Origin of the sequence: Pauljensenia sp. 20925_1_34, from assembly GCF_041432775.1 — a bacterium.
GTDB lineage: Bacteria > Actinomycetota > Actinomycetes > Actinomycetales > Actinomycetaceae > Pauljensenia.
On the sequence record NZ_JAPWAG010000006.1, the window covers coordinates 1 to 56,883 of the forward strand.

A 56,883-nucleotide genomic window follows, 5' to 3' on the forward strand; every position below is an offset into this window, starting at 1 on the left:
GGCCCGCGGCGACAGGTGAATAATCTACCCACCCCCACACCCAAAGTCAAACCAAAACAACGTGACCCCCAACACACACAACAAAACCCAACAAACACAACGAAAACTCGGCCTCAACCGCACGCCCCAGCCCCGGCCTCGGGATAAAACGAGCGGGTCCAACCGCGCCTCACCAGCGCGATTGGACCCGCAAACGATCCGAAATGACTCTCAGTTCACATCCATGTCGGGCTGAACCGGGATATCCACGGTCGGAAGGTCGCGCACCGCGCGGCGCACGGCCTTGGAGACGGCGGGGGCAACACGCTTATCGAAGGCGCCGGGGATGATGTAGGAGGGCGAGAGCTCGTCCTCGTCAATGACGGACGCGATAGCCACAGCGGCAACGCGCAGAACTTCGGTCGTGATCTCCTTGACCTTGGCGTCCAGGAGGCCGCGGAACAGACCCGGGAAGGCCAGCACGTTGTTGATCTGGTTCGGGTAGTCGCTTCGTCCGGTGGCGACAACGGCCGCGTACTTGCCGGCGCCGATCGGGTCAACCTCGGGTGTGGGGTTGGCCAGCGCGAAGACGATGGCGTTCTCGGCCATGGTCTCGATGTCGGAGGGCTCAAGGATGTTGCCGGACGAGACGCCGATGAAGACGTCGGCACCCTTGAGGACTTCCTTAAGGGAGCCGTGGACGTGGCGCGGGTTGGTCGCCTCAGCGAGGGCCTTGCGGGAGGGGTGCATGCCCTCGGTGGCGTCGCCGGACAGCGCGCCGTCGCGACCGCAGCCGATGATGTCGCGCGCGCCCTGGGCGAGCAGCAGGCGGATGATCGCGTTGCCGGCCGCGCCGACGCCGGAGACGACGATGCGCACGTCTTCGATCTTCTTGCCCACGATCTTCAGGGCGTTGATGAGCGCGGAGAGCACGACGATGGCGGTGCCGTGCTGGTCGTCGTGGAAGACCGGGATGTCGAGCTCGGAGCGCAGGCGCTCTTCGATTTCGAAGCAGCGGGGCGCGGAGATGTCCTCGAGGTTGATGCCGCCGTACGCGGGGGCAATCGCCTTAACGATGGAGATGATCTCCTCGGTGTCCTTGGTGTCCAGGACGACGGGCCACGCGTCGACGCCGCCGAATTCCTTGAACAGGACGGCCTTGCCCTCCATGACGGGCAGGGCGGCCTCGGGACCGATGTCGCCCAGGCCCAGGACGGCGGTGCCATCGGAGACGACGGCGACCGTGTTGGCCTTCATGGTCAGCAGGTGCGCCTTCTGGGGCATGTCGTGGATCGCGGTGCACACGCGGGCGACGCCGGGGGTGTAGGCGCGCGAGAGGTCGTCGCGGTTGCGCAGCGGCACCTTGGAGTGGATTTCCACCTTGCCGCCGATGTGGCTCATGAAGGTCTGGTCGGAGACCGAGTCGGCGACCACGCCGGGCAGCGCGTTGATCGCGTCGCGCACCTCGCGGCGGTGTTCGGAGTCGCGCATGTCGCAGGTGAGGTCGATGATGATGCGCCCGCGGTCGGAGTCGGCCACGTCCAGGCCCTTGATCTCCGCTCCGGTTGCGGAGACTACGTCGACGATGGACGCAATCGAGGTGGTCTTCTCGTCCACCTCGATACGGTAGGAGGCGGTGTACGACGGCGAAGTGCGCATGTCTATCCTTTCGTTGGGCGCTCGGCCAGGCGGCCTGGCTGTCCTCTGTCGTTCATCCTAGGGAAGTTTGGCATGGTGCCGGTAGGGGAAGGTCACAACGTGGACATGAGAGAACGCTCATGGACGAGGCCGGGGCATCGTTCCGCTTGCCCCTGCACCGGGTGGGTGGGTAGTCGGGATATGCGGGAGGGGCCGGGATCGCGTTCGATCCCGGCCCCTCCCGTGTCAGCAATAACCTCAGGCGCCGACCATCTCCATGATCAGCTCGCGCACGCGGGCGGCGTCAGCCTGCCCGCGGGTGGCCTTCATGACCGCGCCGACGAGGGCGCCAGCCGCCTGGACCTTGCCGCCCTTGATCTTGGCGACGATGTCGGGGTTGGCGTCCAGTGCCTCCTGAACGGCCGCCGTGAGCGCACCGTCGTCGGAGACGACCTCGAGGCCTCGGGCCTCGACGACCTGCGTCGGGTCGCCTTCGCCCGCGAGGACGCCCTCGAGGGCCTGGCGCGCCAGTTTGTCGTTGATGCGACCCGCATCGATGAGACCCTGCAGCTCGGCGACCTGAGCGGGGCTGACCCCGGCCTCGTCGAGAGAAACCTCGCGCTCCTTGGCGCGGCGCGAGATCTCGCCCATCCACCACTTGCGGGCGGAGGCGGGATCGCAGCCCGCGGCCACGGTGGCCTCGATGAGCTCGAGGGCGCCGGCGTTGATGACGTCGCGCATCTCCATGTCCGCGTAGCCCCACTCGGCGCGCAGGCGGCGGCGCTTGGCGACGGGCAGCTCGGGCAGCGAGGCGCGCAGCTCCTCCACCCATTCACGATCCGGGCGGATCGGAACCAGGTCGGGCTCGGGGAAGTAGCGGTAGTCCTCGGAATCCGACTTCTCACGGCCGGACGACGTCGAGCCGTCCTCCTCGTGGTAGTGACGGGTCTCCTGCAGGATCGTGCCGCCCTCGGACAGGATCTGGGCCTGGCGCGCCATCTCGTAGCGCACGGCCGAGGCGATGCCGCGGAAGGAGTTCACGTTCTTCGTCTCGGTGCGCGTGCCCAGCGGGGAGTCCGGCGTGGGGCGCAGCGACACGTTGATGTCGGCGCGCACGTTGCCGCGCTCCATGCGGGCCTCGGAAACGTCGAGGGCACGGAAAATGTCGCGCAGGGCCTGCACGTAGGCGGCGGCCACCTCGGGCGCACGCTCACCGGCGCCCTCGATCGGACGGGTCACGATCTCCACGAGCGGCACGCCCGCACGGTTGTAGTCCACGAGCGAGTGGTCCGCGCCCTGGATGCGACCGTCAGCGCCACCGATGTGCGTGTTCTTGCCCGCGTCCTCCTCCATGTGCGCGCGCTCGATCTGCACGCGGAACATGGTGCCGTCCTCGAGCTCGACGTCCACGTAGCCGTCTGCCGCGATCGGCTCGTCGGACTGAGAGGTCTGGAAGGCCTTCGTCAGGTCCGGGTAGAAGTAGTTCTTACGCGCGAAACGGCAGTACTCCGCAATCTCGCAGTTCAGGGCCAGGCCGATCTTGATCGCGTACTCGACGGCCTTGTGGTTGACGACCGGCAGGGAGCCGGGCAGACCCAGCGACACGGGGGTCACGAAGGTGTTCGGGTCGCCGCCAAACGCGTTGGGGGCCGCGTCGAACATCTTGGTCTTTGTGCCCAGCTCGACGTGCACCTCAATGCCGAGAACCGGGTCGAAGCGGCGCGCCGCCTCGTCGTAATCCATGAGCTCAGTCATCACTTTTCCTCCCAGTTAGCTGCGGGGCACTGACCCGCGACGTCGTCGCTGAGGGCTTCCACGAGGGACGCCACCTTGTACATGACCAGGTCGCCGCGCGCGGGGGCCAGCACCTGGAAGCCGATGGGCAGGCCCTGCGAGGACACGCCGTTCGGGATGTTCATACCGGGGATGCCCGCCAGGTTCGCGGGGATCGTGGCGACGTCGTAGAGGTACATGGCCAGCGGGTCGGAGGTCTTCTCACCGAACTTGAAGGCCGTCTCGGGGGCCGTGGGCGACACGAGGACGTCGACCTGCTCGAACACCGCATCGAAGTCGCGCTGGATGAGCGTGCGCACCTTCTGGGCGCTGCCGTAGTAGGCGTCGTAGTAGCCGGCCGAGAGCACGTGCGTGCCCAGGATGATGCGGCGCTTGACCTCGTCGCCGAAGCCGGCCTCGCGGGTGGCGGCCATGACGCGCTCGGCGGTCACGGGGCCCTCGGTGGGTTCGACGCGGATGCCGTAGCGCATGCCGTCGAAGCGGGCCAGGTTCGAGGAGACCTCGGCGGGCATGATCAGGTAGTAGGCGCCCAGCGAGTACTCCAGGTGCGGGCAGGAAACCTCGACGATCTCAGCACCGGCCTCGCGCAGCTTCTCGACGGTGGCGTTGAAGGCGTCGATGACGTCCTGCTGGTAGCCCTCGCCGCTCAGCTCCTTGACGATGCCGACCTTCAGGCCCTTCATGGAACCTTCCGCGGCGACGGACTCGACGGCCTCGGTGAGCGCGGGAACCGGCTCGTTGAGGGAGGTCGAATCGTTGGGGTCGTAGCCGCCGATCAGCTCGGTCAGGGCGGCCGCGTCGGCGACCGTGCGGGTGACGGGGCCGATCTGGTCCAGGGACGAGGCCATGGCTACCAGGCCGAAACGCGACACCGCGCCGTAGGTGGGCTTGGCGCCGACCGTGCCGGTCACGAACGCGGGCTGGCGGATCGAGCCGCCCGTGTCGGAACCGACGGCCAGGGGCACCATGTAGGCCGCAACAGCCGCGGCCGAGCCACCGCCGGAGCCGCCGGGGATGCGCTCGGTGTCCCAGGGGTTCTTGGTCGCGCCGAAAGCGGAGTGCTCGGTGGACGAACCCATGGCGAACTCGTCCATGTTGGTCTTGCCGACGATGGGCAGGCCGGCTTCCTTGATCTTGGCGGTGACGGTCGCGTCGTAGGGAGGCTCCCAGTCGCCCAGGATCTTCGAGGCGCAGGTGGTGCGCAGGCCGCGCGTCACCACGTTGTCCTTCACGGCGATCGGCACACCCGCCAGGCGGTGCAGGGTCTCCCCCGCCGCGCGGCGCGCGTCCACGTCGGCCGCGGTCGCCAGGGCGCCCTCGCGGTCGACGGTGATGAAGGCGTTGACGCGGTCGTCGATGGCGTCGATGCGGTCCAGGCACGCCTGGGTCAGCTCCACGGAGGTGATCTGGCCGGCGGCCAGCATGTCGGCCAGCTCCAGGGCGCTCTTCTTCAGCAGCTCGTTCATCAGTCCTCCCCCAGGATCTGCGGAACCAGGAACATGCCGTCCTGTGCGGCGGGCGCCTGGGCCAGGACCTCGTCGCGGTCCACGGTCTGTCCCACCACGTCCTCGCGCCACACGTTGGTCAGCGGAATCGGGTGGGAGGTTGCGGGAACCTCGGGCGTGGCAACCTCGGACACCTTGGAGACGGCGTCGGCGATTGCGTCGAGTTCACCCGCGAAGCGCGTGATTTCCTCGTCGGTCAATGCGATATGGGCCAGACCCGCGACGCGGGCGACCTCGTCAGTACTAATGCGTGACATGTGTGGCATCCTACCCGTATGGCTTTTTCGCAGCGACGCCAACTCACCAGGCAGACGTGGTCGATCGTCAAAAAAGCGGGAATTGCGCTTGTCGCCGCCCAGGCGGCTGCTGTCGTCACCGTCCACGCGATCGACCGCATGCGCACCGCCCGTATCCCCGGTGGCGTGCACGGTTTCCCCACTCTGCCTCCCGCTGACACGCAGATCGGCAACACGGTGGCGCGCACGTACACGGAGGGAACTTCCCTGTACGCGGACATGCTGGAGGCCATCGAAGGGGCGACGCATCACATTTATTTCGAGACGTTCATTTGGCGCTCTGACTACTGGGGGAAGCGGTTCAAGAATGCGCTGCTCGCGGCCGCTAAGCGCGGTGTCGAGGTGTTTTGCGTGTGGGACGGTTTCGGCGTCCTGAACCAGGATCCGCGTTTCTACGAGTTCCCGGACATGCCGAACTTGCATGTGCGCAAGTTCCCGACGCTGCGTTCCGGTTTCTTTACGTTCAATATCCGCCGCACGGGCCAGGATCACCGCAAGATCCTGGTGGTGGACGGCGAGGTGGGTTTCGTGGGCGGCTATAACATCGGCGATCCGTTTGCGTACGAGTGGCGTGACACGCACGTGCGCATCACGGGCGAGGCCGTGTGGGAGCTGGAAAACGGTTTCGTGGATTTTTGGAACCATTTCCGCCCGGCGGATTCGCCGGTTCTACCCGATCAGGGGGCACGCGCGTGGAGCGCGGACGTGACCGCGCAGTTCAACCTGCCTCATTCGCTGCTGTATCCGATTCGCGGCATGTACATTGACGCGATCGAGCGCGCGACGGATCGCGTGCTGATCACGACGGCGTATTTCATCCCGGATCACGAGGTCTTGGCTTCCCTGATCGCGGCCGCGCGCCGAGGTGTGCGCGTGCAGGTGTTGATCCCGGAGTTTTCGAATCACATCATGGCTGACTGGGTGGCGCGCCCCTACTACGGCGAGCTGCTGCGCGAGGGCGTGGAGATCTGGCTCTACCGTCACGCGATGGTCCACTCGAAGACGATGACGGTGGACGGGCGCTGGTCGACGATCGGTACGGCGAACATCGATCACCTCTCGATGCGGGGCAATTACGAGGTCTGCCTGCAGTTCTTCTCGCGCCCGCTCGCCGCGCGCATGGAGGAGATTTTCGCGAACGACCTGACGACGGCACGCCGCCTGACGATCGACGAGTGGGACAAGCGCTCGACCCTCACCCGCGTCGGCGAGGTGCTCCTGGGCCCCTTCGAGCCCCTCGTCTGAGCCCCGGCCTCGTCACAGGCCGACGGCCAGGCCTTCCTCACGTCACAGGCCGACGGCCAGGCCTTCCTCACGTCACAGGCCGACGGCTGGCAGGCCTCCCTCGAGGAGGTCGGCGAATTGCTGCTCGGTAATGACGGGGACGCCCAGCTCTTTGGCTTTCTTTTCCTTGGAACCCGCGCCCGGGCCGGCGACGACGAGCGAGGTCTTCTTCGAGACCGAACCCGCCGCCTTGCCGCCGCGCGACGTAATCGCTTCCTTGGCGCCCTCGCGGTCGTATCCGGGCATCGCGCCCGACACGACGATGGTCAGACCCGCGAGCACGTCCGAGGCCGGTTCGGGCGCTTCGTCGGCCATGCGCACGCCCGCGCGCGCCCACGCCTCCAGCACCTCCAGGTGCCAGTCGACCGTGAACCAGTCACGCAGGGAGCGGCCGATTTCCTCGCCCACGCCCTCGACGGCGGAAAGCTCCTCGACCGAGGCGGCGCGCAGAGCATCCATCGTCAGGAACTTCTCTGCCAGCGCGCGGGCCGCGGTGGGGCCGACGTGGCGGATGGACAGGGCGACGAGGACGCGCGCGAGGGGCTGGCTCTTGGCCTTGTCCAGCTCGGCGAGCATCTTTTCGGTGCCCTTGGACGCGCTGGGCTCGATGGGCTCGAAGACGGTCTGCCCGCGCAGCTTGCGGGGCTTGTAGGCCTTCGTCCAGAAGTAGCGGACCTGCTTCCAGTCCCCGGTTTCCTCGCCCTTCTTCTTGACGGGCTTCCACACCATGACGTCGCGCAGATCCTCGGCGCGCAGGTCGAAGAGCGCGGCCTCCGTGCGCAGGGCGGGGGCCTGCGCGGCGGGCAGGAGTTCCTCGGCGCGGGTGATCTGCTCGCCGTGGGGCAGCTCGCGGCCGCCCTCCAGGGTGAGGACGGTGCCGTCCTCCAGGGTGACGCTGTGGCCGGCAACCAGGGCGGCCGCCACCTCATCGCGGTCGTTTTCGGGCTGAGTCATAGCCAGGGCGGACTCGTCGCCGAGGCCCTCCACATCCAGGGCGCTTCTGGCGCCCACGTGGGCGAGACGCTCGGTGATCTGCGCGGGGCACGCGCCCTTATTGGGGCATCGCAGGTCGACGTCGCCTTCCTTCTCCTGGACGAGCGACGTCCCGCAGGAGGGGCACTGCTCGGGCATCACGAAGGGACGCTCGGAGCCGTTGCGCGCGTCCTCGACGGGGGCGACGATCTCGGGGATGACGTCGCCGGCCTTGCGCAACACGACGAGGTCGCCGATAAGCACGCCCTTGCGGGCGACCTCCTGGGCGTTGTGCAGGGTCGCGCGCGCGACGTTCGAGCCCGCGACCAGCACGGATTCCATGACGCCATACGGGGTCACGCGGCCGGTGCGCCCCACCTGCACCCGGATGTCGAGCAGGCGCGTGTGCACCTCCTCGGGCGGGAACTTGTAGGCGGCCGCCCAGCGCGGCGTGCGCGAGGTCGAGCCGAGGGAACGCTGCAGGTCCAGGTCGTTGATCTTGACGACGACGCCGTCGATCTCGTGGACGAGGCCGTGGCGGTCCGCGCCGATCTCGGCGATCCGCTCTTCGATAGCCTTCCGGCCTGTGAGCAGGCGAGTGTAGGGCGAGACGGGCAGGCCCCAGTCGCGCAGCTGCTCGTACCAGCCCATCTGGGTGGTCGGCTCGGTAAAGTCCTCCCCGGCCTCGACGAAGCCGATGCCGTGGGCGACCATCGCGAGGGGGCGCTTGGCGGTCTCAGCCGGGTCTTTTTGGCGCAGGGAACCGGCGGCTGCGTTGCGCGCGTTGACGAAGGTCTTTTCTCCGGCCTCGACGCGAGCCTCGTTGAAGGCGGCGAAGTCAGCGACCGGGAAGTAGACCTCGCCGCGAACCTCAACGCGTGCGGGGACGGTGCCAGTCAGGGTCTGCGGGATCGAGGCGATGGTTCGCGCGTTGGCGGTGACGTCTTCGCCGACGTAGCCGTCACCTCGGGTGGCGGCGCGCACGAGGCGGCCGTTCTCGTACAGGAGGTTGATGGACAGGCCGTCGACCTTGACCTCGGTCGTCATCTCGGGGTCGTCGATGCCGGTGGCCTCGGCCATGCGGGTCTCCCACCCGGCGAGCTCCTCGAGGGAGAACACGTCGTCGAGGGACATCATCTGGGCGAGGTGGCGCACCTCGGAGAACCCGGAGTCGACACTGCCGCCCACGCTCATCGTGGGTGAGTCGGCGCCGCGCAGCTGCGGGTAGCGCTCCTCGATCTCTTCGACCTCGCGGTACATGCGGTCGTAGTCCGCGTCCGAAAGGGTCGGCGAATCACGGTCGTAGTAGGCGGCGCGGGCCTCGTTGATGCGGTCAACGAGGCCGTTGTAGGTCTCGCGTGTCGTCTCGAACGTGTCGTCATGCATGGGGTCCATTCTTGCATTTCGCGGCTTGCTCGGTCAGGGCGCGGGACAGCCACGAGCCCCGCGGGTGGCGTTATCCACACCCTGGCCCGCCCCTGCCGGTTATCCACAGGCCAGGAGTATGTCGCACCGCTATCCACAGGGGGCACCCCACCGCTTGAACGAGCGCGGGCACGGCGTGATCGTGGATGCATGAGCACCATCGGATGTCTGGCACGCGCAGCACTGCGCACCGACCTGCACCTGGCGTGCGTCGACGGACCCGACGTCGGCCTCGTCCTGGCCCCGGGTCCCCTCGGCCGCGCCGGCGACGTGCCCCTGTCGTGCGCCAGCGTCGCGCGCGAGCACGCCGAGTTTTCCACGCACGCCGGGCGGGCGCGCCTGCGTACGTCGCCGGGCGCCCCCTCGATCCGGGTGCGCACGAGAGCGCGCCGGTGGGCTCGCCTGCGGCCGCGCCAACGCCTCGGACCGGGCAGGCGCCTGCGCCTGGGCGAGGACGTCCTCGAAGTGAGGCCACGGCCTCGCACACTGGACTGGCCGGGCTGTGATCGACGAGGCCGTCGCGGCCTTTCCCGATCCTCTCTCCTACGCGGGGCGCCGCTGATTTCCGTGGCCGTCATGGTCTCGCTCATGGCCTGGCGTCTGCGCTCGGTCGCGGTGCCCCCGGCGCTGTGGTGGACGCTGGGCGCCACCCTGGGCGTGCTCGTGAGCGTCTGCGTAATCTGGGCGGTTCGGCGCGCGCTCGTGCGCCGACGCGGCTGGGACGGATCGGCCCTGGCTCTGGTCCTCGCCTCGCTGCCAAGCTCGGGCACCGCCCCTCGCTCGTGCCGCGCGGCGGTCTGGCCGGGACGGGCCACGAGGCTCAGTCGGCGCGTCACACTCGGCGTTCCCGCCTCCAGCGCGCAGGAGGGGGACGCCTCCTCGATCGGCATCGTCGGCGAGCATGGTGCCGAGTGTGCGCTGTGGTGCGCGGGGCAGGTGGCCGCCCAAGTGGGCGGGGCGCGCGTCTGGTGGGGATCTCACGCGCCCGTCCTGGTGGGCTTTGAGGCCGTGGACATCCACGTCAGCGACAGGGAGGACTGTCCCTACTGCGCGGTGCGCGGCGCGAAGGAGTGCGCCACCGGCGTGCTTCACATTGGCTACGCGCGCAGCGTCGCCGAGCTGCCCTCGTGGTGCGCCCGCGTGTGCGTCACCGACGAGTGCCCGGTCTCGGCTCTGTGGTGGTGGACCGTGTGCCGCACGAACGCGTCAGACGCGCTACCCACGCGCGTGGACTGGGAGCCCAGCAGCGCCCGAGCCGAGACGGGGACGCTCGGCGTCGTCGTCGGGCAATCGGCGCAAGGCCCCGTGTGCCTCGACCTGGTATCGGACGGCCCGCACGCCCTGGTCGCCGGCTGCACGGGGTCGGGTAAGTCGGAAGCTCTCCTGGGATGGCTGGCATCGATCGCGCACTGCTATTGCCCGGACCGCGTGCGTTTCATCCTCATCGACTACAAGGGCGGCTCTACCTTCGCCCGCCTGGCGCACCTGCCCCACACGCAGGCACTGCTCAGCGATCTGGACGCCGGGGCCACCTCCCGCGCGCTCGAGGGGATCTCCTCGCTCCTGCGCCGGCGCGAGGCCGAGCTCGCCGAGCTCGGGTTGCCCGACTTGGCTGCCTGGGAGCGCGCCCACGACCTCGAGCCCGACAGCGTGCCCCCGCCCCCGCCTCGTCTCGTCGTCGCGATCGACGAGTTCCGCGTCCTGGCCGACACCCACCCGGGCGCGATGGACGTCCTGATGCGACTGGCCGCCCAGGGACGCAGCCTGGGCCTGCACCTGATCGCCGCAACCCAGCGCCCCTCGGGCGCGATCAACGCGACCATGCGTGCCAACATGGATATCCGCCTGGCCCTGCGCTGCGTCAGCGGCGCCGACTCCACGGATATTCTCGGAGACGCCCGGGCCTCGTCGCTGCCGCGAGTGCCGGGCCGGGCCGTCCTAGCGGACGTGGGCGAGTTGCAGCTGTCCTACATGCCCGACGTCGTCTCTGTCGTCGCCGATTGCGCGCGGCGTTGGCCGCTCTCCTCCGCCGAGCCGCTGTGGGCGCCCGCGCTGCCCGCATCCCTGTCGTGGAGCGACATCGACGAGGCCGTGGTCCCTGCGCTCGGTCTGCCTACGTCGAGCGTTGGCGGGGTCGACCTGGGAAACAGGGAGAGACGTCCCGCGGTCGCACTCGGGATGATCGAAGGCATCGAGGCCCACACTCCCCTGCTGTGGGACGGGGGTAGCATCCAGATCCAGACCAGCGCCCACGAGGCCACCCAGGCAGCGCGGTGGGCGCGCTCGATCGCTACCAGGATCGCCCGGGCGACCGGTCTTCCCCTGCACGTCATCGGCGAGGCCACCCCCGGCGCTTTAACGATGCTTTCCCCCAGGGACGTGGGGGCCATCGACCTGCTCGAAAATGTCTGCGAGCACGGCCCGGCTGTACTGGCGCTGACAGACGTGCCCGCACTGCGCTCGGCCCTGGCCCAGTCGCTCTCGCTTCCCCAGGCCGAGGAGCTGTGGTCCTCGCTGCTGGCTCGGGCCACGCGCGCCGGCGTCATCATCGTCGCGGCCTTCTCGGGACGTTTTTCGTCCTCTTCCTCGGCCATGGGTGCTTTCTCGATGCGCCTCGTGCGCGCCCGGGACGTCGACGAAGCTCTGCACGCAGGGATCCTTCCGAGCGAGGTGCGCGCGCTCGAGGACGGCCAGGCGCTCCTGGCGCGCCCCGGCGAGCCCACCGCCCTGGCCTGCGTTCCCCTCGACCCGCCCCCGGGTGCTGCGCTCCCCCGGCGCGAGGAGGACACGAAGGGCCTGTGGCGAATCCCCTCCTGCGACGAGGCCGCCGCGTTGGTCAGTAATGGTTCCTCGCCGGCCCTCATTGGCCCGGAGATGACACCGGTGCGCTGGGAACAGGACATACCCTGGGTCGTCATCGGGACGCAGTCCGACGCCGACATCCTCGCCGAGCTCCACGACGTCGCAGGCTGGGCTCCCCCCACAATTTCCGAGATTATTCCCGAGTCCGCATGGACCAGAATCGCAAGGCGCGACGGACACCGCATGCTCGCACTCAACCCTTCGGACAACGTCATTCGGGCCCTCATGCGTGTATGCCACAAGTACCCCCTATCAATTTGCGCACACCCGTGGAATCCCTCGCGCGGGCTGATCTGCGAAGGTGATACCCTAACAACTATCCAACTGACCGGCGGGTCAGTTAACACCTAAGTCCCAGCTTTTTCGCTCACCGTGACTAGGCACATAGTGCGTCCCCGCATTATTTGTCCAGACATCTTGCGCGAGCACCCCAGCTGGCGGACACTGGCAGACGAAAAAACAAAATCCCTACGACGCACGGTAACGCAAGGAGCACACTCATGGATTGGCGCAGCAAGGCAGCATGCCTGACAGTTGACCCCGAACTTTTCTTCCCCATCGGAAACACGGGTCCCGCCATCAGCCAGGTTGCCGAGGCCAAGGCCGTGTGCCGCGAATGTGACGTCAAGGGCATCTGCCTGCAGTGGGCCATCGACAACAACCAGGACTCCGGCGTGTGGGGCGGCATGAGCGAAGAGGAACGCCGTTCCCTCAAGCGCCGCGCTGCGCGCGCACGCCGCGCCGGCTGCTGACCACACCCACCCACCACGAAGGCCGGGAATCCACGAAGGATCCCCGGCCTCGTTCATGCCTTCCAGGGGCCGACTCGCCTCAGGCGGGATCAAGGTTAATGAGCAGCGTGACGAGCGTGCCACCGCCCTCGCGAGGCGCCCACTCGATAGATCCCCTGAGCTCGCCGCGCACCATCTGGTGAACGATCTGAGTTCCCAGGCCACTCATGGGCGTCCCCGGCACGAAGCCAACGCCGTCGTCCGCGACCGTGACCTTCATGGACAGGTTATCGCGCTGCGCACACACTTCAATGCGGCCGTCGCGGTCGGCCAGGCCATGCTCGACCGAGTTCGCGACCAGCTCGTTGAGGACCGTCGCCAGGGCCTGAGCCTGGTCGGCCGAAATGGTGCCGAAAGTGCCAGTCGTGATGACCTCGACGGCGTGGTCGGTGGACGCGATCGCGCCGGCCATGCGCACGATCGTGCGGGCGACCTCGTCAAAGTCGACGGATTCGTCGACGTTTTGGGACAGGGCGGCATGCACGGTCGCGATGGCCTGCACGCGTCGCTCGGCCTCGGCCAAGGCGACCTTGACGGCGTCCTCGTCGGAACGGCGCGACTGAAGGCGCAGCAGCGCAGAGACGGTCTGCAAGTTGTTCTTGACGCGGTGGTGGATCTCGCGGATCGTCGCGTCCTTCGTCATGAGCTCCTGCTCGTGGCGGCGAACCTCGGACACATCGCGCAGGAGGATGACGGCGCCCAGGCGCTTGCGCCCGTTTTGGAGCGGCAACGCGCGCATCGAAATGGTGGAAGCGCGCGCCGCGATCTCGACGCGCCAGGAGGCCCGGCCCATGACGACGACGGCCATCGATTCTTCGATGAAACTGCCCTCGCCGATCACGTCGGTGACTTCCTGAGCCAGGACCTTTCCCTTGACGTCGTGGCGGATGCCCAGGCGAGCCAGGCAGGACACCGCGTTGGGGGTGACCTGCAAGACGCGGCCCTCGGCGTCGAGCAGGAGCGCGCCGTCCAGGACGCGGGGCACGCCGTGAGCGGTGACCTGCGGTGTGGAGTCGTAGGGGTATTCGCCGCGCGCGATCATCTGGCACAGTGTGTCGGCCGCGGCGATGGTCCACGCCTCGAAGCCCAGGGACAGACGGGGGCTGGACAGGTTCTCCTCGCGGGTGACGACGGCGATGACGCGCCCGTCATGGTAGACGGGCACGCAGGTTTCCATCATCGAGTAGGTGCCGGCCCAGCGGGCGGCGGACGCACGCACGACCTGGCCGGTTTGGATGGCGCGACGCAGGTCGACTTCGCGGGCGGCGGGCAGGTGCAGGCCGATGATGTCGTCGACGTGGACGGTCGTGGACGTGGCGGGGCGGCAGTGGTTGGCGGCGATGAATCTGCCGTCGTCTGTGGCCAGCCACAGAACCAGGTCGGCGGCCGCCAGGTCGGCCAGCACCTGCCAGTCCGCAAGGAGCAGGTGCAGCCAATCAATATCCTTCTCCGACAGCGGTGTCGAAGAGGCTTCTTCAGCTAACTGCATGAGGCTACGCATGGCTCTACTCTAGTGGGAGCGGGGCCACAAAGGCGGTCCTTAGTTGTAAATGAGCGCCGGGCCACGATTCGGCGGCAGTTTCCACGAGAAGGAGAATCATGGAATTCACGCAGTCTGTTTCCTATCCGGGCACGGTCGAGGAGGTCGTCGCCATGTACCTGACCCCCGACTACCAGCAGCGACGCTTCGGGTCCTTCGTCGTCGAGGGCAGCGAGTCGGTGGCCGTGGAGGGCGAGCGCATCACGTTCTCGGGCACTGCGCGCCCCGAGCTGCTTCCCGCCGCCGCGTCGCGCTTTGTCAAGGGCGCGCTGCACATCTCTTTCACCGAGGAGTGGACGAGGGACGAGGCCGGGGCTCGTTCTCGCACACGCGTGACTGTGGACGGTGCGCCGGTATCCGTCGAGGCCACGTCCACGCTGGCTCCGGCCGATGCGGGAAGTGTTCGTGTCGTGACCGGCAACGTGTCGGTGCGCGTGCCGCTGCTGGGCGGTCGCATTGAGAAGGAGGCTGTGGCTCACCTGGGCCGCGTCGTCGAGCACGAGCGCGAGCTGGCCGCTTCCTGGCTGGCCGAGCACCGCTGAGTCTTTATCTTCGCTGAGGGATGAACACCGCCCACCCGGCGCTTTGGCTGGGCGGGCGGTGCCCGTAAGCGCGACAATGGTCCTATGAGTGATACCCCTAAGTCTCTGTATCTGCAGCGTACGGGCGTGCGCGAGTACGTCGCCCGCAACCAGGATGGCGCCGAGGTTCTGGTCGGGCACGGCCCGGGCCGCTTCTCCCCCGGCGACCTGCTCAAGCTCGCGATCGCGGGCTGCAACGCGATGAGCTCGGACGCGCGCATGGCGGCTCGCCTCGGCGAAGATTTCGAGCAGTTCGTTGGTGTCTCCGGCGACTACGACCAGGACAACGATCGCTTCACGCACGTGGACGTCGAGTTGGTGCAGGACATGTCAGCCCTGTCCGACGAGGAGATCGCGGACCTGCTGCGCCGTGCCGAAGCCTCGATCAAGCGCAATTGCACGATCGAGCACTCGGTCGTCGACCAGGCGCTGCCGGCCTCGCACACGTGGACGAACGAGCGGATCAACTGACGTGAGCGCCGTCGACCGCCAGTACGAGGACCTGCTGGCGCGCATTATGCGTGAGGGCACCCCCAAGGGTGACCGCACCGGCACGGGCACGCGCTCGATCTTCGGGGCGCAGCTGCGCTACGACCTGTCCAAGGGCTTCCCGCTGATCACAACGAAGCGTGTGCACCTCAAGTCGGTGGTCGGCGAACTCCTCTGGTTCCTGTCGGGGTCCTCGAACGTGTCCTGGCTCCAGGAGCACGGCATCCGCATCTGGAACGAGTGGGCGGACGAGGACGGCGAGCTGGGCCCGGTGTACGGCGTCCAGTGGCGTTCGTGGAACGCCGGGGACGGTCGCCATATCGACCAGATTTCCCAGGTCCTCGATACGCTGAAGACGAACCCGGATTCGCGCCGCATGGTGGTGTCCGCGTGGAACGTCGGCGACCTGCCGCAGATGGCGCTCGAGCCCTGCCACGCGTTCTTCCAGCTGTACGTGGCCGATGGCCGCTTGTCGCTGCAGCTCTACCAGCGCAGCGCTGACATGTTCCTGGGGGTTCCCTTCAACATCGCGTCCTACTCGCTGCTCACCCACATGTTCGCCCAGCAGGCGGGCCTGGAAGTCGGTGACTTCGTGTGGAGCGGCGGGGACTGCCACATCTACTCCAACCACACCGAGCAGGTGACCGAGCAACTGAGCCGTGAGCCCTACCCGTTCCCGCGCCTGGAGCTGACGAAGGCTCCCTCGATGTTCGAGTACTCCTTCGATGACATTTCGGTGACGGACTACCAGCATCACCCCACGATCAAGGCACCGGTCGCCGTATGACGAAGCTCGCGGCGATCTGGGCGCAGGATAGCAACGGGATTCTCGGGTCGGGCACGGCCATGTCGTGGCATGTCCCGGCGGATTTCCGCCACTTCAAGGACTCCACGATGGGCTGCCCGATCATCATGGGTCGGCGCTCGTGGGAGGCCCTGGGCAAGGCGTTGCCGGGCCGCACGAACATCGTGATCACGCGTACGCCCGGGTACGAGGCCGCCGGCGCGCTCGTCGTCTCCTCGGTCGAGGAGGCCCTAGAGGTTGCGCGCGAGGAAACAGCGCGCACTCAGGCCCCCTACATCTGGATCACGGGCGGGGCCCAAGTCTACGCGCAGACTCTGCCTCTCCTGGACGAGGCCGTGGTGACCGACCTGGAGCTGGACGTGGCCGCGAGCGCCCCCGAGGGGTCGACCTTCGTGTACGCGCCGCCGCTGGATCCGGCGCTGTGGCGCCGGGACGAGTCGCGCTCCGATAGCGAGTGGCGTGAACGCTCGGGCGACGCCCGCTGGAGGGTGAGTACCTGGGTGCAGCGTTAACTCTTACCGCACCTCTGTGTTATTCGACAACTGTCTGGGGAGGCCCCGCGCGTCGCGCGGGGCCTTCGTCGTAGGATGCACTGTGCCCTCATCACCTTTGCTGACGAATCCGACCCTGCGCGCGCTCGTGGCGATCGCGCTGTTTACGTACACGGCGCAGAACATGCTCAACGTGTCGATTGCGCCCCTGTCGCGTGCGCTCGAGCTGCCCGAGTGGATCGTGGGTGCGGCGGTGTCCCTGGCGGCCGCCGCGGTGACGGCGCTCAGCCAGTTCTGGGGGCGCCGCTCCATCGCCTGGGGGCGCAGGCGCGTCATCCTGCTGGCTCTTTTCTTAGCGCTCACGGCGGGCACGCTCTTTTCGGCGGCCGTGTGGGCGCGGGCGGCCGGCTCCATCGGCGCTTTCCTGGCGGCGGGTGCCATCATGGCGGCGCGCGGCCCCTTCTTCGGCGCGGCCGTCGCGGCGATCCCGCCGACCGGACAGGCCCTGGTCGCCGAGGTCACCCCGGACGAGGCCTCGCGCGTGCGCGGCACGTCCGCGTTCTCCGGCGCGATCAACCTGTCCGTCATGGTGGGTTCCCTCGTCTCGTCGGCGCTGGGCGCGTGGTGGATTTTCGGGCCCGTGCATGCGACCCCGATCTTCGTCCTCGTCGCGCTGGGAATCGCCCTCATCTGGCTGCCCCGCGACGGAGCATCCACCCGCACAAGGAGGCGCCTACCCCGCCTGACCGGTGAGGACACGGAACCCGAAGAGGCGGCCCCGGCCTCGTCGGTTGAGGGAGCGGGGAACGGCGCGAGCGCGGCGACCACGGACGGTGAGCTGCCCCCGCGCGTGCGATGGACCGACCGGCGCATCGCCCCGTGGATCGCTTCGGTGTTCGGCATCTACTTCGCCAATGGCGTCGTTCAGATCACGATGGGCTTTCTCGTGCAGGACCGCGGCGGGCTCGAGCCCGCGCCCGCCGTCTCGATCACGGCCCTCATGCTGCTGGCCAACGCGGCGGGCGCCATGCTCATGCAGCTGATCGTCGTGCCACGCCTGGGATGGGGGCCTCGCGCCCTGCTGCGCGCGGGCATGACGCTCGCCCTTATTGCCCTCACGTGCCTGACCCTCGCGCCGACGCTGTGGGCGGTCGCGGCCTCGACCTTCGCGATGGGCGTCGCCTCGGGCATGGCCTCCCCCGGCTACTCAGCCGGCGCGTCCCTGGCGGTGAACGCGCGCGAGCAGGGCGGCATCGCCGGCGTCATCAACGCGACCGGCGCGATCACGTGGATCGTCGCGCCCGTGAGCGCCACGGCCCTGTACGGGTGGATGCCCCTGTCACCCTTCCTCCTCGCGCTGTCTCTCGTCGCACTGTCGTGTTCGTGCGCGTGGTTGCTCCTGCGCAGGCTGGACGTCGCGTCCCGTGCGCGAGACTAGGACGAGTGCCCCACGCCTCACAGCGCGCTCGGCGCTATCCTAGGTGGGTACGTAAGCCCTACGCGAAGGAGCCACCTGTGGCACAAGAAACCCGTACCGAAACCGACTCGATGGGCGCCGTTGAGGTCCCCGCGAACCGCTACTGGGGCGCTCAGACTGAGCGTTCGCTGCACAACTTCGACATTGGACGCAACACCTTCGTGTGGGGTCGCCCGATGGTGCGCGCCCTCGGCATCCTGAAGAAGTCCGCGGCCCTGGCCAACGCCGAGCTGGGCGAGCTGCCCGCCGACATCGCGAACTACATCGCGCAGGCAGGCGACGAGGTCATCTCCGGCAAGCTCGACGACAACTTCCCGCTGGTCGTCTTCCAGACCGGCTCGGGCACGCAGTCGAACATGAACGCTAACGAGGTCATTTCCAACCGCGCGATCGAGCTCGCGGGCGGCACCATGGGCACCAAGTCCCCCGTGCACCCCAACGACCACGTGAACCGCGGCCAGTCCTCGAACGACACCTTCCCCACCGCCATGCACATCGCGGTCGTCTCCGAGCTGCACGACATGTACCCGCGCGTGCGCCAGCTGCGCGACACCCTGGACAAGAAGGCCAAGGAGTTCGACGACGTCATCATGGTGGGCCGCACCCACCTGCAGGACGCGACCCCGATCCGCCTGGGCCAGGTCATCTCCGGCTGGGTTGCTCAGATTGACTTCGCCCTCGACGGCATCGAGTACGCCGACACCCGTGCACGCGAGCTGGCCATCGGTGGCACCGCCGTGGGCACCGGCCTGAACGCTCACCCGAAGTTCGGTGAGCTCACCGCGAAGAAGATCTCCGAGGAGACGGGCATCGAGTTCAAGCAGGCCGACAACCTGTTCGCCGCCCTGGGCGCGCACGACGCGCTGGTGCTGGTCTCGGGTGCGCTGCGCGTCCTGGCCGACGCCCTCATGAAGATCGCGAACGACGTGCGCTGGTACGCCTCCGGCCCGCGTAACGGCATCGGCGAGCTGATCATCCCCGAGAACGAGCCGGGCTCGTCCATCATGCCGGGCAAGGTCAACCCGACCCAGTGCGAGGCCATGACGATGGTCGCCACGCAGGTCTTCGGCAACGACGCGACGGTCGGCTTCGCCGGCTCGCAGGGCAACTTCCAGCTCAACGTCTTCAAGCCCGTCATGGCGTGGAACGTCCTGGAGTCCATCCGCCTGCTCGGCGACGCCTGCGTGTCCTTCGATACGCACTGCGCGTACGGCATCGAGCCGAACTACGAGAAGATCCAGCACAACCTGGACATCAACCTCATGCAGGTCACGGCCCTGAACCGCCACATCGGCTACGACAAGGCTTCGAAGATCGCGAAGAACGCGCATCACAAGGGCCTGTCGCTGCGCGAGTCCGCCCTCGAGCTGGGCTTCCTGACCGCCGAGGAGTTCGACGCGTGGGTCGTTCCCGCCGACATGACGCACCCCAGCGCCGCCGACGAGTGATCCGCTCGTCGCGCTGACGTTTCGGCCCCGGTCTCGTATGAGGCCGGGGCCGGTTCGTTCAGCCTTGAGCGCGCGCCTTGCGCCGCATCCGCGCGATCGTGGAGGCGATGATGGACAGCAGGAAGATGTTGAACAGGATGGCTCCCACGGTTGGGGACACCCACGTGGCCATGAGGCGTCCGAGGGGCGCGAGGGCCGCGGCGGAGGCCCCGACGATAAGTCCGACGCGCAGGTCGACCATGCGGTGACGCAGGTTGGTGACCGTGCCGGCGATGCCGGTGGGAATCATGACGAGCAGGGACGTGCCGCGCGCGATCAGGTCGCCAGCGCCGACGGCAAGCTCCATGCCGGGCACGATGACGGATCCGCCGCCCACGCCGACCAGACCGGAGAGGATGCCCGCGCACAGGCCCACGAGGACCGTCCATGCGCACGAGGCTGGTGTCAGGGTGACGACGCCGTCGCGCGTGGGGACGTGCAGGTATTGGGAGACGATGACAAAGACCGTGAATCCGATGAGGATCCAGGGCAGGACGGGCGCGGGGAGGCGCCGCAGGAGCCACACGCCGATCTGGGAGCCCGCGAGCGCGCCGACGACGAGGAGGGCGGCGCCCGCCCAGGAGACCTCGCCGTGCAGGGCGTAGGTGCCCGACCCGACGGCGGCGGTGACGATGATGGCGGCAAGCGAGGTGGCAGAGGCGCGGCGCTGGTCCATGCGCAGGACGGCCATGAGCGCGGGGACGATGACGAGCCCTCCGCCCACCCCGAAGAGTCCGGACAGGAATCCTGCCCCAATGCCGGTGGCGATGACGAGGAGGATGCGGCGCAGTGTCAGGGGCTGGGTGTCTGTGTCGGGCATGTCTCCACTGTAGTCTCCTCCACGTCCCCCTCCTGAGACGTGTCTTCACCGGGCGCGAAACCTGCCCTCTCGCCCTGTTCGTCGCTGGGTCGCCGGGGATAGACTGCCCGCATCAACGAAAGGATGCCGCAATGACTAACGTTCTGATTGTGTCGGGTCACCCGCGCCTCGGAGATGATTCGCTCGCGAATAAGACCATCGTGGAGGAGCTGACTTCCCTTATTCCGGGCGCTGTGGTCGACCAGCTCGACGAGCTCTACCCCGACTACCGCATTGACGTCGCGGCTGAGCAGGCGAAGTTGGCCGCCGCTGACGTGATCGTCCTGCAGTATCCGCTGTGGTGGTACGGCTGGCCGTCGCTCCTGCAAAAGTGGGTGGAGGACGTGTTCGTGCGCGGTTTCAGCCACGGGTCTACGGGAACGGCTCTGCACGGTAAGAAGCTGGTCGTGTCGGTGACGACAGGCGCCGACGAGTCCTACTACTCCGCACAGCCGGGCGGTTTCGACCGCTTCCTGGCTCCCGCGATGGCGACGAGCGCGCTGGTGGGCCTGGAGTTCGTGGGAAGCCTGCCCCTGTACGGCGTCTCGTACGCGAATCGCACGGACGAGGCCGCTCGCGCTGAGATGGTGACGCGTTCGCGCGATCACGCGGCGCGCGTCGCGGAGCTGGTGGCGAAGCTGTAGGCTCACTCCCGCGCGTATCCAACGAACCCGGCCCCGGCCTCGTCCATCCATCCATCGACGAGGCCCGGGCCGGGCACCTACTTCTTCTTTCTTTTCTTCGGTGCGGGCAGTTCCTGCCACATCGCGTCGACGACGTCCTGCAACGTGTCGCGGTCCTCCACCTCGACGAGGAGCATCTCCTTCGCTCCCTCGTAGGGGATGGCGCGCGGGGCGCCGGACAGGAGCCGATCGGAGGCAGGCGTGACCTTGAGCAGGAAGCGGTCGTCGTAGATGCCGCCCACGACCTTGCCCCGATAGTAGAGGACGTATTCGCCCATCATCTTGCGGTGCTCCACGTCGTCCAGCTCACCCAGAAGGTCGAGCACGAACTCCAGGTATTGGTTGGTGGATGCCATCGTTCATCCTCGCTTTCTCGCTCAACGCCACGCTCGCCTGACCCTGCGCTGCATTGAGTGGCCTTCCTCTATTGTGGCGTATGAGAACAGTGTAGGAGCCTGTGAGCGGTCCCGGTGACCGCGTTCGTTCATTGATCAACGAGGCCGGGGCCGGGATTGGAAGCAGGGCGGGCTAGTATCTCCGTGATTCTAGGGTCTTGAGAGGCTGGACCTCGCGCCTGAGAGCTCCGTTAGGATGGGGGCATGGCAGATAAGCGTGACCCGCACGGGATTGTTAACTTCTTCGTCCGGTACCTGGTTCTCCATGTGATCTTCCTGGTCGGACTCCCGGTCTCCTATGCCATGGACCTGGCACTCATCTACTTCTTTGGTTTCATGGGCTTCTTCACCTTCTTCCAAGTGCTGATAGCCATCACCCGAAAGTTCCTCGAGAAGGCCGGATCGTGGAACATTGTCGCGATCGTGGGGGCCGTATTCTCCGACGTGGCGGTCCTGTGGTGGCTGGGAGGGATAGTCTCGGGTTTTTTCGTGGACTCCAACTGGGAACTCGTGACTGCGTGGCTGCCCTACCACTTCGTCGCTGCTTTCTTCGCGTGGGGACTCCGCGAGTTCTTCTACTGGTTGAGCCCGCGAGATACTGCTACGCCCAGCGCCCCTGTCGATGCCGTTGATCCGGCTGTTACGGAGAACCCCACCAGCTCCGAAGACGCAGATGGAGGAATGACAAAATCGAGGGACCCACGAGGCATCATGACGTTCATCGTCCGATACCTGGTCCTCCACGTGATCTTCCTGGCCGGATTCCCGGTCTCCTATGCCATGGGCATGCATCTCATGTACTTCTATGGCTTCATGGGCATCTTCACCTTCTTCCAGGTGTTGATAGCCATCACCCGAAAGTTCCTCGAGAAGGCCGGATGGTGGAAGCCTGTCGCCATCATGGGGGCCGTATTCTCCGACATGGCGGCCCTGTGGTTCGTGGAAGTTCTGCTGGGTTATTATTTCGGCGTCCCCAGCTGGGGGTTCGCGACCCGGTGGTTGCACTACCACTTCATCGCTGCCTTGTGCGCGTGGGGACTCCGCGAGATCTTCCGCTGGTTGAGCCCACGAGACACTGCGACGCCCAGCGCCTCTGACACTGCCGCCGATCCGGCTGAAACCGAGAACCTCAGCGAATCCGGAGACACAGAGGAAGACACCCCGACGGACGCAACCGCGGTCACCGAAGTCGACACCGACAAGCAGTAGGCCGTTTTCTCGGGAGCGGCTTCGTCCACTCCCCACCGCCAGGCAGGAGGCACAACCCAGCCCCGGCCTCGTCAATCCTTGAATGGACGAGGCCGGGGCCGAGTTGCATCTGAACGATTCAGTTGGTCTTCGTGTTCGTCAGGTGACGACCGATATAGCCGATGTAAACCTTGTGGGTCTTTTTTGTGTCCGCGTAGTAGTACATGCGTGGGGCGTTGCGGTCGTGGTGGGTGGGCGCGAAGTGGGTCCACATCGTGATCTCGCCGCTCGGGTCAACGATCATCGGCACTGGGAACACACGCTCACGACGCCAGCGCGAATTCCCTTTGACGGTGTCGCTCTCGTTGGACTTATGACGGTGCGGTGAACACGTGCGGTAGCCGTCGGGTGCCGCTTTGAGAAAGTCGTACACGTTACCATTCGCGAAATCACCGGCCTCCCGCGCACGCAAATAGTCGCGCAAGACCAGTATGTAGCGCCAAAAATCCTCCGCGTAGTTTCGCACGCTCAACTCGTCAAGCCGGAGCATCTCCTCCATCATCGCGTCCGGATCACCGAAGACAACGTGTTGGCGCACCTGCTCATGCTCCGCATCACTCGTCATCCAGTCGTAGAGTTCAACCATGTCTGCCGGTGGCCGGTCGAGCATATCTTCCGAGTATCGGTCGTCGGATTCGCGCTGATCTGGATGCGTAGCCTTCCACGCGAGATGACGGTTCTTTTGCTCCAACTCGCGAATCTCCTCGTTCGCATATAGGAGTCTGATCTCCATATCATCCTTATGCGACGTCAGATCTTCCACTTCGGACCTGAGGTCCGCGAGCTTACGCTCACTCTCCTGCGCCGCCTCAGCGAGGAGTTCCTGTGCGGCTTCTGTTTCCGCACGCGCATGATCACGTTCTCCCTCAAGTTCGATGCACCTGGCGGTCTTCTCCTCCAGTCTCTTCTTCAGCTGCGCGACGGCTCGTTCACGGTCCTCACGCACGCGCGGGTTCGCAAACTCGAGCACGTGCCCGATGAGTCCCCGCAGCTGATCGCTCCAACCAGATCGGGCCGCAGCGGGCTTTGTGCCGCAACGACGAACAAGGCCGACGTTGGGTAGGACACGACGCTTGGATGTGCGGGGCTTTCGCCCATTGTGTGTCAGAAGCGCTCTTGGCTGTGCGGCCCCAACCTCCTGGCGTGGGACTTCCTCACCTGCTTCTTTGCTGCGTGTTTCTTTATCGCACGCTTCCTCCAGGGGGTGGAAGGTTGGAATTGAGGCCCTGCGCTGGTCGAGTACCTTGTGGGCCTGGAGGAGTTCCTTGTCCAGCCCGTTGTCCCACAGGTACTCGCGCGGTGTTCTCGCGATCGTGCGTGCCAGCGCCGGGTGGAAACGTCCCTGCTCCTCGTCGTAGCCACGCAGGAGGGTCGCCGCGGTCAGGACCCTGTGCCGACGCGCATCGATCAGGTCTCCCGGCTGCACGCCCGGCAGGAACGTACGCAGGCTCCCTTGCGGCATGCCAAGCCCCTCACCGATCTTTGCGAGGTAGCCGGCATACACCTGCGGTGTCAGCAAGAAATAGGTGGCGCAGCCCAGTGAGTCACCCGTCAGCGGGGCCAGAATCTGGTGCCACCGGCTTTCCTGCTTCAGAGCTTCCGGTGTATCGCCGTCGGTCAGCGGCGCAGCTACGACCACCGAGGTTCGCCTGCGCGGATCACGGATCCAGCCGATGAGTTCCTCCACCTGGTTGGCGTCGTTGATTGGCTGGAGGGCATCCGACAGCGGCATGTCCCGGTCAAAGACTCCGCCCTCACGGATGAGATCACACACCACTCGTGGAGGTTTCGCGTCCCATTTCCCGTCGCGTGGTGGGACCACCTCCACCCAGATAACCTGCCGATACGCCGACTCCTTCGTGGCGCTCATCGCGTACAGGCGCATCACCCAGTGCTCGCCGTCCTGAGTGCGTTCCACTGTTTCAAAGAGCTGTCGGCTGTAGTGCTTGTCGGCAGAAGTCTCCCTCGTCTTCGTTACGACGAGGTCCATGTGTTGCCCTCGCGATGATAGAAGAGTGCCGAATCGGTAGACGCCCTCGTCGTTACATGCGGCTTGCTCACCCGCCTCCCACAGCGAATACTTGTCGTGCAGCCACTCATGGAAAAGCCGATCAGCGACGCGCAGCGCATCCTCCCGCTCACCTAGCTCCAAGACCGCTCGGTACCCACGTGCCATAATTCGCTCCCCCCTTGGGCGTCAATAGACGGAATACTTCTGCCAGCTTACGCCTACAGAACAACCGTCACATTCGAACCAGGGTCGTGCTTATGAGTCGCGCATCACACGCTAAACCCGGGCCTCGTCGATGGATAAACGAGGCCGTGGCCAGGCAGGCGGTCACCGCCTCCGTCGAGACCACCGGTACCAGCCCAAGCCCTTCAGAGCGTCATCAACCGATTCCTCGGTGCCGAGACGGTCGAGCGCCTCCGGGTTCTTGTGGTAATACGCGAGCAGACTCTTGACGCGCGAGGGGACGATGCGCAGGTGGGCGAAGGAGATCGGGCATTCGACATCGTCGTCGGTCTTAATCAGCAGGGTCTTGCGCTGGCGATGAGCAATAACGGCAGGCTTCGCCGCCCACGGAATCGTGTAGCTCACGCCATCCTTACCGCACAGCATGACGACATTCTCGGTGAGCACGATGCACTCCTGCCGCGGGGACGAGAACAAGGAACGGCCAACCGCCCCCGCAAGCACGACGAGCGCGAAAGAGGTCGTAGCCCCTAGCCGCACCAACAAAGAGGACACCCCGACAAGCAACGAGAGCCCGTAGAGCACGAAACCCAGACCTGCGCACACGACGGTCACGATGCGCAAGACGGTCAAGCGCACGCTGGGCCGCACCGTCACACACCCATCAGGCGCCATGTCGAGCGTCACCAGCCCACGGGACCAGCCAGCATCCACCGCCGCACCGGCAACGAAGGTCGCGGCGAACATTATCGACGCCACAGCAAAGACCACGTCACGCGCGAGGACTCCCAGGGCTGCAAGGAAAACTCCCACAAGAATGCCAATGAAGGCACCGGCCCACGCCTCGCTCTGTCGCCGATCCGACGGGTACACCGTAAAGAACGTGCCATAGTTCGGCTTGGGTGGGGCCGGCTCGCCGCCAGAGAACGAGGCCGGGGCGCGCTGGCCTGCCTGGGCTTGCTCGGAGCCTCGGTGCACACCATCCTCAGGATCCGCAGACTTGCCGCCGAGCGGGGGTTCAAACTTGTTCACAACTCACCTTTCACAGCCCTCGCGTATCCGTCGCTGACACATTCATACTGTCCACCCGAGCGCCCGCCTCACATCGCGCACCGAGTCTGGTTGTCCGAGCCGCGCACGGGCTTGAGGATCGTCACAATAGTATCCAACCATCTTCTTGAGCTCAGGTTTCGACAGGGGAAGGACTATCAGGGAAGCGATTATTTCTCGACCTCCGCGATAGCGAATGAGAACCTCATCAACGCCGCGAACACCCGCAACGACAGGACGATCCTTCCAATAAAGAGAATGACAGATTCGGCGCGAATCACGGATAACCATTTTGCGCTTGGTTATCTCAATGCTCTCACCTTTGCCAGAGGCAAAACGCATCATTCCAGCTACTTGTCGATGACAGCTCAGCAAAGCCAGAGCGACGACGCGTCGATACAGTCCATCCTCCAGGTGAATGGCACACCATATCCACCCACTAGTAAACAGGGAAAGAAGGAAAGCGATCACGCCGTGCAGATAAACTCCCATGGCACTGAGCTCGATCCTGAGTTGCTGCCTACGATCATCATGGCTGATCGACAAAAATAGGCCACCCACATTATAGGCGAGAGGGAGTGACAGTCCGCTTAACACAACCATCAGAAGCAACAGTACACCGAGAGGCACCTTCCCCACATACAGTGCGACAACAGCACCGAATGCGACGAAGACCATAATTCCCATCGCCACCTTCTCGGAAAACGATACTCCTTCATCACGATCGGGAATGGCATAGAACCGCTGACTACGCTTCCTCTTGCGTGCTATCCAGCCCATGTCATGCGCTCACCTCGCTTGGACCAACTTTCGCAACAAATTCCGCGTCGCAACCATCACGCCCCCTAAGAGATCGAGCAACGGACAGCCCCGAAGAACGGGGCCCTTAACAGTACTCGACATGTGCCCACAGGGCGTTCGACCAACAGCCGCATGACGAAAAAAGCAGGCATCATGTCGATCGTCATCCCACAGAAGGTTCAGCAGCACTGACACTGCCACTCTCAGCTGCACCAGCTGCAAGCATGTCTAGTACTCCGATCGCAGTGAGCAGATGAAGGCTCCCCGGCCTCGTAGTCGAGACCGGGGACCACTGGCGTGCTGGCACTGCGGCGCCGCGTTGCATCGCGTGCGTCAGGAGGGGATGACCTCCGTAGCGCTGACCTGGAGGATGCCGGACAGCCCGTCGATGTACTGCTTGATCTTCTTGCGGTTACGGCCGTCCTGCATGAGGTTGGGCAGGCCCTTGGTGGCGCAAGTGACCTCGACAATGACGCCGGTCTCGGAGGGGATAAAGCCGACGACGATGTTCTCACCGTAGGAGGTGAAGCTGGTGGGGGTGTCGAAAGTGATGAATCGGGCGTTCACGTCCGCGCTCGTCAGGACTGCCTTCGGAACCATCGGGACGGCCGCCATGGCCGCCTGGAACACCTGCTCGTACGGCAGCGCGTACTGGAATGCCTGCTTGCTTTCTTTCCAACCCATCAGTGTCTCCTTATGAACGCGGTTGATGTGTCGCCCACTGCGCCAGGGTGACGCGTGGGCCTGTGAAGAAGGGGGTGTCCTCACGCACGTACGGGCGCGCTTCGCTGTAGCGCTGGGCGTGTGTCACTCCTTCGAGCCGGTCCAGATTATCAGCTTCGATAGCGATAACGTACTCGTAATCCGACAACGCGAACGCGCAGAGCACGGATACGTCCACGTCCGGCTGCACGCCGAAACCGCGTCGACCGTAGTCGGCTACGATGCGCGAGCGCTCCCCCGGCTCGATGAGATACCAGTCGTGGATGCCCACGAGGGGGAATACAGTCGCCCAGTCGCGCGCGTCGGCACCGAGGAAGCAGGCGGGAACGTGCCCGTGGAGGAATTCGGCGGGTTGGTGAACGCCCATGCAGCTCCAGACGGGTGTCAGGTGGCGTCCGAGGGACGACGCGCGCAGGCGGTGATATGCGTCTTGGAGCGTCGCCGGGTCTTCGTTGAGGAGCCAAACCATGAGGTCCGCGTTGGCCCGGAATCCTCCCAGGTCATACCATCCTCGGATCTGGGCGCCAGAATCTGAGACGTAGCCGAGGGATTCGTCGACGATCCGTTCGCGTTCTTCTTCGTCACGAGGCATCGGCGCGCTGAGCGCGAACACGCAGTAGAGCGCGTAGCTGGGGACGCCCTCCCCTGACCCACCGTCGGGCGCGCCCGCGCACAGCGGCTGGGTGCCAAAGCTTCTGACCGCAGGTGTGCCTCCTCCGAGCGGTGCGGGGTGGGCGCGGGGGCCCGCTGGCCGATTGGACGAGGCCGTCGGGTAGCCTGCGCCGGCGCGGGCAGGCGACGAGGCCGTGGCGGGCTGAGGGGCTGTCGGGTACGCGCCAGTGGGATGGGGATACGGCGTGAACATTAGTGCCTCCTGACGTGTTGTCACCCCCATTTTAGGATGTGTCAGGACACATTTTGTGACGTTTGGTCAGCGATTTTGTGCTTGTGTTGAGGCTATACGGGTGGGCGCCGAAGCGGTCGCAACCGCCTCGGCGCCCACCGTGACAAATATTGCCAGGTCGCTCAGCCCATGGGTTCGAAGGGACTCACCGCGACGGAGGGCATCTCCTCGCACACACGCAGCGACAGCTGCAGGCTGGTCGAACCCGAGCCGTTGGTATTCATGATGTCGACATGGTCGGCAGACACGGGCGTGCATCCCGGGACGCCGTCGACGGCCTCGGCGGTGAGCTTCACGCCGATGCGCCCACCCGCGGCAACCGTGTACACGTTGCCCGGATCCTCGCCGTCGCGCGCAGCCTCGGACACGGTGGCACCGTTGGAGGCGAACACAACCGTCGGGAAGCCGCCGATCCAGCACGCGGGCCCCTCGTTCGTGAAGGACATATCCACGTAGGTGGTGCCGCCGATCTCCTGGTTGCTCGCGATGGCGGGCTGGAGGTTGTTCAGGTCGCACTGCGCCTCGTTGTCGGCGGTGTCGACCTCGGGTGCCTGGTTACCCCGGTCGACCGAGCCGCTTTGGACCATGTCGCCACTCTGGGCGTCCATGCCACTCTGGGCGGGCTGACCACTTGAGGCTGCGGACGCGCTGGGCGTCGCGGGAGCGGACGTGGTACCCGACTGGGGCTGAGCACCGTTCGGCGAACATGCGCTCGCTCCCAAGACGAGGGCGGTCAGTGCGGTCACGGCAAAGAGGCGTCGCGTGTTGATCATGCACCCATCCTATGAAAACCAGCGGCACCGCTCCCCCGCCACGCCGGTCGTCACCAAGTGGTGACAAGCCGCGCACCGCGCCAGACGAGCGGGGCCGCCCCGGCCTCGTCAATACCCGGAATCATCCCGGGCAGGCGAGCGACCAGAGCGGCCCCGACCCCAGCTCCCCTATTCGGAAACCGGTTCGATCTCGACGGGCGCGACGTCCATCTCGGCGAGCGGAACCATGCGATCCTTGCGGGCATGGTGGTAGCCCCACCACACGACGCCGAAGAGCGGCAGGCCAATGTAGGAGGAGGCAACCTCCCAGACCTGGCCGTGAATGACCGCCTCGTAGTTCTGCCCCGCCATGACCACCAGGCACATGATGAATGCGATGATCGGCCCGGCCGGGAAGAACGGCGAGCGATACGGCAGGTCCTCCAGGCGATACCCCTGCAGCAGGTAGGCGCTGCGGAAGCGAATGTGGCTCACCGCGATACCCAGCCACATGATGATGCCCGAAATGCCGACAATGTTGACCAGCCAAATGTAGGCGTCATTAAAGACGAGCTGCGTCATGAAACCAAACGCCGCCGTCACCGTCGTCACGGCCATCGCGTAGCCGGGCACGCCACCCTTCGTGACCTTCGCGAAGATCGCGGGCGCCTGGTGCTTGAGGGCCATCGAGTGCAGCATGCGCGAGGCCGCGTACAGGCCCGAGTTACCCGCCGACAGAATCGACGTCAGGATGACGGCGTTCATGACGGCCGCCGCCGCGCCGATGCCCATGCGCGCGAAGACAAGCGTGAAGGGCGACTGCGCGACAGCCTCCGTGCTCTCTTCGGCGGCGCTCAGCAGGCTCGGATCCGTGTACGGCAGCAGCGTGCCGATGACCGCGATCGCACCGATGTAGAAGAACATGATGCGCCAGAACACCGTGCGGATCGAGCGCGGCACGTCGCGCTGGGGGTTCTCGGACTCGCCGGCGGCCACACCCACGAGCTCGGTGCCCTGGAAGGAGAAGCCAGCGATCATGAATACCGCGATGACGCCGACGAAACCATTGTGGAAGGGGGCGTCCCCGATCGACCAATTCGACAGGCCCGGCGAGTTCATGCCCATCACCCCGGCGATCATGAACACGCCCGAGATCACGAACACGACGACGATCACGACTTTAATGGCGGCCAGCCAGAACTCTGCCTCACCGTAGACCCGCGCCGACAGCGCGTTGAGCCCGACGACGATCACCAGGAAGGCCACCGCCCATATCCACGAGGGCACAGATGGGAACCAATACGCCATGACCAAGCCCGAGGCCACCAGGTCCGCGGCGACCGTCACCGCCCAGTTGAACCAATAGTTCCACCCCATCGCAAAGCCGAAGGAGGGGGAAATGAACTTCGTGGCGAAGGTCTGGAAGGAGCCCGCGACCGGCTGGTGCGCACTCATCTCACCCAGGGACTGCATGAGGAGCAGCACCATCAGGCCGATCGCCGCGTACGCGAGAAGCGCGCCGCCCGGGCCGGCGTTGGCGACCGTGGCACCCGAGGCCAGGAACAGGCCGGTGCCAATCGCGCCGCCAATGGCGATCATCTGCATGTGGCGCGACGCCAGGCCACGCTTCAACTGTGTGTCGGAGCGCTGCTGCACATCGCTGGCGATGTCATCGGGAGTGGGAGTATCCATCAAGAGGTTCCTCATCTGTCGATCGTGAGTCCCATACTAACCCCAAATTCTTGTGTCGAGATTGGGACGTTCTTTCCTCGATCTTTAACGAGGCCGTGGTTGCTTCACGCTCGCCGCACCGTTTGAGGACGACACGCAGGTCGACCCTTTCAACACTTTCGGGGCAATCTGCCGCAGTTGTGCCCGTGCTCGGCTTGTCGCTCTCCGATGCTCGATCAGGCGGACACAGCCACCCCCAACCCGGTGAGCAACGAGCGAAAGATGCCACGGCCTCGTGTGGTCCACACGCCTCCGCAATTCCTGGTCGCTAGACTAAAATTCTCCCTACGCCTACGAAGGAAGACACCATGACGCACCAACTCGTCAGCATCGGGTGGATGCTGCTCGCTCTCGTCCTGTCGGCCTCCATCGGCCTCGAACGGCAGATCCGGGGAAAGAGCGCCGGTATTCGCACCCAGGCCATCGTGGGCCTGACAGCGTGCCTCATGATGCTCATTTCCAAGTACGGCTTCTCCGACATCCTTATCGATGGCATTACCCGCTACGACCCCTCGCGTGTGGCCTCCCAGATCGTCTCCGGCATCGGTTTCCTGGGCGCGGGCATCATCTTGACCCGCCACGGCGCGATTCGCGGCCTGACGACCGCCGCAACCATCTGGGAGACCGCGGCTATCGGAATGGCGTGCGGCGCGGGCCTATGGTGGCTCGCAATGGCTGGCACCGTCCTGCACTTCATCGTCATCGGCCTGCTCACCCCGCTGGTCCAGTTCATCCTCATGCGCACCAACGGGCACACGATCACGCTGACGGTCCACTACACGCCCGGACACGGAGTCCTGTCCACCTTGCTCACACAGGTCGGCGCTCTGGGTTGGACGGTGTCGGGCGTGTCCACGCACACCGATCGCAACACCTCCACCGCCCGGTTTACCGCTGCGACGCGCCAGGACCTGTCGCGCTCGCTTCTGGTGACCACCCTCGCCGACCTCGACGGCGTCGCTGGCGTCGACATCACCGAAGACGACGACGAGTAAGCGCGCTGCGGGCCCGGACGCTCACGCGCGGCCTCATCGGCCCGACGGGGTGCCCGGACCCCTTCACTGCACACGTGAACCCCACGACTGCGCAGGTTAACCCCTTGGGTGGGTGCTTGGGCCCTTGGATGCGCAGGTTAACCCCTTGGGTGGCAGTGTGGGCGGGGTTGCCCATGCTCCACCTGTAGGGCCCAGCTGCGCATCAAGGGGTTAACGCTGCCAGGTCTCCGGGGGTGGTTCCGTTATCGGCCCCGTTGCCAGCGTCGGCCTCGCCGGCGAAAGTGTGACGAGGCCTGGGCCACTTTGTGCGTGTGTGCGCGACTAGTGCGTGGCGGCCCCGTTGCCAGCGTCGGCCTCGCCGGCGAAAGTGTGACGAGGCCTGGGCCACTTTGTGCGTGTGTGCGCGACTAGTGCGTGGCGGGCGTTCGTTGCCAGCGTCGGCCTCGTCCTCGCGCGCGTGCGTGCGTGCTTGCCGGCATGGCTCGCGGGATAGGTGGCGTGATCGGCCCGATGGGGGAGTACTTGGGCCCTTGGATGCGCAGGTTAACCCCTTGGGTGGCAGTGTGGGCGGGGTTGCCCATACTCCACCTGTCGGGTCCAGCCGCGCAGGAACGGGTAAGGGCTACCAGTAAAGGGGCCCGCGGCTTGTGCCGCGGACCCCTTTACTGAGCGTTAGTCAGCCGAAGGCTCACACCTGAGGACTGTAGGGGTTCTGAGGCTGCTCGCCCGTCTGCCCCTGCTGGTTCTGCTGACTCTGAGCCGTCTGCCCGAACGGCTGCTGACCGTACTGGGGCTGACCGGCCTGCTGGGTCGGGTACCCCTGCTGGGGCTGAGCACCAAACTGACCCTGCTGGGTCGGGTAGGCCTGCTGGCCCTGGAAGCCCTGCGGCGCGGAGTAGCCCTGCTGGGGCTGAGCACCAAACTGACCCTGCTGGGTCGGGTAAGCCTGCTGGCCCTGGAAGCCCTGCTGACCCTGCTGCCCCATCTGGTTGAGCAGGGCAGGCGTCGTATCCAGAGGGGCGACATTACCCTGCTTAAGCTCGAGAAGCAGAATGACACCGGCAGCGCCAAGACAGAGCCCGAAGAAGGAGAACATGTAGAAGCCCATCAGCATGTAATCGAAGTCCCCGACCTTACTGACGAAGTAGAGCGTCTCGATCAACGTCATGAGCGCGAGGAGAACCGAGCCCGCACCCACCGAGATGAAGGCCCACTTCTGGTTCGTCAGCCAGTAGGCGACGCCCAGGCCGACGTTAATGAGCAGCAGCAGCAGGAAGGTAACCGGGAACCAACTCTCTAGGCCGAGGAGCGAGTACGTCCTCCAAACGCCATCAACGTAGGGAAGAATCATCGAGATCAAGAGGAACAGCGATGCTGCCGCAATACCGATCAGAGAATAGGTCGCGCGAACGGAACGGCCACTCACCTTGCCGGTCTGTGCGACTACCGCGTTCTGGAACTGGCTAAATGCCGAGTTTGCGGCAGCGCCAAGCTGCTGGGCGGCAACACCAAGCTGCTGGCCAGCAGACTGGCCGGGCTGAGCCTGCTGTCCAGGCTGGCCGTACTGGGGCTGGCCGTACTGGGGCTGGCCGGGCTGAGCCTGCTGGCCATACTGGGGCTGGCCGAACTGCGCACCCTGCTGGCCGTACTGGGGCTGGCCGGGCTGAGCCTGCTGGCCGTACTGGGGCTGACCGAACTGTGCACCCTGCTGGCCGTACTGGGGCTGGCCGGGCTGAGCCTGCTGGCCGTACTGGGGCTGACCGAACTGCGCACCCTGAGTGGATGCGGTCGACTCACCCTGCGCGGGCGCAGCCTGCTCGGGCTGAGCAGCAACGGGGTTGGCGATGCTTTCGTCGCGAGCGGCCTCGTTGATAGAGTGCTCGAGATCCTCGTCCGACGGCGCTGCGTCCACGGGGGCCTGCACGACAGGCTGCTCAGGCTCGGCCGCGGGCTGCTCGGATGTGGATTCCTCGGCGACAACCTCGACAGGGTCTGCCTGCGCGGCGGGGGGCTGAGCGGGAACGACGCCCTGGTCGGCGAGCCACTGCTTCAGGGCAGGGTACAACGCCGGATGGGTCGCAACGTAGGGTCGCAGATCCTCGCGCGCGGCAGTAATGTCTGCGAGGTCCTGCGGGCTCAGCGCGGGATTGCTCATGTCAGCAGCAGTGAGCTGCGACGGATCGATGGTGCTCATCTGTATTCCTCTCGCACCCGAAAGTGCACTTCCTGATGGCGAACAACCAATTGTATCGTGTGACGCACACGCCTGGTCAAGACGTTCACAGGGCGGGACGCGAGGGAAACAAAAGACCCGGCCCCTTACGGGACCGGGTCTGTGGTGGTAGCGGGGACAGGATTTGAACCTGCGACCTCCGGGTTATGAGCCCGGCGAGCTACCGAACTGCTCCACCCCGCGTCGGTGGTTAAAAGCTTACCACTAGGGTCAAGACAGGTCAAACAAAGCGGCCGTGAGCTACCTCTCCCAACGGAACTCGTTCTCGGTTGATCGACGGTTATTGGCCACAAGGAGCCACATCGCGACGCCGATGCCGACCCAGGTCACGACCCACATGAAAAAGACCCGTACCTCCATTACGCGCTGCTCGTATGCGACCTCGTTGCCCGACAGGTCCGGGAGCGGAGGAACCATCAGGTCGTACCAATGCCCGCCGTGAGCAACCGCGAGGATGGGATCGGCGACGAAGGCCGTAACCACGAGGATGCCGGCGGCGGCAAGACGACATCGGTTGCGTCCCTTGACCAGAGCTAGAGCCGTCAACACGATCAGCAGGACATCAAAGGCAGCCCAGAACCAGAAGTGCCCCGACGCAAATCTCTCCAGATAGAGGTGTAATCGCACGAAGTCGTCCGGGATGAAGCGTTCAGCCAGGTGAATACTCCACGCGACCAGCAGGATCACCAGCCCCAGGCGCGTTCCTCGCGACAGCGGCATACGCGCGGCGCCAGCGTATCCGGTCCCTGCAGCTTCCACGGCGGGTTCTCCTCCGGGGCTGTCCTGGTGTCGAGGCTGCGTCGCACTCATGTTCTCTCCTTCCCGCCTACCGGCTCCTACACCCATAGCATACGGAACATACAACGCGTCACGTTCACTCCTTCCCTGCGTGCAGATGCAGCGCGCCCGGCCTGCAACCCACGAGGATGCCAGGCCGGGCGCGTGGAGCACGCAGCGAGAGGCTATGAGCCACTCTGCGCGTCAGCCGATGCTGACGGCGCTGGCGCCGCGTCCGTAGCTGACGGACTCGGGCTAGGCGCGGGCACGGCACCAGAAGAAGCACCGCCCAGCGCGGTCTGCGCCGCCTCGGCGCGGTTCAGCGCATCGTGCAGGCGGTTCTGGGCCTCACCGTATGCCGTCCAGTCGCCCTTGCTCATCGCGGCGTCCGCATCGCGCAGCGCCTGACCCGCGTCGGACACGGCCTGGCTCAGCTGCGCGGACGGGTCACCCGAGACGGAGGCACCGGACTGTCCCCCGCTGTCGCCAGCCGGTGTTGAAGGCCTGGTCGTCGCGGCCGTCCCGTCGTCTGCGACGAGCTGGCGCAGGGACTCCTCGAGGGTGGGCGCGAAGCCGACCTTGTCGCCGAAAGCCGTCAGGACGGAGCGCAGCACGGGGTAGGACGCGGATCCGGTGCCCTGGACATAGACGGGCTGGACGTAGAGCAGGCCGCCACCCACGGGCAGGGTCAGCAGGTTGCCTCGGATGACGGTCGAGTCAGCCTGGTTGAGCAGGTTCAGCTGGGTGGCGATCTTCTCGTCGGAGTCGTACTTGTTCTGGACCTGGCCGGGGCCGGGCACGGTCGTCGACGAGGGCAGGGCCAGCAGGCGGAGCTTGCCGTAGCCCTCGCGCACCTCGCCGGGGGTGTTCCCCGTCTCGGAATCGACCGCGAGGAAGCCAGCCATGGCCTCGCGACGGCCCTCACCGCCGCCACCGGGCACGAACACGGAGGTCAGCGAGAACTCGGCGCTCTCCTGGCCGGGCATCTGCATGGTCAGGTAGTACGGGGGCTGGAGCGAGGTCGGGGCGGACACGCGGTTGCCGTTGGCGTCGGTGCGCTGGGCGGCGGAGGCGGACGCGTCCCCGTAGGTGGAGGTTTCCTCGGCCAGGCGCCAGCGGTCGCCGCCCGAGTAGAAGCCAGCCGCGTCGGTGACGTGGTAGGTAGCCAGCAGGTTGCGCTGGACCTTGAACATGTCCTCTGGGTAGCGCAGGTGGCTCATGAGGTCGCCGGAGATGGCGGACATGGGCTCGACGCTGCCGGGGTAGATCTTTTCCCAGGTGCGCAGGATCGGGTCCTGGTCGTCCCAACGGAACAGGCGCACAGAGCCGTCGTAGGCGTCGACGACGGCCTTGACGGAGTTACGCATGTAGTTGATCTTGTTGTTCTGGACGTACTGGCCCACCTGCGTGGACTGGGAGTCCACGGTCGCGTCCGAGAGGGACTCGTGCTGGGAGTAGGGGTAGTTGTTCGTGGTCGTGTAGGCGTCGACCACCCACACCAGGCGCTTGGGGGTCGAGGCGTCCCCGTCCATGTCGACGACCGCCGGGTAGGCGGACTGCTCGAGCGTCAGGTAGGGGGCGACCTTGGACACGCGCTGGAGTGGGTCGCGGTCGTAGAGGATTTGCGAGGCCTCGTTGGTCTGGGAGGAGAAGAACAGGTCGGTGGACCCGAACTTGATGGCGTACAGGAGCTTGTTCCACGTGTTACCCACGGAGGGGCCGCCGTTGCCGGTGAAGGTCGTGGAGACCTGGCCGCCGACCGCGGTGTCATCCGGGTAGTCGAGTTCCTGGGGTGCCGCCCCCTCGGGGGCGCCGACGATGGAGTACGTGGGCGAGCCGGGGCTAAAGTAGACGCGCTCCTCGTAGTCACCCATTTCGCCCACCGACGGCACGGACTGCTCCCAGTAGGAGGGCAGGCCGTCGCTGGTCAGCTGGTTGCCGTAGGCGGCGACCGCACCGAAGCCGTGCGTGTAGACGGTGTGCTGGTTGACCCAGGTCTGCTGCTCGGCGGACAGGCCGGACAGGTTGAGTTCGCGCACGGAGATGACAGTGTCGCGGCGCTCGCCGCCCACGTCGTAGCGGTCGACCTTCATGCCGGAGTTGAAGCCGTAGTACAGGCGGGACTGCTGGAGCTGCTGGACGGTCTTCGTGATGACCTTGGGGTCGAGGAGGCGCACCTGGGAGGTCAGGGCCTCGTTGTCGAACTGGCCGGCCGAGGCCGTGGTGGCCGCGTCGTAGTTGGTCTGGTAGTCGACGTCGTCGAGGCCGTAGGCGGCCAGGGTTGCGTCGATGTTGCGCTGGATGTAGGGCGATTCGAGGGTGCGCTGGTTGGGGCGCACGCGGAACTGCTCGATGAGCGCGGGGTATGCCCCACCCAGGATCAGGGCCGCGATGACGGTGACGGCGACGCCCGTGACGGGCAGGCGCCAGGTGCCGCGGAACGCAGCGACGACGAAGAGGGCGGCGACCAGGAAGGAGATGACCGCCAGGATCGAGTGGGCGGGCAGGGTCGCGTTGATGTCAGAGTACATGGCGCCGTGGATGGAGCCCGTATCCGAGGTGAGCAGTTCGTAGCGGCCCAGCCAGTAGTTGATGCCGATGAAGACGGACAGCGTGGCTGCCATCAGGCCGGTCTGCAGGCGCGCGTGCTTGGAGGCGTGGGGGCGCGGAGCCAGTCGGATCGTCCCGTAGAGGTAGTTGACCACGAGGGCGGCGGCCAGGCCGATGCCGGTGACCGCCATCAGGAAGGAGACGAGCACCTTGATCGCGGGCAGAACGAAGACGAAGAAGGAGATGTCCAGGCCGAACTGGGGGTCGACCTGGTCGAAGGAGGAAGCGTTGAGGAACTGCAGCAGGGTGCGCCATTCGGTGGCCAGGCGAGCGCCGTTCGTGAAGCCGAAGAAGAGCGCGACGGCCCAGAAGGCGAAGCGCCGCACGGGTTCGAGTGCTTCCTGATAGGCGCGCAGCGAGGCGGAGGCCTGCCCGCGCGTGGAGGAGGCGCGGTGGCGATAGGCGTAGGCCATGGAGAAGTACAACAGGCCGGTCGCAACCACCATGCCGACCGCGAAGAGGCCGATGTGAGCCCCCCACTGGGTCAAGATGACGCGGGTGGCGCTCATCTGGCGGAACCACAGGATCTCCGTCCAGACGATGGAGGCACCGTAGATGACGCCGATGATGGCGATGAGCGCGGTAACCGTGATCGCGCCGGGGCCGGGCTTGCGCAGCTTCACCTCGACGTGTGGCGTTCGCGGCCCTCGTGGTCGGCGCGGCTCATCGGATCCGAAGACCGAAAATGGGAAGCTCACAGCAATCCTCTCTGTTAAACCGAAAGCTAGGTCCCAGTCTACCGGCGGGCACGTTGTTCTTCGTTGCTGTCTTGTCCGCTCTCCGTGAGATTATGGGGTTATGACTGTTGAGATGATGCCGAGTGCGCGACAGATCGCGCTGGCCAACGTAGTTGTTGATATTGAGAAGGGTGCCGCCCGGGTTGGGTGGGACCACGCGCCTTCCATTTACGCGCTGGTTCCCACGGCGATGCTGCTCGCCGATCCGAATCTGCCGTCCGACATCGCCGATCAGCTCCGAAGCGGGTGGGACGGCTCGGAGGATCACCTGAGTGCCATCATTCAGGAGGATCTGGACACTGACGACGTGGAGCAAGTTCTCGCCCACCTCGCCTGGCCCGAGGCCGTCCCGGGCGCCGCGATCACCGTCGAACGCATCGTGGTTCCCCCGGAGGTGGAGGACGAGGCCCCCGAGGACCCGGAGGAGGCCCTGGAGTTCATTTCCAATCACCCCTCGCGCACGGACGTGCGCCTGGCGGTGGGTGTCATGCGTACCGGCGAGTCCTGGTGCGCGCTGCGCACGCGCCCCTTCGACTCCGACGACAAGGTCGGGCAGGGCTCCGCGCTGGTCCCCGCCCTCGTTGAGGCACTGCGCGCGTCCCTCGAGCCGGTGACGGAGGAGGAAGCCTGAGAGCATAGAGGAGGCCCCGGCCTCGTCCGGACCAGATGGACGAGGCCGGGGCCCTTGTGCACCCACCTGACGAAAGCCGGTGGGCGGGCTTGAGAGCGCCCCGCGCTACTGGCAGGTCGGCAAGGTTGCGCCGTTGCCTTCCGCGATCGTGGCGACGGCGGTGGCGGCTTCGGACAGGTTGGAGACCTTCACGACGCGCAGACCGTCGGGGACATGCCCGACGACTTCGGAGCAGTTGTCGGAGGGGGCCAGGAACCACTGGGCGCCGTCGTCGTGGGCGCCCCACATCTTTTGCTGGATGCCGCCGATGGGGCCGACCTGGCCGTCGAAGGACATCGTGCCGGTGCCGGCGATGGCGTTGCCGCCGGTCATGTCGCCGGGGGTGAGGCGGTCGATGATGCCCAGGGAGAACATCATGCCGGCGCTGGGGCCGCCGACGCCGTCGAGGTTGAAGGAGATGTCAACGGGCAGCTCCGGGGTGACGGACAGGTAGATGCCGAGCTTGGACCCGCTTTCGGTGGCGGAGGCGGCGATGGAGTCGAAGGAGACGTCGCGCACCACGCCGTCGCGCTCGATGGTGAGGGTCATGTGGCTTCCGGCGGGCACCGTGCGCATGAGTGTGAAGGGCAGTGAGGCGTGGGTGATCTCGTGGCGCGTACCGTCGGGCGTTGTGATCGCTTGGAGGATGTCGCCCTGCTGGACGATGCCGTCCGCGTTGGAGCCCTCCGTGGCGCCTTCGATCGTGACGGTCGCGGGGACGTCCCAGCCGAGGTATTCGAGGGCGGCGACCTGAGAGGTGGTCTGCGAGTTGCGCATCATGGCGGACTGGGCATCGCTGATTTCGTTGTACGTGGTCCCCGAGGGGTAGACCGATTCGTAGTCGACGATCTTGGAGTGAGAGTCGAAGTAGGCCATGAGCAGCTGGGCGAAGTTCAGGCGATTGCCGGGCCCACCCGATTCGGAGACGGTGACCATGCGCAGCTGGCCCTGGCCGGGCTTCGCCTTGGCGGTGACTGACGCCGATTGGGCGTCGTCGAGCTGGACCTCCTCCCCCGTCGTGGGGTCAGTGCCTTCGATGGCAATCATCGGTTCGCCGTTGGCGGAACCCAGCACGTTGAAGGTTGGGCCGGGGCTGGAGACCACGAAGGGGACGGGCACCCACAGGAGGATGACCGCCATTGCAAGCATCGCCAGGAATGCTGTGATGATCCTCCATCTGCGCATGGGGCTCTCGCGGTCAGCCTCCTCATGCAGGTCGGGCTCGCCGTCAATTCTCGAGGTCATCTCAGTTTCCTTCACCGTGCTATTGTGTCGCACCAGCGTGGGCAGCGCACGCCCGCCCTTATGCTCTCAGCGTTTTCGCAGGGTTTTGTCAGCCCGATTCAACGCCTGCCAGCTAGTCTGTGGCCATGAATGACAATGAGTCTGGCACCCCCTTTGAGGATTTTCTGCGCTCTCTCCTGGGAGACGAGGCCGCCGCCGAGGCAGCCCGTGCCCTTGAGGCCCAGGGCTTCGACCCCGCCAACCTGCCCCCGGAGTTTTCGGATCCGGCGCGCATGAAGGCGGCGCTGGGACAGTTCCAGTTCCTGATGAACACGACGGCTGGCCCGGTGAATTGGCGGGTCGTGGAGGATAGCGCGAAGCAGGCGGCATACGTCAGCGGCGACCCCTCCCCCACGGCGACCGAGGCTGAGGCGGCGCGTCAAGCGATGACAATTGCGGACCTGTGGCTCGACGCCGTCACTGATTTCGCATCCGGGCCGGTGACGCGCGACGTGTGGAGCAAGGTCGCCTGGGTCGAGCACACGATCCCCACGTGGAAGCGCATCTGTGAGCCCGTGGCGCTGAACGTGTCGCGCGCCCTGTCGGGGGCGTTGTCCGAGCAGTTCGGTGAGGGTGCCGAGAGCGACGTTGCCCTGCCGGACGGGATGGCGGCCATGCTCGGCAAGACGCAGGAGATGATGCCGCGTCTGTCGGCGATGATGTTCTCCGCGCAGCTGGCCCGCGCGCTGGGCGCTTTGGCCGGGGAGTCCTTCGGCACTTTCGACACGGGCATTCCCCTGTCGGATACCTCGCACGCGGCTCTGCTGCCCCACAACGTCGCGCAGTTCGCCGACGGCTTGGATGCTCCTTTCGAGGAGGTGCGCCAGTTCCTGGCGGTGCGTGAGGCCGCCCATCGGCGCTTGTTTGCCTCGGTTCCGTGGCTGGAGGGCGATCTGGTGCGCGCGGTCGAGCGCTACGCCTCCCAGATCGCAATCGACACGGAGGCGATTGCGCAGGCAGCGCGCTCGGTGGATCCCTCGGATCCGCAGTCCGTGGAGTCGGCGCTCAGCGGCGGCGTGTTCGCGCTGTCGACCACGCCGGATCAGCGCCGAGCGCTGACACGCCTGGAGACGATGTTGGCCCTCATCGAGGGGTGGGTCGAGGTCGTCACGGCCCGCGCGACGCTGCCCTATCTGCCCCACGCGGACGCGCTGCGCGAGATGATGCGTCGCCGCCGCGCGTCGGGCGGCCCGGCAGAGGAGATTCTGGGCTCCCTGATGGGCCTCAAGATGCGTCCGCGCCAGGCGCGCGGCGCCGCCGAGATCTTCACGCTCGTGGAGGCGGACGGCGGTCGCGACGCCCGCGAGGCGCTGTGGTCGCACCCGGATATGGTGCCCTCGGACACCGAGCTGGCCACGCCTGACACGTTCCTGACGCTACGCCGGGCGGCGGCCGAGGAGGACGCGGATATTGACGCCGCGCTCAATTCACTGCTTGATGGCACGCTCGGCTGGGCAGAGGGTCTGGAGCCCGGGGACGAGGCCGGGGCAGGGTCGGACGCGTCGGCTCCGAAGGCTCTCGGCTCGGAGGACGACGACACAGACACGCGCGAATCGGAATGATCTGACAAGTTATCCACAGATTTTTCAAAACGCTGCGCAGTGAACCTACACGGGTTCATGATGATCTCAACAGGCATGAAACAAAGGAGATCATCATGAACCTGGCACCCCACACTGCGATCCTGTGGCGCGGCCCCGGCGCCGTGCGAATCGGCGGCGACCGCTCCCGTTACGTGTTGCTCGATGACCTGCATGCAGGCGACCAAATCTGGCTGAGCAACCAGGCGCGCTCACCTCGCTCCCCCGAGCCCACCACGGCCTCGCCCGAGCTCATCGCGGCGCTGCGCCGCGCGCACCTGATCGACCAGGAGGACAGGCGCGCCCCGCTGCGCATGGGGGTCCTCGGTGCCGTTCCCGCCGCCGCGCTCGCGCTGCGAGCCCTGGCCGATACGCTCCTTCTCTCGCTCGCGGTCGACGCCGACCAGCTCGTGGACAAAGACTGGGACCGCGTCTTCGGCGGCTCCTTCACCGGAACGCCGCGCGACCGTGCGATTCGGCGCGAGCTTGCGCCCCTCATTGCCCTGCCGTCCCTCCACTATCAAGGAGACGTCGACATGGCGCTCGTGTGCGCCGACCGCGTCGTCGATCCCGGCGTTCCCTTCGAGCTGACGATCCACGACACGCCGCACCTCATCGTGACCCGCGGCGAACACTCCTACGAGGTCGGGCCCTTCGTCATTCCCGGCATCACCCCGTGCTACCAGTGCGCCGAGCACGCACGCGCCCAGGAGGACCCTTTCCACCTCACACACCTGCGCGAGCTCACCGACTGGCCGCTGGGGACCCTGCCGATGCTGGCCCACTACGCCGCTGCTCTGCGCGTGGCGCGCCTGATCCGCGACTTCGCGTCGGGTGCGCTGACGACGCAGCTGTGCACCGAAGTCGCAACGATTGACGAGGACGGGACGATCACCGTGGAACGCACCGCCCCCGCGCCCGAGTGCGTGTGCGGGATCACCGGGCTGGCCTGCTAGGCTCCCTCGTCGACGACGACCTCCTCGCCGCGGACCAGCGCCAACACGGGGGCCGCGAAGCGCTGCACCTTGACGTCGCCGATGCCGCGAATGACGCGCAGCTGCGTCGTGTTCTTCGGCATCGCCACGGCAATGTCACGCAGCGTCTGATCCGTGAAAACAGCAAACGGGGGCACGCCCGCCTGGCGCGCGACCTCCAATCGCCAGGCCTTGAGGCGCCCAAACAGCTCGATCGCCTGGGGCGAAGCCTCCTCCTCGAACGCCTTGTTCGCCGCTCGGGTGGAGGGGCGCCCCTTCTTTTTCGGAGCGCCAACGGGGCGTTCATCCGGCCAAATTCCGTCGAGCAGGCGGCTCCGCTTCCGTTTACCCCGCCCATCGGCTCCCCGCGAGCGCGCCCAGGACAGGGTCAGCAGGTCGCGGGCTCGCGTGACGGCGACGTAGAGCAGGCGGCGCTCCTCCTCGCGTGCCGCGGGGGTCTTCGCGTAGGAAATGGGCAGGAGACCCTCGGAGAGGCCGACCAGGAAGACGGCGTCCCATTCGAGACCCTTGGCGGCGTGGATCGTGGCCAGCTCGACGCCGGCCTTGTCGGGTTCGACCTGGTAGGCGATCCTCTCGTCGAGCTCGGCGACGAAGCCCGCGAGCGTGGCGGCCTTCGAATCGTCGGCCCACCCGACGATGGCGTTCATGTTCGACCAGCGTTCCGATCCCGCCTGACCCGAGGGGGCCTCGGGCGACCAGCCGACGCCGGAGAGCACGTCGCGCACGACCTCGCCGAGCGCACCCTCTTCCGAGGCCGCCGCTGCGGTGCGCAGGCGCGAGATCGCGGTACGCACGTCGTCGCGGGCGAAGAAAGGCTTGCCTGCGGCGACGGCGACGGGGATGCCCCGGTGCCCCAACGCCTCCTCGAACACCTGGGATTGGCCGTTCGTGCGCATCAGGACGGCGATGTTGTGGGGCTGGACGCCCCCGGCGATCAGGTCGGCGATCTGCGCGGCGACGCCCTGGGCCTCAGCATGGTCGTCCTCGTAGGTCCAGTAGCCGACGTGGGGTCCCCCGTCGCGCTGGCTGGACAGACGCACCGTGCCTTCTCGCTGGGTGGCGCGGGACAGCACATCGTTGGCCAGGGTGACGATCTGCGGGGTCGAGCGGTAGTCGCGGGTCAGCTCGATGACGCGGGCACCCGGGTGCTTGCGCCCAAAGCCGGTCAGGTAGTCCGGGGAGGCGCCCGTGAAGGAGTAGATGGTCTGCGCGACGTCGCCGACGACGCACACGTCGTGGCGCCCACCCAGCCACAGGTCGAGGAGGCGCGCCTGGAGGAGGTTGACGTCCTGGAACTCGTCGACCACGAAGGAGCGATACTGCTTGCGCACGATGGAGGCGACGTCGGCGCGCTCTTGGAGCATGCCGCACAGGTAGATGAGGATGTCCTCGAAGTCGATGACGCCGCGCTCGTTTTTCGCGTCCTCGTACACGTCGAGGAGGCGGGCCATGTCGGCCGCGTCCAGCCCGGCCGGGACGTCGCGGTGTAGGCGCGCCACGCGCGAGGCGTAGTGTGCCGAATCGATCATGGAGACCTTGGCCCACTCGACCTCGGCGGCGATGTCGCGCACGTTCGTGCGGTCGATCGTGATGCCCAGGCGCGCTGCGGAGGCGGCGACCAGGGACGCCTTGTGCGGGACGATGTCGGGCAGGGGGCCGCCCACGACGGTGGGCCAGAAGTGGCGCAGCTGGCGAAGCGCCGCGGAGTGGAAGGTGCGCGCCTGGGCCTTGGGGACGCCAAGTTGGGCCAGGCGGTGGCGCATCTCGAAGGCCGCGCGCTGCGTGAACGTCACGGCCAGCACGTTGGAGGGGTCGAAAGCCCCCACGGCCGCACCGTAGGCGATGCGATAGGTGATTGCCCGTGTCTTACCCGTTCCGGCGCCGGCGAGGACGGCGAGTGGCCCGGCGACCTGCGTGGCGACGGATCGCTGGTCGGGGTCTAGGGCGTCAAGCAATTCCTCGGGGCTCATGCGCCCATTGTCGCATCGCCTGCCCTCAGTTGCGTCCCGTGCCCGCAGGCCCGCTGGGCAGCTCGGCGCCGTACCATTCCCGAAGAAGCGCGTAGGCGATGGAGGCTCGTCCCGGCGCGCTGATCTCGCCCGATTCCAGCGCGCGCGTGAGCTCGGCTCGGCTGTAGAAGCGCGTCCACTCGATCTCGACGCCGTCGGCCTGCGGGGTCGGCCGCGCGTGGACGGTGCGCGCGCGGTATCCCATCATCTGGGAGCGCCCGAAAGGCCACGGCTGGGTGGCCACGTAGGTCGGCGCCTCGATCTCGACGCCCGCCTCCTCGGCGACCTCGCGGGCAACCGTCACGTCCGGGGACTCCCCGGCCTCGACGTACCCGGCGATGATCGAGACGAAGCCCGGCTTCCACGCGGCGTTATGCGCCAGCAGCACGCGCCCGTCGTGATCCTCGACCAGGACGATGACCGCGGGGTCCTGGCGAGGGTACTCGAGGCGGTCGCAGGCCTGACAGCGCGCCGCCCAGCCGCCCGATTCCAGGCGCACGGCAGAGGCGCAGCGCCCACAGAACCGGTAGTCGCGATGCCAGCCCGCCAGCGCGACCGCGGTCAAGGCCACGGCGGCCTCGTCCCCCGTCAGCTGCCACCCCACCGCACGCAGGTGCTCCCAACGGCCCTCCACCTGCTCGCGGCTCGCCTCGAGCGCGACGACAGCTCGGCCGCGGGCCACCCCGATGAACGAGGCCTGGGCACCGTCGAGCACTCGCGTGACCTCGCCCGCACCGAAGCGTCGCAGGGCGGGAGTATCCGAGGAGGGCGCCACGGCCTCGTCCAGGAGGACGAAGCCGGCGGGATCGACGACGATGGCATCAGCCTCGCCAGTGCGCACGAGCGCGACGGGGGCCACTGACTCACGCATCGCGACCGCGGGATCGACGTGACCGCGAACGAGAGGTAGATCAAGACTCATAACTCCACGGTAACGCGGTGGGCTACCCTAGGCACTATGACAACTACAGTTTCGCGTGCCGATGGGCGCACCCCCTCCCAGCTTCGTCCCGTCTCCATCACCCGCGGTTGGTCGGGTACCGGCGAGGGCTCGGTCCTCATCGAATTTGGCAACACCCGCGTCCTGTGCGTGGCTTCTTTCACCGAGGGCGTGCCCCGTTGGAAGCGCGACTCGGGCGAGGGCTGGGTGACCGGCGAGTACTCGATGCTCCCGCGCGCCACCGAGCAGCGCTCCTCGCGCGAATCCGTCAAGGGCAAGGTCGGCGGACGCACCCAGGAAATCTCGCGTCTCATCGGCCGCTCCCTGCGCGGCATCGTCGACGTGACCGCGCTCGGCGAGAACACGATCGTCCTGGACTGCGACGTTCTGCGCGCCGACGGCGGCACCCGCACCGCGGCGATCACGGGCGCCTACGTGGCCCTCGCCGACGCGGTGAGCTGGGCCAAGGAGCAGGGTATCCTCAAGCCCTCCGCGAAGGTCCTCACCGACTCGATCTCCGCGATCTCCGTGGGCGTCATCGACGGCACCCCCATGCTGGACCTGCCCTACGTTGAGGACGTGCGCGCTCAGACCGACATGAACGTCGTGCAGACGGGCGATGGCCGTTTCATCGAGGTGCAGGGCACCGCCGAGCACGCGCCTTTCAACCGCGACGAGCTGAACGAACTGCTGGACCTGGCGACCCTTGGTAACGCCCAGCTGGCGGCGGCCCAGAAGCTCGCGCTCGAGGCTCCCCTCATGGAGCGCGTCGAGGTGGCCCCGTGAGCGCGCGCCTGATCTTCGCGACCTCCAACGCGCACAAGGTCGAAGAGCTCGAGGCCATCCTGGCCCCCGCGTGGGAGGGCTTCGAGGCCGGATGCGTGGCGCGCATGAGCGACTTCGACGTGGCTTCCCCGGTCGAGGACGGGGTGACATTCGAGGAGAACTCGCTCATCAAGGCCCGCGCCCTGGCTCGCGCCACCGGCCTGGCTGCCATCGCCGACGACTCCGGTATCACGGTGGATGTGCTGGGCGGAGCGCCCGGCATCTTCTCCGCGCGCTGGGCTGGCTCCCACGGGGATGACGCAGCCAACCTGCGGCTGCTCCTCGAGCAGCTGTCGGACGTGCCCGACCGCCACCGCGGCGCTGCCTTCGTCTCGGCGGCCGTCCTGGTGACCCCCGATGGGCGCGAGTTCGTCCAGCGAGGCGAAGTGCGCGGCACCCTGACACGCTCCCCGCGCGGCGAGGGCGGGTTCGGCTACGACCCGATTTTCGTCCCCGACGGATTCGAGATCACGACCGCGCAGATGAGCCCTGAGGAGAAGAACGCGATCAGCCACCGCGGCATCGCCTTCCGCGCACTCATGCCCCACATCGTGGACTACCTGCGCGGCTGAGCACCACACACAAATGTGCCGGGCACCCGAGGGTGTCCGGCACGTGTGTAGTGCGCCCGAGGGCGCTCCTTCAGCGGGCGACGAGGTTCCCGAAGAAGGTACGGTCCATCGAGAACTGCAGGGGGTTGCGCTGTTGGCACGACCTACCGTGATGGGCCAGACGACGAAGGAGTGATGCGACAAAACGAGACATGATGTGCTCCTCTTTGAGTACGGGCGATGGATCTGTCACCGCGTCGCGTCTATGATCTCGCAGTTTCGCGGTATTCTCCATCGATTCTTTCTAATTGACGGGTGAAGTCTGCCTTACGGACTTTCCCTTGACGTACCTTGATGAACCGTTGACTCTCGCGAGTGGATCGCCTTAATTTATGTGGCGTCCAATAGTCAACAACGGGGCCAACCCGAACCAATGCGACGACGCCTCAGCGTGCGCGCGCCAGGCGGGAGCGCCGAGGCAGGTACCGGCGCACGTCGAAGAAGCGCAGGACCTGCATGATGCGACGCGCCAGGCGGTCGCGCACGCGCCAGATCATGGTGCATCCAACCCCGATGAAGATGGCGTTGGTGAGGAAGGAGGGCCAGGCCCCGGTGGAGGCACAGGCCATGGCCAGCAGGATGCAGCTGGAGACGTTCAGGGAGTGGTAGCGCAGGGAATCGGGGGCGAAGCGCTTGGAGGAGACGAGGTAGTAGGCGGCGATGGAGGCGGCGGCGCCAATCCATCCGAGGATAACAATTGCCAGGTGCGAGATGGTCATGGCTAGAATTATTCCCCCTCAGCTAGTCAAGCACAATTGAATGGTTCTATAGTTATCTTGCAGTTTCGCTTAACAATGGAGTGTGCATGGACATCGACCCTCGACGCCTACCCTTCCTTCTATCGGTAGCGCGCGAAGGCGGCATCGTCGCCGCCGCTGACATCCTCATGGTCTCCCCCTCGGCGGTCTCCCAGCAGATCCAAAAGCTTGAGGAGGAGGTGGGCCTCAAACTCGTCGAGCGCACGACGTCGGGCGCGATCCTGACCCCCGCCGGCACCATCGTCGCCGAGGCCGGGGAACGCATCAACTCCAACATCGCCGAGGCCCTCAAGGCCCTGCGCCCGCTCACCGGACAGGTGACGGGCACGGTGACCCTCGGCGCTTTCCTGACGATCTGCCGGTCAACGCTAATCCCGGCCCTGCCCGACCTCACAGACGCACTGCCCGGCATCGACCTGCGTATCGAAGAGACGGAGGAGACCCCCGGCATGGCCGCGCTACGCACGGGCCACTTCGACATCCTCGTCATCGAGCGCGACGAGAATCCGGGTCTGGCCCCGCGCGGTTACACGGACATTCCGTTCATCGACGAGCCGTGGGTGCTCGTCACCCCCGACTCCGCTCCCCCGATTCGCTCAATCGAGGACCTGGCGGACCTGACGTGGCTGCGCGTCAACCCGGGCTCCAGCGGCGGCCACGTCATGCGCCGCATCACCAATGCCTTCCCGGACACACGCTGGGCACCCCACCTGTACACGACGTACGAGGCCGCCCGTTCCCTCGTGCGCGCACGCGCGGGATCGACGATTCTTCCGGCGATGGCGCTCGCCGGGGCACACACGAGCGGCATGAGGGTCACGCCCCTGCCCTCGCTGGGCACGCGCAAGATCCTGCTGCGACACAAGAACCACGGGTGGAGCGAGGCGGGCGGGCCCGCACGCGTCGTCGCCTTCCTCGCCGAGTGGCAGCGACACAACGCCTACTCCGCGCAGACGGACTGACGCGCGAGAAAACCCCGGCCTCGTGGAGGCCGGGGTAATTCTCAGGGGTCACAGGGCGACGACCAGCCCGGCCGCCGCGAAGTCGAGCGGGCCCATCCATGTCTGGCGCACCTCGGCGGCGACCCGGTCGCGTGGAGTCCACGGCTGGATGTGGGTGGCGATCATGCGCCCGACCCCAGCACGGGTCGCGAGCGTGCCCGCCCGCACGCCGTCCATGTGCATGTTGGGTTCGGTCTCATCCGTCGTGAAGCCGACCTCGCTCAGGAGCACGTCGGCCCCGCGCGCGCCCTCGACGATCGAGTCGCACAGGTCGGTGTCACCCGTGTAGAACAGGGTGACGCGTCGCGAGGGGTCTTCCTCCGAGGGACCTTCGATGCGCAGGCCGAAGGCTTCCACCGGGTGCAGGGCTCGGAAGGGGCGAATAACGAGGGACCCCACCTCGTAGGTGCTGCCCTGTGCAAGCTGCGTGAACGCGAATTCGCCGTCGTAGGACTCGCACTCGGGAGCGCCCTCAATCTGGCGCACGCGGTGCATCGTCTCGGCCGGCCCGAACAGGGACACGGGCCGAAGGGCGCAGGAGCCAGGGCCCCACTTGCGGTAGACCTGCAGGGATATGATGTCGCCCATGTGGTCCGCGTGGCAGTGCGACAGTGCCAGGGCGTCGAGCTCGCACGGGCACACGTGCGTCCACAGCGCGCCGAAGGACCCCGGCCCCATGTCGCAGACGAGAGAGAAGGTGCGCTCCTCGCCGGAGGCCGGGTCAATTCCTCGGGCCTGGACCAGGTAGGAGGACGCGGGAGACTGCGGGCCCGACATGGATCCTGTCGCGCCGATAACCGTCAGCTTCACGCGATTCCCCCACCGGTGTTGACGTGGGAGACAGCACCGACCTCGGGACCCAGGAAGCGGCGCGCCAAGCGCGGGAAGTTATCCGAGGCGCCGGTGGCCAGGAACTGGTGGCGCGGACCGGAGCCTGCAGGCCACGGGTCGTGCAGGACGCCTCGGTCCACCAGCTCGTTGTAGGTCACGTTCGCGGTCGCCTCCGAGGAGGTCACCAGCGTCACGCCCTCGCCCATGACGCGGCCGATGACGCCCGTGAGCAGCGGGTAGTGCGTGCAGCCCAGGATCAGCGTGTCCACGCCTTCTTCCTTGAGCGGGGTCAGGTACTCGCGGGCCACGGCCTCGATCTCCTCGCCCGTGGTCACCCCGGCCTCGACGAAGTCGACGAAGGCGGGGCACGCCTGCTGGCTGACGGTCAGCCCGGGGACGGCTGCGAGTGCGCGCAGGTAGGCCTCGGACTGGATGGTCGCCTTCGTCCCGATGACGCCGACGTGCTGGTTGCGCGTAGCGATGACGCTCTGGCGAGCGGCGGGCGTAATAACCTCAATGACGGGAATCCCGGCGTCGATCCAGTAGCGTTCCCGGGCGTCCGCGAGCGCGGCGGCCGTCGCCGTGTTGCACGCGATGACGAGCGCCTTCACGCCGCGTGAGGCGAGCTCGTCGAGGGCGGACAGCGTCAGCGAGCGCACCTGCGCGATCGCACGCGGACCGTAGGGGGTATGCTCGGTGTCGCCCAGGTAGACGATCTCTTCGTCGGGCAGCTTATCGATGACTGCACGGGCTACCGTCAGCCCACCCAGGCCCGAGTCGAAGATTCCGATCGGGGCGTTATTCATGTACTCGACCTTATTCCTCATTGAGAATTATTCACAGCTTCTAGCAGTGAGTCCTGCCACCAGGTGATCAGCATGTAGATCGCGGCGACCGTCTGCGCGCGCTCTCCCGTCGGCTCGCTCATGGCCATTTCTTCGACGCGCTGGGCGTCGCTCTGGTCCGAAAGGTCCAGCTCACCGGCTAAGCCGAGCCTAATGTCGTTGAGGGCGCCCAGCCACTCCCACACGCCCTCGCGGGGGATCACGAGCGTGTCCCCGTCCCCGTGTGTGATGTGTTCAAGATCGCTGACCACTGTGCGCAGTCGGACGGACTTTTCGGTGCGCAGGAGATCCTCGGTAAGGGCGCGCATCCGGGCAGCGTCTTCGTCGTCCTCGCTCATGGAGGGCAGCAGCATACTCAGGCTGCGTTCGCGCGGGGCTTCGCGGCGCTGTTCGGTTTCCGTGGCGGCGCTGACCATGGACGAGGTCGAGGCGAAGTCCCCGGGATCGTCGAGGACCACCAGGACCTCGCTGGCCAGCTGGCGCAGGAGTAGGGCCTCGCCGGTGCTCATCGACGAGGCGTAGGCGCCGTCACGATAAGCGAAGGCTTCCATGGACTAGTCCCTGTCCTCTTCGATGGTGGCGCGCAGGCCGTAGGAGTGCATGGCCATGACGTCGGCTTCGATGCGTTCGCGCACGCCCGTGGACACGGTGGCACGCCCGCGGGTGTGGACCGCCATCATGAGTTCTTCGGCGCGGGCGGTGGAATACCCGAAGTAGTTGCGAAACACGGCGGTCACGTAGCTCATGAGGTTGACCGGGTCGTCCCACACGACGGTACGCCACCGGGGCACTGAGGTGGAGGCCTCGTGCGTGCGGGGTACGGGTTGGACAACGGTGCTCATGTGTTAACCCTAAGTCGAATTGCTTGTCCATGAAAGAGATTTCGTACCCCGGTGACACGCTTCTCAGGGTAGGCTCACACTATGCCTGCATCGACATCCACTTCATTGCTGACAGATATGTACGAGCTCACGATGCTTGACGCCGCCCTGAAGGACGGCACTGCGCATCGTCGCTGCACCTTTGAGCTGTTTGGTCGTCGCCTGCCCGCCACGCGCCGCTTCGGCGTCGTTGCCGGGACCGGCCGAATCCTCGAGGCTCTGGAGCGTTTCGAGTTCGACGCCGAGCAGATCGACTGGCTGCGCAGTCAGGGGATCGTTTCGCACGAGGCTGCGGACTTCCTGGCCTCGTGGCGCTTCACGGGCGACATCTGGGGCTACGCCGAGGGCGAGTGCTACTTCCCCGGCTCCCCCCTGCTCACCGTTGAGGGTACCTTCGCGGACTGCACGCTCCTGGAGACGCTCCTCCTGTCGATCCTCAACCACGACTGCGCCGTGGCTTCGGCCGCCTCGCGTATGACGATCGCCGCACACGGCCGCCCCTGCATGGACATGGGTGCGCGCCGCGCCCACGAACGCGCCGCCGTCTCTGCCGCGCGCGCCGCGATCATCGGCGGCTTCCAGGGCACCTCCGACCTGGAGGCCGCCAAGCGCTACGGCATCCGCTGCATCGGCACGGCCGCCCACGCGTTCACGCTCCTGCACGACTCCGAGCGCGACGCCTTCGATTCCCAGGTCGCCAAGCTGGGCGCGGGCACGACGCTGCTCGTGGACACCTACGACATTCGGCAGGGCGTCATTCACGCGGTCGAGGCCGCGCGCGCCGCGGGCGGCGAGCTGGGCGCTGTGCGCCTGGACTCGGGCGACCTGGTCGCCGAGGCGTTCAAGGTGCGCGGACAGCTCGACGCGATGGGTGCCACCTCGACCAAGATCACGGTGACCTCCGACCTGGACGAGTACGCGATCGCCGCACTGGGTGCGGCCCCCGTCGACTCCTACGGCGTGGGTACCAAGCTCGTGACGGGTTCGGGCGTGCCGACGGCCGCCCTGGTCTACAAGGTCGTCCAGCGCGAGGACAGCGACGGGGCGACCGTGTCGGTCGCCAAGAAGGCCGAGTCGAAGTCCACGGTGGGCGGGCGCAAGGTTGCCGGCCGCGTCTTGGGCGAAGACGGCTACGCCACCGAGGAACTCCTGCTCGTGGGCACCTCCTTCGAGGAGGGCCAGGCCCTGCTGGCCGAGCGCGGCGCTCGCCCGCTGCAGGTCCAGCTGGTCCGCGGCGGCCAGATCGACGCCGAAGCCTGGGGTCCCGAGGCGCTGTCCCGCGCCCAGGACCATCACCTGAGTGCCCGTAACGAGCTGCCCTACCAGGCCTGGCGTCTGTCCGAGGGTGAGGCCGCGATCCCCACGCGCTACGAGCAGGTCGACTGAGATCAGCTGAGTGCGCGACGAAGCCCTGACCTCGTTCTCCTCGATGAGAGGGGACGAGGCCGGGGCTCGTGTGGTGTGATGTCTCCGCGCGGCGCGGGGCAGGGCTCAGTGGCGGCCGACGAACCATTCACGCAGCAGGGCGATGCGCGCCTCGATCTGTTCGGTCGTCGCCTGGGCGACCTCGGGGCCGCCGCAGCGCGAGCGCAGGCGCGAGTGAATGGTCGCGTGGGTTTCGCCCGAGCGCCGCGACCACGTGGAGACCAGATGCTGGAGTTCCTTGCGCTTGGCGGCGCGCACCTTGTGGGCCGGCATCCCGGCGTTCTCCTCGCGCATCTTCTGCGCGGCGCGGCTCTTCTTCTGGGCGGCGACCTGATCGGCCTGGCGGGCCCGCAGCAGGGTCGTCACCTGGTCGGCGTCCAGCAGGCCGGGGATGCCCAGGTATTCCTGTTCTTCCTCGGATCCGACCTCGGCGCCCGCGCCCCACGCGGCGCCGTCGAAGAGGACGCCGTCGAACTCGGCGTCGGCGCCCAGGACCTCGAATTGGGAGAGCAGGTCGGAGGAAGCTTTTTCCTCGCGGTTGGCGGCCGCGACCAGGGCGTCCTCGGGGTTCCACATGTCGTCGTCGCTGGCCTCGTCGCGCTTGGGGCGGTCCAGCGCGTGGTCGCGCTCGACCTCCATGTCGCCCGCCAGGGTCAGCAGGGGCACGACGGAGGGGATGAAGACGGTGGCCGTCTCACCGCGGCGCCGGGCTCGCACGTAGCGGCCGATGGCCTGGGCGAAGAAGAGGGGGGTGGAGGCGTTGGTCGCGTAGACGCCGACCGCGAGGCGGGGGACGTCGACGCCCTCGGACACCATGCGAACGGCGACCATCCACTTGTCGGTGGAGTCGGCGAACTCGGAAATACGGTCGGAGGCGTCCGCGTCGTCGGACAGGACGACCGTGGGAGCCTTGCCGGTGATGAGGCGCAGGTGGCGGGCGTAGGCGCGCGCGTGGTCCTGGTTTGAGGCGATGACGAGGCCGCCCGCATCGGGTACGGCGCGGCGCACCTCGTCGAGGCGCAGGTCGGCGGCACGCAGGACGGCGGGAATCCACTCACCCTTGGGGTCCAGCGCGGTGCGCCAGGCCTGCTTCATCATGTCCTTGGTCAGGGGCTCGCCCAGGCGGGCGCTGACCTCGTCGCCGGCGTTGGTACGCCAGGCCATCTGACCCGAATAGGACATGAACAGGACGGGGCGCACGACGTTATCTTTCAGGGCGTCGCCGTAGCCGTAGGTGTAGTCGGCGCGCGAGCGTCGAATGCCTTCCTCGTCCTCCTCGTAGGTCACGAAAGGGATCGGCGAGGTGTCAGAGCGGAAGGGCGTGCCCGTCAGCGCCAGGCGACGCGTCGCGTCCGTGAAGGCCTCGCGCACACCGTCGCCCCACGATAGGGAGTCGCCGGCGTGGTGGATCTCGTCGAGGATGACCAGGGTGCGGTAGGCGCGGGTGCGCGCCGCGTGGACGGCCGGGTTGGAGCCGATCTGGGCGTAGGTGACGGCGACGCCGTCGAAGTGCGAACCGGCCACGCCCTGCGCGTTCGTAAAGTCGGGGTCGATGTGGATGCCGAAGCGCGCAGCGCTCGAGGCCCACTGGCCCTTGAGGTGCTCGGTGGGGCACACGACGGTGAGCTTGTCGACGACGCCGCGGGCGATCAGCTCGGTCGCGAGCGTCAGCGCGAAGGTCGTCTTACCCGCGCCAGGCGTCGCGACCGCCAGGAAGTCGCGCGGAGAGGCGGCCATGTAGCGTTCCAGGGCAGCGGCCTGCCAGGCGCGCAGCCTACCAACGGGCGCGCGCCGAGTCGTCTCGCTCACTTGCCGGAGCCCTTACCGCCGTCGGAGAAGGGCCAGTTGCGCCCATTTTTACCCATGGAGTCGCGCAGTTCCTTGCACGTGGGGCACACGGGGTACTGGGAGGCGTCGCGGGTGGGAATCCAGACCTTGCCGCACAGAGCGACGACGGGCTGGCCGGTCACCATCGAGGAGTTCGCCTTGTCTTTGCGCACGAAGTGGGCGAAGCGGTCGCCGTCGCCGTCCGTGCGTTCCTTGCGGGTCTCGGTGCGCTCCAGCAGGCCGGTCGAGGACGCGGTGGAGGGGCCGGAGGGCGCGGAGGGGCCGGTGGGTTCGTCAAGGGCGTTACGCATGGGGTCCATTGTACGACCCGCAGGTGGTCAAGGGCGGGATGCGGCGTACGCGGGGAGCGGAAGCACCGGGCGCGACAATGCCCCGGCCTCGTAGGGACGAGGCCGGGGCGGGCGAACGTGGAAAACTATCTCACAGGTGTTCCTTCTCCCAAACCTCCTTGTAGAAGTCTGCGAGCTCGAGCTTGGAGGCGGCGGCCTCGTCGAGGAGCACGGTGACGTCGGGGTGGTACTGGAGGATGGACGCAGGCCAGCGCTGGGTGACGCCGCCCTCGATCATGGCCTTGACCGCGTCGGCCTTGCCCTCACCGGTGGCGATGAAGATGTGGGCGCGCGAGTCCATGATCGTGCCCAGGCCCTGGGTCACGCAGTGCGTGGGGACCTGGTCGATGTCGCCGTCGAAGAAGCGGGCGTTGTCACGGCGAGTCTGCTCGGTCAGGACGCCCACGTGGGTGCGCGAGGCCAGGGTGCCGCCGGGCTCGTTGAAGCCGATGTGGCCGTCGCTTCCGATGCCGAGGACCTGGATGTCGATGCCGCCGTCGGCCTTGATGGCCTCGTCGTAGGCGGCAGCGGCGGCCTCGAGGTCATCGCACCAGCCGTCGGGGCCGTGTGCCGCACCCTCGGGCATGTCGACCAGGTCGACGAGGTTGCGGTGGATGAAGTTCGCGTAGCCCTCGTAGTGGTCGCGGGGCAGGCCCACGTACTCGTCGAGGTTGTAGGAGCGAACCTGGGCAAAGGAGATCTGACCGGCCTGGTAGCGGCGCACGAGCTCCGCGTAGAGCTTGAGCGGCGAGGAGCCGGTGGCCAGGCCGAGCACGAAGTTCGGCTTAGCGCGGTACACCTCGAGGATGCGGTCCGCTGCCAGGGATGCGATCTGATCTTCGTCGTTGAAAATTCCAATTCTCATGTGGTTAAGCTTACGCTCCCATCATTGATTCATCAGACGAATCGACAATTTTTCCCAAAATATGTGATCGTGGCTACCCGTGGAGCGCCGCGACGATCCGCTCGACCTCGGCGCGGTCGGTTCCCGACATGCCGGGCGCCCGCATGTGGACTTCGCGCGCGCCGCAGGCCGCCACGACCTCGGCGACGTTGTGTGCGCGCAGCCCGCCCGAGACCAGGATGATGATGTCGTCTCCCCCGCGCTGCACGAGGCGAGCCAAGGCCTCGGGCTGAGCGACGGCCGGGTGCCCACCTGTCGTCAGGACGCGGTCGTAGCCGAGCTCCATGAGGATGTCGAGGCCTCGATCCTGGTCCGCAACCTGGTCGAATCCGCGGTGGAAGGTCAGGGGCGCATCTTCGGCGGTGTCGCGCAGGCGCGCGGCCGCGTCCACGTTGATGGTTCCGTCGCCATTCAAGACGCCGACGACGAAGCCCAGCCGCACGGGCGCACCCTCGCCGATGGCACTGAGAGTCACGATGTCGGAGGCGATGCGGTCGACCTCTTCGCGCGTATGGACGAAGTTGCCGGGGCGCGGACGCACAAGCACCTGAACGCCTCCGGTGGGCGCCACCTCGAGGGCGGCCACCACCTCGTCGAAGGCTGGGGTCAGGCCCCCGCACGACAGGTCGGTGCAGATCTCAATGCGGTCCGCTCCCCCATCGCGGGCGCGGTGTACTCCGACGGCGTCCTCGACGCAGATTTCCACGATAGTCACGGCTGCCACCTTTCATAGCAGGTCGATCCGCCCACGCGGGCGGCCAGGATCGCGGCGCCCCAGCGACCGCCCGACCCTCCCAGGGAGGCGCGCACGATCGTCGGAGCATCGCGGAATGTCAGCATCGATGCCAGTTCCTCGCGCAGCGGTGCCAGCAGGTTCTCCCCCGCATGGGACAGTCCGCCGCCGATGATGATGCGCTCGACGTCGACGGTGAGCGTCATGTGGGTTAAAGACAGGGCCAGGGCACGCACGGCGGTTTCCCACACCTCGGTGGCCACAGGGTCGGTGCCGATCGCTTTCTCGATGGCTTTGGTGCCGATG

The 56,883-nt window shown here is 66.7% G+C and carries 50 protein-coding genes and 1 tRNA gene (1 of these 51 only partly in view); 19 read left to right on the top strand and 32 right to left on the bottom strand.

Features of this window, described 5'->3' with window-relative positions:
• Window positions 1–210: 210 nt before the first annotated feature.
• The 4 genes from O3669_RS03760 to gatC all read right to left on the bottom strand — a co-directional run bounded on the left by O3669_RS03760 (window position 211) and on the right by gatC (window position 5,173).
• Complete coding sequence (locus tag O3669_RS03760) at window positions 211–1,638, bottom strand: NAD-dependent malic enzyme (RefSeq protein ID WP_009056909.1); 1,428 nt, start codon at window positions 1,636–1,638, stop codon at window positions 211–213.
• A 237-nt stretch (window positions 1,639–1,875) separates the two neighbouring features.
• Window positions 1,876–3,372 carry an Asp-tRNA(Asn)/Glu-tRNA(Gln) amidotransferase subunit GatB gene (gene gatB, locus O3669_RS03765; RefSeq protein ID WP_371523702.1) on the bottom strand — a complete coding sequence of 499 codons (1,497 nt, stop codon included), beginning with the start codon at window positions 3,370–3,372 and terminating at the stop codon, window positions 1,876–1,878.
• Window positions 3,372–4,877 (bottom strand): Asp-tRNA(Asn)/Glu-tRNA(Gln) amidotransferase subunit GatA, encoded by a 1,506-nt coding sequence (gene gatA, locus O3669_RS03770; protein ID WP_371523703.1) that lies wholly within the window; start codon window positions 4,875–4,877, stop codon window positions 3,372–3,374. Before gatA ends, gatB begins: the two co-directional genes overlap by 1 nt.
• Complete coding sequence (gatC, locus tag O3669_RS03775) at window positions 4,877–5,173, bottom strand: Asp-tRNA(Asn)/Glu-tRNA(Gln) amidotransferase subunit GatC (protein ID WP_009056911.1); 297 nt, start codon at window positions 5,171–5,173, stop codon at window positions 4,877–4,879. The genes gatA and gatC overlap by 1 nt, the downstream gene beginning before the upstream one ends.
• Before the next feature lie 18 nt (window positions 5,174–5,191).
• Here gatC and O3669_RS03780 point away from each other — a divergent pair, with 18 nt between their 5' ends.
• The gene (locus O3669_RS03780; protein ID WP_295967097.1) at window positions 5,192–6,457 is read left to right on the top strand and encodes a phosphatidylserine/phosphatidylglycerophosphate/cardiolipin synthase family protein; all 1,266 of its coding nucleotides are present in this window, start codon (window positions 5,192–5,194) and stop codon (window positions 6,455–6,457) included.
• Window positions 6,458–6,529: 72 nt separating this feature from the next.
• Here the strand turns inward: O3669_RS03780 and ligA are convergent, their stop codons facing one another.
• Complete coding sequence (gene ligA / locus O3669_RS03785) at window positions 6,530–8,863, bottom strand: NAD-dependent DNA ligase LigA (RefSeq protein WP_371523704.1); 2,334 nt, start codon at window positions 8,861–8,863, stop codon at window positions 6,530–6,532.
• Between the two features lie 180 nt (window positions 8,864–9,043).
• Between ligA and O3669_RS03790 the strand changes: the two genes are divergently transcribed.
• Both O3669_RS03790 and O3669_RS03795 read left to right on the top strand, forming a co-directional pair.
• Window positions 9,044–12,106 carry an FtsK/SpoIIIE domain-containing protein gene (locus O3669_RS03790; protein ID WP_371523705.1) on the top strand — a complete coding sequence of 1,021 codons (3,063 nt, stop codon included), beginning with the start codon at window positions 9,044–9,046 and terminating at the stop codon, window positions 12,104–12,106.
• Window positions 12,107–12,255: 149 nt separating this feature from the next.
• Window positions 12,256–12,507 (top strand): WhiB family transcriptional regulator, encoded by a 252-nt coding sequence (locus O3669_RS03795; protein ID WP_009647677.1) that lies wholly within the window; start codon window positions 12,256–12,258, stop codon window positions 12,505–12,507.
• Between the two features lie 79 nt (window positions 12,508–12,586).
• Here the strand turns inward: O3669_RS03795 and O3669_RS03800 are convergent, their stop codons facing one another.
• Complete coding sequence (locus O3669_RS03800; RefSeq protein WP_371523706.1) at window positions 12,587–14,047, bottom strand: sensor histidine kinase; 1,461 nt, start codon at window positions 14,045–14,047, stop codon at window positions 12,587–12,589.
• Window positions 14,048–14,145: 98 nt separating this feature from the next.
• Between O3669_RS03800 and O3669_RS03805 the strand changes: the two genes are divergently transcribed.
• The 6 genes from O3669_RS03805 (at window position 14,146) to fumC (ending at window position 19,377) form a co-directional block, all read left to right on the top strand.
• Window positions 14,146–14,628 (top strand): DUF2505 domain-containing protein, encoded by a 483-nt coding sequence (locus tag O3669_RS03805; protein WP_371523707.1) that lies wholly within the window; start codon window positions 14,146–14,148, stop codon window positions 14,626–14,628.
• An 84-nt stretch (window positions 14,629–14,712) separates the two neighbouring features.
• On the top strand, window positions 14,713–15,138 hold the full coding sequence (locus O3669_RS03810; RefSeq protein WP_371523708.1) for an OsmC family protein: 426 nt from the start codon (window positions 14,713–14,715) through the stop codon (window positions 15,136–15,138).
• Between the two features lies 1 nt (window position 15,139).
• Window positions 15,140–15,943 carry a thymidylate synthase gene (locus O3669_RS03815; RefSeq protein WP_371523710.1) on the top strand — a complete coding sequence of 268 codons (804 nt, stop codon included), beginning with the start codon at window positions 15,140–15,142 and terminating at the stop codon, window positions 15,941–15,943.
• Entirely contained in the window at window positions 15,940–16,473 is a 534-nt protein-coding gene (locus O3669_RS03820) for a dihydrofolate reductase (RefSeq protein ID WP_371523711.1), read from the top strand. The genes O3669_RS03815 and O3669_RS03820 overlap by 4 nt, the downstream gene beginning before the upstream one ends.
• Before the next feature lie 82 nt (window positions 16,474–16,555).
• Window positions 16,556–17,890 carry an MFS transporter gene (locus O3669_RS03825; RefSeq protein WP_371523712.1) on the top strand — a complete coding sequence of 445 codons (1,335 nt, stop codon included), beginning with the start codon at window positions 16,556–16,558 and terminating at the stop codon, window positions 17,888–17,890.
• A gap of 77 nt (window positions 17,891–17,967) precedes the next feature.
• The gene (gene fumC, locus O3669_RS03830) at window positions 17,968–19,377 is read left to right on the top strand and encodes a class II fumarate hydratase (RefSeq protein ID WP_295969402.1); all 1,410 of its coding nucleotides are present in this window, start codon (window positions 17,968–17,970) and stop codon (window positions 19,375–19,377) included.
• Window positions 19,378–19,435: 58 nt separating this feature from the next.
• On the opposite strand, the gene O3669_RS03835 is transcribed toward fumC, so the two are convergent.
• Window positions 19,436–20,236, bottom strand: coding sequence for a sulfite exporter TauE/SafE family protein (locus O3669_RS03835; protein ID WP_371523714.1), 801 nt, complete (start codon window positions 20,234–20,236; stop codon window positions 19,436–19,438).
• 131 nt (window positions 20,237–20,367) lie between these two features.
• Between O3669_RS03835 and O3669_RS03840 the strand changes: the two genes are divergently transcribed.
• Window positions 20,368–20,919, top strand: coding sequence for an NAD(P)H-dependent oxidoreductase (locus tag O3669_RS03840; protein WP_295966751.1), 552 nt, complete (start codon window positions 20,368–20,370; stop codon window positions 20,917–20,919).
• A gap of 77 nt (window positions 20,920–20,996) precedes the next feature.
• Here the strand turns inward: O3669_RS03840 and O3669_RS03845 are convergent, their stop codons facing one another.
• The gene (locus tag O3669_RS03845; RefSeq protein ID WP_371523715.1) at window positions 20,997–21,314 is read right to left on the bottom strand and encodes a TfoX/Sxy family protein; all 318 of its coding nucleotides are present in this window, start codon (window positions 21,312–21,314) and stop codon (window positions 20,997–20,999) included.
• Between the two features lie 243 nt (window positions 21,315–21,557).
• On the opposite strand from O3669_RS03845, the gene O3669_RS03850 reads away from it, so the two are divergent.
• Entirely contained in the window at window positions 21,558–22,562 is a 1,005-nt protein-coding gene (locus O3669_RS03850; RefSeq protein ID WP_371523717.1) for a hypothetical protein, read from the top strand.
• 118 nt (window positions 22,563–22,680) lie between these two features.
• Here the strand turns inward: O3669_RS03850 and O3669_RS03855 are convergent, their stop codons facing one another.
• From O3669_RS03855 to O3669_RS03885, 7 genes are all read right to left on the bottom strand, one after another.
• Window positions 22,681–24,777, bottom strand: coding sequence for a hypothetical protein (locus tag O3669_RS03855; RefSeq protein WP_371523718.1), 2,097 nt, complete (start codon window positions 24,775–24,777; stop codon window positions 22,681–22,683).
• Window positions 24,778–24,939: 162 nt separating this feature from the next.
• Window positions 24,940–25,827: a hypothetical protein gene (locus tag O3669_RS03860; protein ID WP_371523719.1), complete on the bottom strand. Its 888-nt coding sequence runs from the start codon at window positions 25,825–25,827 to the stop codon at window positions 24,940–24,942.
• A gap of 42 nt (window positions 25,828–25,869) precedes the next feature.
• Window positions 25,870–26,625, bottom strand: a complete 756-nt coding sequence (locus O3669_RS03865) for a hypothetical protein (RefSeq protein ID WP_371523720.1) — start codon at window positions 26,623–26,625, stop codon at window positions 25,870–25,872.
• 354 nt (window positions 26,626–26,979) lie between these two features.
• Window positions 26,980–27,330: a hypothetical protein gene (locus O3669_RS03870; RefSeq protein ID WP_314768469.1), complete on the bottom strand. Its 351-nt coding sequence runs from the start codon at window positions 27,328–27,330 to the stop codon at window positions 26,980–26,982.
• Window positions 27,331–27,340: 10 nt separating this feature from the next.
• A complete protein-coding gene (locus tag O3669_RS03875) occupies window positions 27,341–28,234 on the bottom strand; it encodes a chlorite dismutase family protein (RefSeq protein ID WP_371523721.1) in 894 nt (297 codons plus the stop codon).
• A 161-nt stretch (window positions 28,235–28,395) separates the two neighbouring features.
• Window positions 28,396–29,046, bottom strand: coding sequence for a DUF4232 domain-containing protein (locus O3669_RS03880; protein ID WP_295920687.1), 651 nt, complete (start codon window positions 29,044–29,046; stop codon window positions 28,396–28,398).
• 168 nt (window positions 29,047–29,214) lie between these two features.
• Window positions 29,215–30,717, bottom strand: a complete 1,503-nt coding sequence (locus tag O3669_RS03885; RefSeq protein ID WP_371523723.1) for an amino acid permease — start codon at window positions 30,715–30,717, stop codon at window positions 29,215–29,217.
• 347 nt (window positions 30,718–31,064) lie between these two features.
• On the opposite strand from O3669_RS03885, the gene O3669_RS03890 reads away from it, so the two are divergent.
• Window positions 31,065–31,751: an MgtC/SapB family protein gene (locus O3669_RS03890; protein ID WP_295920685.1), complete on the top strand. Its 687-nt coding sequence runs from the start codon at window positions 31,065–31,067 to the stop codon at window positions 31,749–31,751.
• A 688-nt stretch (window positions 31,752–32,439) separates the two neighbouring features.
• Here the strand turns inward: O3669_RS03890 and O3669_RS03895 are convergent.
• The 4 genes from O3669_RS03895 to O3669_RS03910 all read right to left on the bottom strand — a co-directional run bounded on the left by O3669_RS03895 (window position 32,440) and on the right by O3669_RS03910 (window position 37,994).
• Window positions 32,440–33,945, bottom strand: coding sequence for a hypothetical protein (locus tag O3669_RS03895; protein WP_371523725.1), 1,506 nt, complete (start codon window positions 33,943–33,945; stop codon window positions 32,440–32,442).
• 145 nt (window positions 33,946–34,090) lie between these two features.
• Window positions 34,091–34,167: transfer RNA gene (locus tag O3669_RS03900), tRNA-Met, on the bottom strand.
• Window positions 34,168–34,224: 57 nt separating this feature from the next.
• Complete coding sequence (locus O3669_RS03905; RefSeq protein ID WP_371523726.1) at window positions 34,225–34,794, bottom strand: hypothetical protein; 570 nt, start codon at window positions 34,792–34,794, stop codon at window positions 34,225–34,227.
• Window positions 34,795–34,946: 152 nt separating this feature from the next.
• Window positions 34,947–37,994, bottom strand: a complete 3,048-nt coding sequence (locus O3669_RS03910) for a UPF0182 family protein (protein ID WP_371523727.1) — start codon at window positions 37,992–37,994, stop codon at window positions 34,947–34,949.
• Between the two features lie 175 nt (window positions 37,995–38,169).
• Between O3669_RS03910 and O3669_RS03915 the strand changes: the two genes are divergently transcribed.
• Window positions 38,170–38,739 (top strand): PPA1309 family protein, encoded by a 570-nt coding sequence (locus O3669_RS03915; protein ID WP_295919544.1) that lies wholly within the window; start codon window positions 38,170–38,172, stop codon window positions 38,737–38,739.
• A 105-nt stretch (window positions 38,740–38,844) separates the two neighbouring features.
• On the opposite strand, the gene O3669_RS03920 is transcribed toward O3669_RS03915, so the two are convergent.
• Window positions 38,845–40,023 (bottom strand): PDZ domain-containing protein, encoded by a 1,179-nt coding sequence (locus tag O3669_RS03920; protein WP_371523728.1) that lies wholly within the window; start codon window positions 40,021–40,023, stop codon window positions 38,845–38,847.
• Between the two features lie 125 nt (window positions 40,024–40,148).
• On the opposite strand from O3669_RS03920, the gene O3669_RS03925 reads away from it, so the two are divergent.
• Together O3669_RS03925 and O3669_RS03930 are read left to right on the top strand one after the other, a co-directional pair.
• The gene (locus O3669_RS03925) at window positions 40,149–41,624 is read left to right on the top strand and encodes a zinc-dependent metalloprotease (protein WP_371523730.1); all 1,476 of its coding nucleotides are present in this window, start codon (window positions 40,149–40,151) and stop codon (window positions 41,622–41,624) included.
• Window positions 41,625–41,719: 95 nt separating this feature from the next.
• Window positions 41,720–42,598, top strand: a complete 879-nt coding sequence (locus tag O3669_RS03930; RefSeq protein WP_295919557.1) for a hypothetical protein — start codon at window positions 41,720–41,722, stop codon at window positions 42,596–42,598.
• Here the strand turns inward: O3669_RS03930 and O3669_RS03935 are convergent.
• Both O3669_RS03935 and nudC read right to left on the bottom strand, forming a co-directional pair.
• Window positions 42,595–44,607: an ATP-dependent DNA helicase UvrD2 gene (locus O3669_RS03935; RefSeq protein WP_371523731.1), complete on the bottom strand. Its 2,013-nt coding sequence runs from the start codon at window positions 44,605–44,607 to the stop codon at window positions 42,595–42,597. The two genes, O3669_RS03930 and O3669_RS03935, sit on opposite strands and share 4 nt — an antisense overlap.
• Before the next feature lie 25 nt (window positions 44,608–44,632).
• Window positions 44,633–45,568 (bottom strand): NAD(+) diphosphatase, encoded by a 936-nt coding sequence (nudC, locus tag O3669_RS03940; protein WP_371523732.1) that lies wholly within the window; start codon window positions 45,566–45,568, stop codon window positions 44,633–44,635.
• Between the two features lie 36 nt (window positions 45,569–45,604).
• On the opposite strand from nudC, the gene rph reads away from it, so the two are divergent.
• Together rph and rdgB are read left to right on the top strand one after the other, a co-directional pair.
• Complete coding sequence (rph, locus tag O3669_RS03945; RefSeq protein WP_314768451.1) at window positions 45,605–46,372, top strand: ribonuclease PH; 768 nt, start codon at window positions 45,605–45,607, stop codon at window positions 46,370–46,372.
• A complete protein-coding gene (rdgB, locus tag O3669_RS03950; protein WP_371523733.1) occupies window positions 46,369–46,983 on the top strand; it encodes an RdgB/HAM1 family non-canonical purine NTP pyrophosphatase in 615 nt (204 codons plus the stop codon). Before rph ends, rdgB begins: the two co-directional genes overlap by 4 nt.
• 425 nt (window positions 46,984–47,408) lie before the next feature.
• Here the strand turns inward: rdgB and O3669_RS03955 are convergent, their stop codons facing one another.
• On the bottom strand, window positions 47,409–47,741 hold the full coding sequence (locus tag O3669_RS03955) for a hypothetical protein (RefSeq protein WP_314768448.1): 333 nt from the start codon (window positions 47,739–47,741) through the stop codon (window positions 47,409–47,411).
• Between the two features lie 86 nt (window positions 47,742–47,827).
• Here O3669_RS03955 and O3669_RS03960 point away from each other — a divergent pair, with 86 nt between their 5' ends.
• Window positions 47,828–48,742, top strand: coding sequence for a LysR family transcriptional regulator (locus O3669_RS03960; protein WP_314768446.1), 915 nt, complete (start codon window positions 47,828–47,830; stop codon window positions 48,740–48,742).
• 48 nt (window positions 48,743–48,790) lie between these two features.
• On the opposite strand, the gene O3669_RS03965 is transcribed toward O3669_RS03960, so the two are convergent.
• The 4 genes from O3669_RS03965 to clpS are packed head-to-tail and all read right to left on the bottom strand — an operon-like array spanning window position 48,791 to window position 51,299.
• Window positions 48,791–49,591, bottom strand: coding sequence for an MBL fold metallo-hydrolase (locus O3669_RS03965; RefSeq protein ID WP_371523735.1), 801 nt, complete (start codon window positions 49,589–49,591; stop codon window positions 48,791–48,793).
• Complete coding sequence (murI, locus tag O3669_RS03970) at window positions 49,588–50,418, bottom strand: glutamate racemase (protein ID WP_371523736.1); 831 nt, start codon at window positions 50,416–50,418, stop codon at window positions 49,588–49,590. The genes O3669_RS03965 and murI overlap by 4 nt, the downstream gene beginning before the upstream one ends.
• A gap of 17 nt (window positions 50,419–50,435) precedes the next feature.
• Window positions 50,436–51,008 carry a DUF2017 family protein gene (locus O3669_RS03975; protein WP_295919576.1) on the bottom strand — a complete coding sequence of 191 codons (573 nt, stop codon included), beginning with the start codon at window positions 51,006–51,008 and terminating at the stop codon, window positions 50,436–50,438.
• A 3-nt stretch (window positions 51,009–51,011) separates the two neighbouring features.
• Window positions 51,012–51,299 (bottom strand): ATP-dependent Clp protease adapter ClpS, encoded by a 288-nt coding sequence (gene clpS / locus O3669_RS03980; RefSeq protein WP_295919578.1) that lies wholly within the window; start codon window positions 51,297–51,299, stop codon window positions 51,012–51,014.
• A gap of 81 nt (window positions 51,300–51,380) precedes the next feature.
• On the opposite strand from clpS, the gene O3669_RS03985 reads away from it, so the two are divergent.
• A complete protein-coding gene (locus O3669_RS03985; RefSeq protein ID WP_314768442.1) occupies window positions 51,381–52,724 on the top strand; it encodes a nicotinate phosphoribosyltransferase in 1,344 nt (447 codons plus the stop codon).
• 105 nt (window positions 52,725–52,829) lie between these two features.
• On the opposite strand, the gene O3669_RS03990 is transcribed toward O3669_RS03985, so the two are convergent.
• From O3669_RS03990 to O3669_RS04010, 5 genes are all read right to left on the bottom strand, one after another.
• Window positions 52,830–54,572, bottom strand: a complete 1,743-nt coding sequence (locus O3669_RS03990; protein ID WP_314768439.1) for a DEAD/DEAH box helicase — start codon at window positions 54,570–54,572, stop codon at window positions 52,830–52,832.
• Entirely contained in the window at window positions 54,569–54,901 is a 333-nt protein-coding gene (locus O3669_RS03995; protein ID WP_295919586.1) for a DUF3039 domain-containing protein, read from the bottom strand. The genes O3669_RS03990 and O3669_RS03995 overlap by 4 nt, the downstream gene beginning before the upstream one ends.
• A gap of 130 nt (window positions 54,902–55,031) precedes the next feature.
• Window positions 55,032–55,805, bottom strand: a complete 774-nt coding sequence (nagB, locus tag O3669_RS04000) for a glucosamine-6-phosphate deaminase (protein ID WP_314768436.1) — start codon at window positions 55,803–55,805, stop codon at window positions 55,032–55,034.
• A 73-nt stretch (window positions 55,806–55,878) separates the two neighbouring features.
• A complete protein-coding gene (locus O3669_RS04005) occupies window positions 55,879–56,559 on the bottom strand; it encodes a copper homeostasis protein CutC (protein ID WP_314768435.1) in 681 nt (226 codons plus the stop codon).
• Window positions 56,556–56,883, bottom strand: the 3' end of a protein-coding gene (locus O3669_RS04010) for an ROK family protein (RefSeq protein WP_371523737.1). The gene runs 605 nt beyond the window's last position; 328 of the gene's 933 nt are visible here — the last part of the coding sequence; the start codon falls outside the window, past its right edge; it ends in the stop codon at window positions 56,556–56,558. Before O3669_RS04010 ends, O3669_RS04005 begins: the two co-directional genes overlap by 4 nt.

What these genes read in the sequence shown, in the direction of transcription:
- gatA (WP_371523703.1), bottom strand. Translation starts at nt 4,877, where the DNA reads ATGAACGAGCTGCTGAAGAAGAGCGCCCTGGAGCTGGCCGACATGCTG.
- nagB (WP_314768436.1), bottom strand. Translation starts at nt 55,805, where the DNA reads ATGAGAATTGGAATTTTCAACGACGAAGATCAGATCGCATCCCTGGCA.
- O3669_RS03875 (WP_371523721.1), bottom strand. Translation starts at nt 28,234, where the DNA reads ATGTTCACGCCGTATCCCCATCCCACTGGCGCGTACCCGACAGCCCCT.
- O3669_RS03840 (WP_295966751.1), top strand. Translation starts at nt 20,368, where the DNA reads ATGACTAACGTTCTGATTGTGTCGGGTCACCCGCGCCTCGGAGATGAT.
- rph (WP_314768451.1), top strand. Translation starts at nt 45,605, where the DNA reads ATGACAACTACAGTTTCGCGTGCCGATGGGCGCACCCCCTCCCAGCTT.
- O3669_RS03835 (WP_371523714.1), bottom strand. Translation starts at nt 20,236, where the DNA reads ATGCCCGACACAGACACCCAGCCCCTGACACTGCGCCGCATCCTCCTC.
- gatB (WP_371523702.1), bottom strand. Translation starts at nt 3,372, where the DNA reads ATGACTGAGCTCATGGATTACGACGAGGCGGCGCGCCGCTTCGACCCG.
- O3669_RS03930 (WP_295919557.1), top strand. Translation starts at nt 41,720, where the DNA reads ATGAACCTGGCACCCCACACTGCGATCCTGTGGCGCGGCCCCGGCGCC.
- clpS (WP_295919578.1), bottom strand. Translation starts at nt 51,299, where the DNA reads ATGAGCACCGTTGTCCAACCCGTACCCCGCACGCACGAGGCCTCCACC.
- O3669_RS03920 (WP_371523728.1), bottom strand. Translation starts at nt 40,023, where the DNA reads ATGACCTCGAGAATTGACGGCGAGCCCGACCTGCATGAGGAGGCTGAC.
- O3669_RS03805 (WP_371523707.1), top strand. Translation starts at nt 14,146, where the DNA reads ATGGAATTCACGCAGTCTGTTTCCTATCCGGGCACGGTCGAGGAGGTC.
- O3669_RS03760 (WP_009056909.1), bottom strand. Translation starts at nt 1,638, where the DNA reads ATGCGCACTTCGCCGTCGTACACCGCCTCCTACCGTATCGAGGTGGAC.
- O3669_RS03885 (WP_371523723.1), bottom strand. Translation starts at nt 30,717, where the DNA reads ATGGATACTCCCACTCCCGATGACATCGCCAGCGATGTGCAGCAGCGC.
- O3669_RS03915 (WP_295919544.1), top strand. Translation starts at nt 38,170, where the DNA reads ATGACTGTTGAGATGATGCCGAGTGCGCGACAGATCGCGCTGGCCAAC.
- O3669_RS03795 (WP_009647677.1), top strand. Translation starts at nt 12,256, where the DNA reads ATGGATTGGCGCAGCAAGGCAGCATGCCTGACAGTTGACCCCGAACTT.
- nudC (WP_371523732.1), bottom strand. Translation starts at nt 45,568, where the DNA reads ATGAGTCTTGATCTACCTCTCGTTCGCGGTCACGTCGATCCCGCGGTC.
- murI (WP_371523736.1), bottom strand. Translation starts at nt 50,418, where the DNA reads ATGAATAACGCCCCGATCGGAATCTTCGACTCGGGCCTGGGTGGGCTG.
- O3669_RS03800 (WP_371523706.1), bottom strand. Translation starts at nt 14,047, where the DNA reads ATGCGTAGCCTCATGCAGTTAGCTGAAGAAGCCTCTTCGACACCGCTG.
- O3669_RS03790 (WP_371523705.1), top strand. Translation starts at nt 9,044, where the DNA reads ATGAGCACCATCGGATGTCTGGCACGCGCAGCACTGCGCACCGACCTG.
- O3669_RS03780 (WP_295967097.1), top strand. Translation starts at nt 5,192, where the DNA reads ATGGCTTTTTCGCAGCGACGCCAACTCACCAGGCAGACGTGGTCGATC.
- O3669_RS03845 (WP_371523715.1), bottom strand. Translation starts at nt 21,314, where the DNA reads ATGGCATCCACCAACCAATACCTGGAGTTCGTGCTCGACCTTCTGGGT.
- O3669_RS03880 (WP_295920687.1), bottom strand. Translation starts at nt 29,046, where the DNA reads ATGATCAACACGCGACGCCTCTTTGCCGTGACCGCACTGACCGCCCTC.
- O3669_RS03810 (WP_371523708.1), top strand. Translation starts at nt 14,713, where the DNA reads ATGAGTGATACCCCTAAGTCTCTGTATCTGCAGCGTACGGGCGTGCGC.
- O3669_RS03820 (WP_371523711.1), top strand. Translation starts at nt 15,940, where the DNA reads ATGACGAAGCTCGCGGCGATCTGGGCGCAGGATAGCAACGGGATTCTC.
- O3669_RS03995 (WP_295919586.1), bottom strand. Translation starts at nt 54,901, where the DNA reads ATGCGTAACGCCCTTGACGAACCCACCGGCCCCTCCGCGCCCTCCGGC.
- O3669_RS03905 (WP_371523726.1), bottom strand. Translation starts at nt 34,794, where the DNA reads ATGAGTGCGACGCAGCCTCGACACCAGGACAGCCCCGGAGGAGAACCC.
- O3669_RS03890 (WP_295920685.1), top strand. Translation starts at nt 31,065, where the DNA reads ATGACGCACCAACTCGTCAGCATCGGGTGGATGCTGCTCGCTCTCGTC.
- gatC (WP_009056911.1), bottom strand. Translation starts at nt 5,173, where the DNA reads ATGTCACGCATTAGTACTGACGAGGTCGCCCGCGTCGCGGGTCTGGCC.
- ligA (WP_371523704.1), bottom strand. Translation starts at nt 8,863, where the DNA reads ATGGACCCCATGCATGACGACACGTTCGAGACGACACGCGAGACCTAC.
- O3669_RS03975 (WP_295919576.1), bottom strand. Translation starts at nt 51,008, where the DNA reads ATGGAAGCCTTCGCTTATCGTGACGGCGCCTACGCCTCGTCGATGAGC.
- O3669_RS03925 (WP_371523730.1), top strand. Translation starts at nt 40,149, where the DNA reads ATGAATGACAATGAGTCTGGCACCCCCTTTGAGGATTTTCTGCGCTCT.
- O3669_RS03865 (WP_371523720.1), bottom strand. Translation starts at nt 26,625, where the DNA reads ATGGGCTGGATAGCACGCAAGAGGAAGCGTAGTCAGCGGTTCTATGCC.
- O3669_RS03855 (WP_371523718.1), bottom strand. Translation starts at nt 24,777, where the DNA reads ATGGCACGTGGGTACCGAGCGGTCTTGGAGCTAGGTGAGCGGGAGGAT.
- O3669_RS03960 (WP_314768446.1), top strand. Translation starts at nt 47,828, where the DNA reads ATGGACATCGACCCTCGACGCCTACCCTTCCTTCTATCGGTAGCGCGC.
- O3669_RS03935 (WP_371523731.1), bottom strand. Translation starts at nt 44,607, where the DNA reads ATGAGCCCCGAGGAATTGCTTGACGCCCTAGACCCCGACCAGCGATCC.
- O3669_RS03850 (WP_371523717.1), top strand. Translation starts at nt 21,558, where the DNA reads ATGGCAGATAAGCGTGACCCGCACGGGATTGTTAACTTCTTCGTCCGG.
- O3669_RS03985 (WP_314768442.1), top strand. Translation starts at nt 51,381, where the DNA reads ATGCCTGCATCGACATCCACTTCATTGCTGACAGATATGTACGAGCTC.
- O3669_RS03895 (WP_371523725.1), bottom strand. Translation starts at nt 33,945, where the DNA reads ATGAGCACCATCGATCCGTCGCAGCTCACTGCTGCTGACATGAGCAAT.
- O3669_RS03870 (WP_314768469.1), bottom strand. Translation starts at nt 27,330, where the DNA reads ATGGGTTGGAAAGAAAGCAAGCAGGCATTCCAGTACGCGCTGCCGTAC.
- O3669_RS03955 (WP_314768448.1), bottom strand. Translation starts at nt 47,741, where the DNA reads ATGACCATCTCGCACCTGGCAATTGTTATCCTCGGATGGATTGGCGCC.